The organism is Paraplanobispora takensis, assembly GCF_016863195.1.
Classification (GTDB): domain Bacteria; phylum Actinomycetota; class Actinomycetes; order Streptosporangiales; family Streptosporangiaceae; genus Planobispora; species Planobispora takensis.
Genome location: NZ_BOOK01000012.1, coordinates 56,733 through 114,403, shown reverse-complemented (window position 1 = coordinate 114,403; position 57,671 = coordinate 56,733). Strand labels below are relative to the sequence as shown.

The following is a 57,671-nucleotide window of genomic DNA, read 5'->3' as shown; positions in this document are numbered from 1 at the left end:
GGCCGCGCGCAGCGCGTGGGCGACCTGCTCCCGCAGGCTCTGCCGCTCGCCCACGACCGGCAGGTCGAGCCGGTCCGGTGCCGAAGGAGCCATGCCAGCGCCTCTCATCTCGCTCGTCTCCGCGCCCCCGCGGGCGGCCCATTGTCTCAGACCCGGCCGCCCGTCCCGGATCCCGACGTCCCAGGTCCGCCCGCCGGTACGGCCGCGCCGTCTCAGATCCCGGTCCCCGGTCCCGGTGCGACCGATCCGTACGGCCGCGCCTGTCGGATCCGGGTCCCGGGTCCCGGCCTCGTTCTCCGTCCTTGGTCCCGTCGCGTCCTTCCGGCCCCGGCCCGCTCAGACCCCGCCCAGATAGGCCTGCACGACCCGGGGGTCCTCGCGCAGGCCGGCGGCCGGGCCCTCCAGCACGCCCTCGCCGTTCTCGATCACATATCCGCGGTCCGCGATCCGCAGGGCCGCGGCCGCGTTCTGCTCGACCAGCAGCACCGAGGTGCCCCCGGCGTTGATGTCGGCCACCAGCTCCATGATCGAGGCGACCACCAGCGGCGCCAGGCCCATGGACGGCTCGTCCAGCAGCAGCAGCCGCGGCCCGGTGACCAGCGCCCGGCCGACGGCCAGCATCTGCTGCTCGCCGCCGGACAGGGTGCCGCCCTGCTGGCCGCGCCGCTGGGCCAGGTGGGGCAGCAGCTCGTAGACGCGCTCGATCCGGCGGCGGATCTCGGCGGAGTCGCGCACCAGATAGCCGCCGAGTTGCAGGTTCTCGTGGACGGTCAGGGTGCTGAAGACCCTGCGTCCCTCGGGTACGTGCACCAGCCCGCGCGCGGTGATCCGGTGCGGATGCTCCCTGGTGATGTCGGCGCCCTCGAACAGGATCGCGCCGCCGCTCGGCCGCAGGAGACCGGAGACCGCCGAGAGCGTGGTGGTCTTGCCCGCGCCGTTGTTGCCCAGCAGGGCCACGGTCTCGCCCTGCGCGACGGTGAGGGACAGGCCGCGCAGCGCGTGGACGCCGCCGTAGTGCACGTCCAGATCGCGGATCTCAAGCATGCGGCTCACCTCCCAGGTAGGCCTCGATGACGGCGGGGTCGCGCCGGACGTCCTCGGGGCGGCCGTCGGCGATCTCCCGGCCGAAGTTGAGCACCACCACCCGTTCGGAGACCTCCATGACCAGCCCCATGTCGTGCTCGATGAGCACGATGGCGACGCCGAGGTCCCGGATGCGCCGGATGAGGCCCAGCAGCTCGGCCTTCTCCCCGTGGTTGAGCCCGGCGGCGGGCTCGTCCAGCAGGAGCAGGCAGGGGTGCCTGGCCAGCGCCCTGGCGATCTCGGTGCGACGCTGCTCGCCGTACGACAGCGCCCGGGCGGGGCCGTAGCGGTCGCCGCGCAGACCCACGAAGTCCAGCCAGTGGTGGGCCTGCTCGGTGCACTCGTGCTCGGAGCGGCGGTAGCGGGGGGTGTGCAGCAGCGCGTCGAACACGCTCTGCCGCAGCCACAGATGGGTGCCGGCGCGCACGTTGTCCAGGACCGACAGCTCGCCGAACAGGCGCAGGTTCTGGAAGGTCCGCGCCACGCCCAGGCCCGCGACCGCGGAGGGCCGCAGTCCCCGCAGGTCCCGGCCGCGCAGTGCGATCCGCCCCGCGGTGGGCCGGTAGAACCCGGTGACGCAGTTGAAGGCCGAGGTCTTCCCCGCGCCGTTCGGGCCGATGACCGAGACGATCTCCCCCTCCCCCACCGAGAAGCTCAGCCCGTCGATGGCCAGCAGCCCGCCGAAGGACAGGCGCAGGTCCGCCACGTCCAGCAGGGTCATTTGAGGGCCTCCTTGGAACGGGCGGGCCACAGCCCCTGCGGGCGCAGGAGCATGACGACGATGAGCAGGACCCCGAACAGGAAGAAGCGGTGGTCGGCGAGGTCGCGCAGGATCTCCGGCAGGATGCTGATCACGATCGCGCCGATGACGACGCCCGGCATCGAGCCCATGCCGCCCAGGACCACGGCCATCAGCACCAGCGCCGACTGCAGGAAGGTGAAGCTGGCCGGGGAGATGGCCGACAGGTGCGCGGCGAACAGCACCCCGGCCAGGCCGCCCCAGATCGCCCCGGCGATGTAGGCGGCGAGCTTGACCCGGTAGGTGTGCACGCCCATCGCCTCTGCGGCGTCCTCGTCCTCACGGACGAACCGCCAGGCCCGGCCGAGGCGGGAGCGGCCCAGCCGGGCGGCGCCGGCCACGGCCACGGCGACGACCGCCACGGTCAGGTAGTAGAACCCCACCGGGCCGTCGGCGAGGTGCGGGATGCCGTAGACGCCCGACGGGCCGCCGGTCACCTCCAGGTTGTTGGCGGTGATGCGGATGATCTCCCCGAAGCCGAGGGTGACGACGGCCAGATAGTCGCTGCGCAACCGCAGGGTCGGCGCGCCGATGACGATCCCGGCGATCACGGTGGCCACCAGGACCGCGGGCACGGTGGCCAGCAGCGGCAGGTCGAAGCGGGTGGCCAGCACGCCGCTGGTGTAGGCGCCGACCGCGAAGAAGGCGGCGTACCCCAGGTCGAGCAGGCCGCAGTAGCCGACCACGATGTTCAGCCCGGCGGCGAGCATCACGAAGATCGCCGCGCTGGTCATGACCGACAGCGCGTACGGCGTGGCGTTCACGAAGGGCGCCAGGAGCGCGACGAGCAGTCCCGCCAGTCCCGCCCACCGGTTCTGCAGCAGCCGCGAGGCCACCGTGGGCGGTTTGGTGGTGCCCCGCAGGCGGACCTCCGATCCGGTCGTACGGCTCCCGCCCGGCGGCTCGGCGCCCGCAGGACCCGCGAGCCCGGACGGCGAGCCGGAACCGGAGCCGGAGCCGGACGACGAGCCGGAACCGGAGAGCGCGGAGTCCGAACCGGGAGGCGATCCGGCCTGCGGAGGAGAGTCCGGACCGGAGAGCGCGGAGTCCGGGCCCGGGGCCGCCGGGTCCTGGCCGGGGCCCTTCACACCCGCTCCGTGACGCGCTCGCCGAGCAGGCCCGTCGGCCGCACGGTCAGGAACACGATCAGCACCCCGAAGGCGAACACGTCGCGCCATTCACCGCCGAGCCAGAACGTCCCGAACGACTCCAGCAGCCCCAGCAGCAGCCCGCCGAGCATGGTGCCGGGGATGTTGCCGATCCCGCCGATGACCGCCGCGGTGAACGCCTTGAGCCCGATCAGGAAGCCCATCAGAAAGTCGATCTTCCCGTAGTAGGCCCCGGCCATCACCCCGGCGGCCCCGGCCAGCGCCGACCCCAGGAAGAAGGTCCGGGAGATCACCGCGTTGACGTCGATCCCCATGAGCGCGCTGGTGCGCGGGTCCAGCGCGATGGCCCGCATGGCCCGGCCCTCGCGGGTCCGGGTGACCAGCAGGTTGAGCCCGGCCATGAGCACCACGGCCACCGCGACCAGCGCGAGCTGCTGCACGGTCAGCCGGGCCCCGAACACCTCCAGGGCGGTGCCGCCGAGCCGTACCGGGTAGACCCGCGGGTCGGCCCCGGCCACCACGCGCATGCCGTACTCCAGGGCGAAGGACGCGCCGACCGCGGTGATCAGCAGGGACAGGCGGGGGGCGCCGCGCAGCGGCCGGTAGGCGACCCGCTCCAGCACCACCCCGGCCAGGCCGGTGATGACCATGGTCGCCAGGAGTACGCCGAGCAGCACCGGCAGCGCGGCCGAGGACGACACCCCGCCGGCCGCGCCGAGGATGGCGAAGCCGGTGAAGGCGCCGAGCATGTACAGGTCGCCGTGGGCGAAGTTGAGCAGCTTGATGATCCCGTAGACCATGCTGTAGCCCAGCGCCACCAGGGCGTAGAACGAACCGACGAACAGGCCGTTCCAGACGAGCTGCGTCATCCGGCCTCCCGCGCGGCCCGGGCCGCGACCGGCGACCCGGCCGGGGCACCGGCCGGGTCGTGCTTCCCGCGCCCGGTCACGCGAGGGGGTCCTGCAGGGCGAACGCGCCGTCCTTGACCACGAGGATCTGGAAGCCGCCGTTGGCCAGGGTGTGCTCGGGGGTGAACTTCAGCGGCCCGGAGAACATCGGGAAGCCGTCGACGGCCTCCAGCGCGGCGATGACCTTGGCGCCGTCGGTGCCGCCCGCCTTGGTGATCGCCTCGGCGGCCAGCCGTACGGCGTCGTAGGACTGGTTGGAGTAGGGGCCGGGGTCGGCGTTGTACTTCTTCTTGTAGGCCGCGATCCAGTTCTCGGCGCCTTGGAGCGTCTCCGGGGTCTGGGTCATGGTGGCGTAGACGCCCTCGGCCGCCTCGTCCCCGGCGATCTCGGCCAGCTTCGGCGAAACGGCGCCGTCGGCGACCATGATCGAGCCCTTGTACCCGGCCTGGCGCAGCTGGCGCGCGATCAGCCCGCCCTCCTGGAAGTAGCCGGTCCAGTAGACGAAGTCCGGCTTCTTGGCCAGCACGTTGGTGATGTTGGCGCTGTAGTCGCTCTCCTTGGGCGTGACCGCCTCGACGATCACGGCCTTGTCGCCGAGCAGGTTCTGGGCGCGTACGGCGATGTCCTTGGAGTAGCTGGTGTTGTCGTGCATCAGCGCGACGCTCTCGGCACCCTGCTTGTCGACCCACTTCTGGGCGGCGGCGGCCTGCTGGGAGCCGGTGCCGTTGATCAGGAAGACGTGCTTGAGCTTCTGGTCGACCAGCTCCTGGGAGTTGGCGGCCGGGATGATCATCGGGATGTTCGCCCTGCCGAAGATCGGCAGAGTGGGCAGCGTCGCGCCGGAGCAGTAGCCGCCCACCGAGACGTGCACGCCCTCGGTGACGAGCTTGTTGGCCGCCGCCGAGGCCGACTGCGGGTCACAGGCGTCGTCGGCGGTCTTCAGCTCCAGCTTGCGGCCGAGCACTCCGCCCTTGGCGTTGATCTCGTCGATCGCGAGCTGTGCCGCGTTGCTCATATAGGGGCCGATGGCGGCCTCGCTGCCCGACTGGGGGATCAGCATGCCCAGGACGATCGGGCCCTGGGCCGGTGCGCTGCTCTGGTCTCCCGTGCCGCCGTCGCCGAGCAGGCCCTGGCTGCATCCGGCCAGGGCGAGGACGGCGAAGGTGAGTGACGCGAGGGATTTCAGGGGGGTGGCGCGCATGGGGCGGCTCCTCACATCTAGTGATATGTGATATTGCATGCCCCTGGAGCGTGCTCGTCAAGGCCCGGAGCGCGACATCGACGTTCACAGATTGTTTGTCGACGCCGGTCCGAAATCCGTCAAGGGCCCGAAATCCGTCGCAGGCCGGGGAAACGGCTCCGGCCGGCACCCGGCCGGAGCCGTCGCCGGGGTCAGGACCGGGAGCGCAGGCCCCTGAAGAACGCCCGCACGTCCGCCACCAGCAGGTCGGGTTCCTCCATGGCCGCGAAGTGGCCGCCGCGGTCGAACTCACTCCAGTGCACGATCGCGTTGGTCCTCTCCGCCCACGCCCTGATGGGCGGGGCGACCTCGGCGGGGAACAGCGCCAGGCCCGTCGGGACGGTCAGCATCTGCGGCATGGCCCACGCCTGCGCGAACTCGTAGTAGATCTGGGCGGAGGAGCCGGCGGTGCCGGTCAGCCAGTAGAGCATGACGTTGGTCAGCAGCCGGTCGCGGTCCACCGCCTCCTCGGGGACGTCCTCGGCGTCGGTCCAGTCCTTGAACTTCTCCACGATCCACGCCAGCTGGCCCACCGGCGAGTCGTTGAGGGCGTAGGCGAGGGTCTGCGGGCGGGTCGCCTGGAGGTACATGTAGCCCGACAGCTCGTCCTCGAACCGCTTGAGCCCGCCCAGCCGCCGCTTCTCCTCCTCGGTGAGCGCGGCCGTCTCCTCCGGGTCGCCGGAGGGGAAGGTGAGCAGATAGTTCAGGTGCACGCCGATGACGCGCTCGGGGCAGAGCAGCCCGACCTCGCGGGAGATGCCCGAGCCCCAGTCGCCGCCCTGGGCGCCGAAGCGCTCGTAGCCCAGGCGGCTCATCAGCTCCGCCCACGCCGCGGCGATGCGCCCGAGGTTCCACCCGGCCTCCCGGGCCGGGCCGGAGAAGCCGAAGCCCGGGATGGACGGGATCACCAGGTGGAAGGCGTCGGCGGGGTCCTCCGGCCGGGTCAGCGGCTCGATGACGTCGAGGAACTCCACGACGGATCCGGGCCAGCCGTGGGTGAGCAGCAGCGGCGTCGCCTCGGCGTGCGGCGAGCGCACGTGCAGGAAGTGCACGGTGGTGCCGTCGATCTCGGTGACGTACTGCGGGAACTCGTTCAGCCTCGCCTCGTGGACCCGCCAGTCGTAGCCGTCGGCCCAGTAGTCCGCCAGTTCCCGGAGATAGTCCAGCGGCACGCCGCGGCTCCATCCGGCGCCGGGGACCTCGCTGGGCCAGCGGGTGCGCGCCAGCCGGTCACGCAGGTCGTCGAGGTCGGCCTGGGGGATGTCGATGCGGAACTCCGTGATCTCCATGACTTGAACAGTAGAAGCAATAAAGGACAACTACCGCCCTTAATATGAGGACTCATGTTGCGGACATCCGCCCGGTTGCTGCGCCTGCTGTCCCTGCTGCAGGCCCGGCGCGACTGGACAGGCGCCGACCTGGCCGGGCGCCTCGAGATCGACGTGCGCACCCTGCGGCGCGACATCGAACGGCTGCGCGACCTCGGCTATCCCGTGCACGCGGCCCGGGGCGTGGCCGGCGGCTACCGGCTGGGCGCCGGCGCGGCGCTGCCGCCGCTGCTGCTGGACGACGAGGAGGCCGTGGCGGTGGCGGTGGGGCTGCGCACGGCCGCCGACGGCACGGTGGCGGGGATCGAGGAGAGCTCGGTCCGCGCGCTGGTCAAGCTGGAGCAGGTGCTGCCCTCGCGGCTGCGGCACCGGGTGAACGCACTGCAGGAGGCGACGATCGGGTTGGGCGGCGGCAACCCGCTCGTCGACCACACGACGCTGACGGCCATCGCCTCCGCCTGCCGTGACCACCGGCAGCTGGGGTTCGGCTACCGGGGACACGACGGCAGGGCCACCGCCAGGATCGTCGAGCCGCTCAAACTGGCCCACATGGCCCGCCGCTGGTACCTGCTGGCCTGGGACACCGGCCGCCGGGACTGGCGGACCTTCCGCGTCGACCGGATGGACGCGCCGAGCCCGCGCGCCCGCTTCACCCCGCGCGAGCCCCCCGCCGCCGATCTGGCCGACTACCTCTCCCGGCGGATCACCACGCAGATCTACGGCTGGCGGGCCAGGATCACCGTGCACGCCCCAGTGGAGCAGGCGCGCACCCGGGTGCTGCCCACCGCGGGCACGCTCTCCCCGATCGACGGGCGCACCTGCCTGCTGGAGATCGGCGCCGACTCCCTGGACGGCCTGGCCTACCTGGTCGGCCTGCTCGGTTTCGAGTTCGAGATCCACGAGCCGGACGAGCTGCGGGCGCACGTGGCCTCGCTCGCGGCGCGCCTGCTCCGGGGCGCGGCCCCGCCGGGCGAGGTCACAGGAGGAAGCCCTCGGGGAAGGGGTCGCGGGGGTCCAGGAAGTACTGGGCCGTCCCCGTCACCCACGCCCGGCCGGTGATCGCCGGGATCACCGCGGGCCGCCCGGCGACGGTGGTCTCCTCGATCAGCCGCCCCGTGAACCGGGTGCCGATGAACGACTCGTTGACGAAGTCGCCGCCCACCTCCAGTTCGCCCCGGGCGTGCAGCTGCGCCATCCGCGCGCTGGTGCCGGTCCCGCACGGTGAGCGGTCGAACCAGCCGGGGTGGATGGCCATGGCGTGGCGCGAGTGCCGGGCATCCGATCCGGGGGCGGCCAGATAGACGTGGTGGCAGCCCCGCACCCGCTCATCGAGCGGGTGCACAGGCTCGTCGGCCTCATTGATCGCCTCCATGATCGCCAATCCGGCGTCGAGGAGCCGCCGGCCGTACGCGCGCTCGAACGGCAGGCCGAGGTCCTCCAGCCGCACGATCGCGTAGAAGTTCCCGCCGTAGGCCAGGTCGTGGACGACCTCCCCCAGACCGGGAATCTTGACCACCCGGTCCAGGCCGACGACGAAGGACGGCACGTTGGTGATCGTCACCTCGGCGGCGGAGCCGTCCTCGACCCGCACCTCGGCCACCACCAGCCCCGCGGGCGTGTCCAGGCGGATGACGGTGACCGGCTCGGTCACCTCGACCATCCCGGTCTCCACCAGCACGGTGGCGACGCCGATCGTGCCGTGCCCGCACATCGGCAGACAGCCGGACACCTCGATGTAGAGCACGCCGTAGTCGGCGTCGGGCCGGGTCGGCGGCTGCAGGATGGCCCCGCTCATCGCGGAGTGACCGCGCGGCTCGTACATGAGCAGGGTGCGGACGTGATCCGTGTTCGCCAGGAAGTGCTCGCGCCGCTCGGCCATGGTGGCCCCGGGGATCACCCCCACTCCCCCGGTGATCACCCGCGTCGGCATGCCCTCGGTGTGCGAGTCCACCGCGTGGAAAACCCGCTTGGTCCTCATCGTCCCTCACTTCCTGAAACGAGATCGCTATCGGAGGCCCGAGGCGAGGACCTTCTCGGTGGCGGCGCGGACCGTTTCCCCGTCCTGCGGCGCCAGGGGCAGCCGCGGCGGGCGGCAGGGGCCGCCGCGGTGCCCGGCCATGTCCATGGAGAGTTTGATGGCCTGCACGAACGCGGTCTTGGAGTCCCAGCGCAGCAGCGGGTGCAGCGTCCGGTAGAGCGGGACCGCGGTCGTCAGGTCCCCGGCGACGGCGGCCCGGTACAGCGCCACGCAGGCCTCGGGCAGGGCGTTGGGATAGCCCGCCACCCACCCGACGGCGCCGGCCACGGCCAGCTCCAGCAGCACGTCGTCGGCCCCGGCCAGCAGGTCCAGCCCGGGGGCGAGTTCGGCGAGCTCGTAGGCCCGCCGTACGTCGCCGCTGAACTCCTTGACGGCCACGATCAGTCCTTCGGCGTGCAGCCGCGCCAGCAGGGCGGGGGTGAGGTCGACCTTGGTGTCGAAGGGGTTGTTGTAGGCGACCACCGGCAGTCCTGCGCGCGCCACCTCCCGGTAGTGCTCGATCACGGCCCGTTCGTCGGCCCGGTAGGCGTTCGGCGGGAGCAGCATCACCGCCCCGCACCCGGCCTCCCCGGCCTGCTCGGCCCAGCGGCGGGCCTCCAGCGCGCCGTAGGCGGCGATCCCCGGCATGACCCGCTCCCCGCCGACCGCGGCCACCGCGGTCCGCACGACCTCGGCCCGCTCCTCGGGCGTCAGCGTCTGGTACTCCCCCAGGGAGCCGTTGGGCACCACGCCGTCGCAGCCGTGGGCGACCATCCGCCGGCAGTGACCGGCGTAGGCGGCGTGGTCGATCGACAGGTCGTCACCGAGGGGCAGCGCGGTCGCCACCATCACTCCGTGCCAGGGTTTCGTACGGGTCGTCATCATGATCGTCCTTCCGGGGAGGCGGGACCGTCGTGCGGGGAGGCGGGGTCGTCGTCGGGCCGGGGCCACGCGGCCAGGTCGCCGAGCCGGACGGGCTCGGCGATCACCCGCCGGGTCACCGGCAGGGCGTCCCGCGCCAGGCACCCCACGGTGTAGCCGCACATGCGGCCCTGGCACCAGCCCATCCCGGCGCGGGTCAGGAGTTTGACGGAGCGCGCGTCGGCGGCGCCCAGTTCCAGGGCCTCGCGTACGGCCGACAGCGGCACCTCCTCGCAGCGGCAGATCAGGGTGTCCTCGCGCAGCCAGCCCTGCCAGCCGGGCCGTACGGGATAGGCCTGCCGCAGAGCCCGCGCGAAGGCGGCCATGCGGTCGCGCCGACGCGACAGGACCGGGTCGGGCGGGACGCGGCGCCCCAGGTCGGCGGCCGCCGCCCGGCCCGCGATGCGCCCCTCCACCTCGGCCAGCAGGGCGCCGCCGACCCCGGTGGTCTCCCCCGCCGCGTAGACGCCGGGCACGCCGGTGCGCATGCCCGCGTCCACGACGACCGCGGGGTCGCCGTGGTCGTCCCGTACGGCGCAGCCGAGCTGCACGAGCAGGTCGATCCGGGGGATGAAGCCGTAACCGCAGGCCAGCGCGTCGCACTCGACCGTCCGCGTCCCGGCCGGACGCCAGTCCCGGTCCAGGCGGGCGATCGTGACGTGGGTCAGCCGGCCGTCGCCGTGCGCCTCGACCACCGCCCGGCGCCCGCGGTAGGGCACCCGGCGCCGGGCGAGGCGGAGACCGTAGCCGAGCGCCTCGGCGGCCCTGCCCGCGGCGAGGAAGGGATGCGCGGCCAGGCCGAAGCGGCCGCCGGCCTCGTACGCGCCGAGCACGTGCGCGCCCGCGGCGGCCAGCCCGGCGGCGACCGGGAGCAGGAAGGGCCCGGTGCCGGCCACCACGACCCTGCTCCCCGCGACGACGAGATCGCCCTTGAGCAGCGCCTGGGCGCCCCCGGCGGTGATCACTCCGGGCAGGTCCCAGCCGGGGAAGGGCAGCGGCCGGTCGTAGGCGCCGGTGGCCACCAGCACCCCGCGCGCGGTGATCGTGCGGGGCCGTTCCTCCCGGTCCCCCTGCGCGCACCGCACGGCCAGCACGTTCCCCTCACGCTCGATCGACCAGACGCGGTGACCGGTCAGCACGTCGGCCCCGGCGGCGAGCCGGTCGCACTGCCGCGCGAACCGGTCGAGACCGTGGTGGAGCGCTCCCGGCCGCCGGGCGCGGAACCCGTCCGCCGGCCGGCGGAAGTACTGGCCCCCGAGGCGCGCGGCGGAGTCGAGCAGGACCACGCCGAGCCCGGCCAGCGACGCGGTCAGCGCCCCCGCCACCCCGGCGGGCCCGCCGCCGACCACCGCCAGGTCGTAGTCAGGAGTCACCGCGCTCCCCTCCTCCCCCGGCGGAGGCCTGGTCGGCGGCCGTCCGCCCGTCCGCGTGCGGGCGGCCGGTGGTCACCCGGTCGCCCGGCCGGGCCTCGATCTGGCACGCGCGCAGGGACGGGACGTCGTTGACCGTGACCAGGCAGTCGAAGCAGACGCCGATGCCGCAGAACAGCCCGCGCGGACGGCCGCCGGAGCGGGTGGTCCGCCAGGAGCGGATGCCCGCGGCGTGCAGGACGGCGCCGAGGCTCTGCCCGGGGACCACCGGTACGGCCTGGCCGTCCACGTCGATCTCGAATCCGGGTTCCGGATCCGCCCGGACCAGCCGGTGGGCGGGGTTCACGGGGTCTCCTCTCCGAAGCGGTCGGGACGGAAGGGGGTCAGGTCCAGGTCGGGGCGCGTGCCGGTCAGCACCTGGGCGATGAGGTGACCTGTGGCCGGGGCCAGGCCGATGCCCGCGCCCTCGTGGCCGCAGGCGTGGTGCAGGCCCGGGGCCCGGGGATCCTCGCCGATCACCGGGAGGTGGTCGGGGCAGTAGGGGCGGAAGCCGCAGTAGGCCCGGATCACCTTGCGACCGGCCAAGCCGGGGAAGAGCGCCACGGCCTGCGCGGCGAGCCTGCCCAGCACGGACGCCGGTACGGCCCGGTCGAAGCCGACGCGCTCGCGGCTGGCGCCGATGAGCACCGGCCCGGCCGGGGTGCCCTCCACGACGGCGGAGCTCTCCAGGCCCTCGGAGTCGCTCGCGACCGCGGTGACGTAGGCGGCGGTGTAGACCTTGTGCCGGATCAGCGGCCGTTCGAGCGGCTCGGTGACCAGGATGACCCCGCGCCTGGGCAGCACCGGCACGCGCACCCCGGCCAGCGCCGCGACCTCGCCGCCCCAGGTCCCGGCGGCGTTGACGACGGCCCCGGCGAGGATGTCCCCGCCGTCGGTCCTGACCCCGGTCACCCGGTCGCCGTCGCGGATGAACCCGGTGACCGTGACACCGGTGCGCAGCATCAGCGCGCCGCGGCCGAAGCGCTCGCCGCCCCGCCGGATCAGCCCGGCCGCGGCGAGCATGGGCTGGACCTGCGCGTCCTGCGGATAGAACACGCCCCCGGCGAGGCCGCCGGCCAGGTGCGGCTCGTAGTCGCGCAGCCGGCCGGGCTCGACCACGGTGTGCTCGACGCCCTGCTTGACGGCCAGGTCGGCGAGCGCCTCCATCACCGGCGGAGTCTCGGCGACCACCAGCCCGCCCTTGGCCTCGAACTCGAACCCGCCGCCCGTCCCGGCCGGGCCGCGTAGCGCTGATCCTCCGTGTCCGCCGGACCCGTCCGGGCCGCAGTCCGCCAGTTCGCGCCAGAGACGGTTGGACAGCAGCGCGAGGTCGAGCTCGGGGCCGGGTTCCTTGTCGGAGACCAGGACGTTGCCCTCTCCCGCGCCGGTCGTGCCGCCGGCCACCGGGCCCCTGTCCACGACCACCACGTCCAGACCCGCCCGCGCCGCGTAATAGGCGCACGCCGCCCCGACGATCCCCGCGCCCACGACCACGACATCCGGCATGGCTCACCCCGCTCCCGCGACCTGGCCCGCCTGTAAAATGTCACATATTTCCCGACGGATCAATGGCCTGTCCGCGGTCCCCCGTCCGCGGACCGGGCGATTCGCCGTCCCCCGTCTCCGGAGATGTCCCGGCGCCGGTGTACGGCGAGCCAGGCGCCGCCGGCGACCGCCATCGGCAGGCCGAGGAGGGCGAAGACGACTCCCACGTCCAGCCGGTCGAGGAGGGCCCCGGCGCCGACGGCCGAGACGCCGAGGCCGAGGGTGGCCGTGGCGCTCCACAGGGAGGTGACCCGGCCGCGGGCCTCGTTCGGCGTCGCGGTCAGCAGGACGGTCATGGCCGCGGGGCCGTACACCACCTCGGCGGCCGCGATCAGCCCCCACAGCGCCAGCGCGGGCAGCACGCCGGACGGCAGGCCGAGCAGCATGGTGAGGACCCCCTCGACCAGGCATGACAGGCCGATGACCAGGTGGCGTCCCGACGGCCCCAGAGCGCGGATCCGGGAGGCCGCGACCACCAGGACCACGCTCCCCACGACGCCCTGGACGCCGTAGAACCAGCCGGCCCCGCCCTGCCCGAGATCGTGCACGCGCAGGGCGAGGTAGGTCATCGCGGTGATCGTGCCGCCCAGCCCCAGGCAGAAGACCGCCTCCAGCAGGAGCAGGGCCGCGATGGCGCGGGTGCGCGCGGCCATCGCGATCCCCTCGCGCAGGGAGCGCCACCAGCCGTGCGGGGCGACGCCCGCGAACCGGTCGCCCGAGCGCACCGACGCGGTGAGCCACGCCGACAGCAGGAAGGAGGCGGCGTTGGCGGCGAAGGCCCAGCGCCAGCCCACCGCCGTGACGACGAGACCTCCGGCGACCCCGCCCAGCGCCTGGAAGACCAGGCCGTTGACCTGCACGGCCGCCGAGTACAGGGGGTACTCCTCGGGCCGGGCCAGGCTGGGCATCCACGCGTTGCGGGCGGCCTGGAAGACGAACCCGGCCGCGGCGGAGGCGAAGGTCAGCGGATAGACCAGCCACAGCCGCCCCGGATCGTCGGCGAGCAGGAAGGCGACGGCGAAAACCGCCATGAGCACGTCGGTCACCAGCGTCACCGCGCGCCGGTCGGCCCGGTCGGCCAGCACCCCGCCCCAGACCCCGGCCAGCACGCCGGGCAGATAGCGCACGGCCAGCGTGAGCCCGGCGGCGAGCCCGGCGCCGCCGTGCGCGTAGACCATCGCGAACACCGCGACCGCGGAGAACCACCCGCCGCACGCGCTGACCAGGTTGCCCAGCCACAGCATGCGCAGGTCGCGGTTGCGGGCGAGCAGCTCGCGCAGCGTGCGAGCAGGTTCCACCGAACACCCCCGGAAGACGGATGGGAACGATTTTCATCACCAAGTCCGGATAGATCAAGACTTGACAATGATTTTCGTTTTCGTTTCTACTTCTGGAGGCGCCCCACGGCGCCGCCGGTCGGACCGACCGAGATCCCGGCCCGGCTCCCGGAGGGAGGTGATCAGGCATGACCGTCAAGAAGCTGAAGGCGAAGGCGCGCAACGCGTCCGTCCACTCGTCCAACCACGCCACGGTGGCGCTGGCCAAGGTGGCCTGGCGCTGACCGCGTGAAGAGCGGCACCCGGGCGCGGGCCGACCACGCCCGCGCCCGGGTGCCGCCGGACCCTCCGCGGAGACCGTCGAGGCCACCGCGGATTCCGGGATTTCGAAGATTTCAGGACGTCGGGGATGCCGAGGATTTCGAGGATGTCGAGGAAAGGAACGCTCGCGATGACTTCCGGGCTGGACCGGCCCGCACGCTGGGCGGCCGGGACCACCTTCGTGCCCACCGGGGACGGCTGGCTGGTCCACGGCCCCGACGAGGACTTCATGATCCTGAGCGTGCCGCCGGAGGACCGGGCCGCCGTGGCGGACCTGTTCACCGGCCGCCTCGGCGTGAGGGCGGCGCTCGAACGCCTCCCGGAGGCGGCCGGCCTGGTCGCCGAACTCACCACGGCCCTCCCGGAGCCGACCGCCCCGGTCACCGAACCCGCCGAGGTCCTCCTGGTGGGGGGCGGCCCGCTGCTGGCGCCGCTGGCGCGGTGCCTGCGGCAGGCGGGCCTGGCCGTACGGCACGCGGCGGCCGGGCAGGACCCCGGACCGGGGACCGCGGTCCTGGTCGCGTGCGCCGAGCACCTGCCCGACGCCGCCTGGCGGGAACTCGACGCCCGCTGCCGCGACCGGGGGATCGCCTGGCACCGCGGTCACGGCGAGGGCCGCCGCTGGTACGTCGGCCCGTTCACTCCTCCCACCGGCGGCGCTGGTTACGAGGACCTGCGGCTGCGCCGTCTGGCCGCCTGCCCGTGGCCGAACGAGCTGGCCGCCTACTGGGCCTTCCTCGACGCCGGAGGGCGTCCGGCCGCCCCCGCCGACCCCGCCGGAGCCGATGTCGCCGCCGCCCTCATCGCCGCCGATCTGCGCGCCTGGGCCGAAGGCGCCCGGCCGCCCGGGACCCGCCGCCAGACCGGGATCGACCTGGCGGCCGGGGAGATACGTCACCACCCCGTGCTGCCGGTGCCGGACGGCCTGATGCGGGAGATCCCCGCGTGAGTGAACGAAGTGAGCGAGCCCGCAGGCACAGCGACGTCGCGGACGCGGCCGGCGCAGGAGGCTGCGCGAGCGAGATCCGTACCGGTTTGACGGTGACGGCAGCCGACGGCACGGTCCTGGTGGCCGACCTGGTCCTGCCGGACCGGCTGCCCGCACCGGCCGTGGTGATCCGCACGCCGTACGGCACCGCGGGCGGCCTGCCCGAGGCCCTCAGCCTGGCCGAGGCCGGGTTCGCCTGCCTGCTGCAGGATCTGCGCGGCCGTCACCTGTCGGGAGGCGTCTTCGTCCCCGGCGCCGACGAGACCGGCGACGGCCACGCGACGCTCGGCTGGACGGCGGCCCAGCCGTGGTGCGACGGCGACGTCTTCCTGTACGGCCTCGCCTACGAGGCCTACGCCGCCTGGTGCGCCGCCGCCCACCCCGCGGTCCGCGGGATCGTCAGCCGCCAGCCCTGGCCGCCCGCCGGGCCCCCGGCCCTCGACGACGAGCTGTGGTGGCGCACCGACCTGGGCACCGGGCGGGTGACCAGGCCCGGTCTCTACGAGGCGACGCCGGCCCACCGGCCGGAGCCGGCCGCGCTGGTCCCCACGGCCGCCGTCACCGGGACGTGGCCGGTGGACGCCGGCCCGTGGCCGGTCACGCCGGATACCTACGGGCCCGCGGCCCGGCGCATGACGAGGGCCGCCCGGACGGCGAACGCGCCCAGTCTGCACCTGGGCAGCTGGTACTGCCGGTCGGCGCGGACCACCCTGCGCCAGGCCATGGCGTCCCCGTACGCCGAGACCGTCGTCGGCGGCTGGGCCAGCGCGCTCACCCACCGGCTCCAGCCTGAATGCGCCCTGCCGGAGCCCCCCGGGCCGCACCCCTTCGCCCTGGCGCTGGAGTGGCTGCGGGCCGTACGGCATGACGGCCGCCCGCCGGACGGTGCGCGGCGCGACGGTCATCTGCGAAACGGCGTACGCGACGGCCACCTGCCGGACGGTGCGCGGCGCGGCGGCTGCCTGCTGCTCGGCAGCGGGCGCTGGACGGACGCCGACCCGGTCCCGCCCCGCCGGCCGGTATGGACGGCCCTGCCACTCGGAGAAGACGGGACGCCACTCGGAGAAGACGGGACGCGGCTGCGTCATGACCCGGCCGACCCGTACCCGTCAGCCCCGCACTCCGCCGACCTGGCGCCGCTCGCCGACCGCGAGGACGTGGTCCGGCTGGGCGTCGACGGTCCGCTGTGCTGGCACGGCACGGCCCGCCTGACCGCCGCGGTCACCGTCAGCACCGAGGCCGCCGCCCACACCCATACCGGCAGTGAGGGCACCGCCCACATCTACACCGGTACCGGCACCGGATTCACCACCGGCACCGGATTCACCACCGGCACCGGCGTCGAACTGGTGGTCACCCTCGTCCACGAGCGCCCCGACGGCGCGGCCACCCGGGTCGCCGACGGCACGGCGCCCATCGGGCCCGGCGCCTCCCGGTGCGAGATCCACCTGGCCCCGGTCGCGATGGAACTGCCGCCCGGGCACCGGCTCCACGTGGAGCTGACCGCCGGGCGTCCCCCGCGGTACCCGGCACCGCCGCAGCGGACGGAGATCCGCCTGCGCGAGGTGGTCCTGCACCTGCCCCGTCCCCGGAAGGGAGCTTTCGCATGACCGACACCTCCGGCACGGGCCCCGTGGAGGGTGATCCTCTCGCGGTCCTGCTCGACGATCGCACCGGCCTGATCCGCAGGCTGGAGCCGCTGGAACCCGATCCGTGGTGGCCCGAGGGGCTCACGATCCACACGGCCGAGGTCGGCTCGCCGTACCGGCTGCTGCCCTGGCCCGCCGACCGGGTCGCCACCGGCACCGCGTTCGGCGATCCCGGCCGGGCCGCGATGAGCGCGGTCGGCGAGGCGGTGGAGCGCTACTGCGGCAACTTCGTCCCCGCCGCTCTGCCCCGTTCCTCCTACCGGAGGCTGCGCGGACCCGCCCTCGACCCGGCCCGGCTCGCCCTCTACTCCGGCGACCAGTACGCCGAGCCCGGTTTCCCGTTCGTGCCGTTCACCGAGGGCCTGGAGGTGCTGTGGACCCCGGGCACGGACCTGATGGACGGCGCGCCCGCCTGGCTGCCCGCCTCCCTGGTCTACGTCAACTACCTCACCGGGCCCCGCGAGGACGAGCCGCCGACCAACTACGCGATGCTCGCCGGCATCGCCGCCGGGCCCTCCGCGCGGGCGGCCCGCACGGCCGCGCTGGAGGAGGTCATCGAGCGCGACGCCACGGTCGTCTGGTGGGCCGGTGCGCTGCCCGCCCGCCCCGTCACCGGGGCCGGTCATCCCGCGGCGCCCCTGATCCCGGAGGCCGAACCCGGCTGGTACCGCCCCGCCGGCGCCACCGGGCGCTGCCGCTACCGGGTCGTGGCGATCCCCACCGTCTTCGAGGTCGCGGTCCTCGGCGTCCTGCTCGACGACCCCGAGACCGGCATCGCCGCGCTCGGCGTCGCCGCCCGCCCCGACCCGGCCGAGGCCGTGCGCAAGGCGCTGGCCGAGGCCGTCACGCTGCGCCGTTACGCATTGGGCCTGCTCGATCCCGCCGGGGAGATCTGGGCCGCCGCCGCGGACGGCGTCATCGACGTGCGCGTCTTCAAGCCCCACCGCGCCGACCGCCGCTACGCCGACGACTACCGGAGCGACTTCCGCGACGTCGTCGACCTCGGCTGTCACAGCCAGCTCTGGCTCGACCCGCGGATGCGCGAGCACCTGGCCCCGATCACCGCCTGCACGGGCCCGGTCGCCCTCACCGACCTGCCGCGCGTGGACGGCGATCCCCTGGACGGCTATCTCAAACGGGTCGCGGCCCGGGGACTGGGCGCCTACGCGGCCGATCTGACCACGCCCGACGTCGCCTGCGCGGGGCTGTCGGTCGCCCGGGTGATCGTTCCCGGCGCCTACTCCAACGCGCCCGCGGCCTTCCCGTTCCTCGGCGGGACCCGCCTGCGCGAGGACCCCGTACGGCTCGGCCTTCAAGCGGCCGAGCGGATCAACCTCGTACCCCTGCCGCACACATGATCCTCATCACACCCGCGGCCCCTGCCGCGCACACGACCCCCGTCCCGTCCGCGGGCCTCGCCGCGCGCACGACCCCGGCCCGCACATGATCCCCCTCGACTCCCGCTCCGGTCTCGTCACCGACGTGCGCGCCTCGACCCTGCGCGGGTGCCTGCACGTCGCCTTCGCCGACCTCGCCGCCACCACCGGGTACGGCCTGCCGCTCGGCAATCCCACGGTCTCCGGCGCCTGCTGGCACGACCCCGCCCGGGCCCGCCTGCGGGCGCTCGGTGAGGCGGCCGAACGCTATTGCGGTCACCTCGTGCCCGCCGACCGGCTGGTGGAGGCAACCTGGCACGACCTGGCCCCGGACGCCGTCGACCCGCGGGTCCTGGCGCTGTACTCGGCCGGGCAGAGCGCCCGCGACGGCTTCCCCTTCACCGGGCTGGGACGCGCCGACCGCACCCACTGGGTGCGCGGCACCCGCCACGACGGCACGCCGGTCTGGGTCCCGGCCGCGCTGGTCTGGCTGACGCCCTTCCGCGCGTCCCCGGTGGAGAGGGCCCGGCAGTCCGGGTCCGTACGGTCCCGGCCCGTCCTCCTGCCGGTGTCGGCCGGGATCGCCGCCGGCCCCGACCCCGCCTCCGCGCGCGCCGCGGCGCTGGCGGAGGTCGTGGAGAGGCACGCCCTGGCCACGGCGTGGGCCTCGGAGCGCGCCTTCCCGGCGCTCACGGGCGTGCGGTCGCCCGCGGTGCGGGGGGTACGGCTGAGCGCGCGGGCCGTACCGAACCTCCTGGACGCCCCGGTGGTGCTGTGCGTCGCGGAGGACATCGGCGACGGGGACGCGGGCGGCGGCCTTGATGCGGAGGACGGCCGGGCGCCCGTTCCCGGCGGGACCGCGGAGAGCGGCCACGCACCTGTCCCCGGCACCGGCGGGACCGCGGAGACCGGTCACGCGCTCGCCTCCGGGGTCCGCGGGGCGGTGGGGGCCGGCTGCGCTTTCGTTCCCGGCGCCGCCGATCCGGTGACCGCGGCCGTGTGGAAGGCCGCGGCCGAGGCGGTCCAGTCCCTGGACACCACCGCCCAGCTCGCCGTGGGCGGTCTGCCGGAGTGGGAACGTCCCGGCGGCCCGCTCGCGCCCCACCGGCCCGGCCGCGCCTTCGCCTCCGCCTACCGGCCCGACTTCTCCGACGTCACCGATGTCACCTGCCACCTGCAGCTCCTGGCCGATCCCTCCTTCTCCGCCCGGATCCTGGCCCGCCTGGCCCGCGGCGAACCCGCCGGGTTCGGCGGGTTCGGCGCGGCCGGTCCCTTCGACCCGGACGCGGCGCTGGCCGCCCGCGGCCTGGTGCCCGTCACGGTCGACCTGACCACCCCCGACATCGCCGCCTGCGGTCTGGCCGTGGTCCGGGTCGTCGTGCCCGGGCTGCGGGCCACGGCCCCGGCCGCCTTCCCCTTCCTGGGCGACGGCGCCGAGCCCCTCCCGGCCCGAACCGAACCCCTGCCGGTGCCCCACGCCTGACCTCGCCCGGCCCGTCCGTCCACACGTGGCGGCGCGTCGGCCACCCGTACAGAACACAGCGACCAGAAGGAGACACCTTCCGATGAGAACCGTCACCTCCCGCGCGGCCCTGGCCCTGCTCGCCGGAACCGCCGTGCTCGCCGCGGGGTGCGGCGGGACCGGGGCGCCCACCGCCGCCGCGCAGGTCCCGGCGCGGACCCCGGCCGCGCCGGTGGAGGTGGGCAACTGCGGCGCCACCTACCGATTCGACGGCCCGCCGCAGCGCGTGGTCACCTCCAGCACGATCGCCACCGAGATCGTGCTGGCCCTGGGCGCCCGCGACCGGCTGGCCGGCGCGGTCGCGCCGGGTGAGCTCCTGCCCGAGGTCGCCCCCGACTTCGAGGGAGTGAACGTCATCGCCGAGTCGGCCTTCCCGCCCCCGTCCAAGGAGACGGTGTTCGCCGCCGACCCCGACTTCGTGGTCAGCGGTTACGGCGACGACTACGGGCCCAAGGCGCTCGGCGACCGGGCCCGGTTGCGCGAGGAGGGCGTCAACTCCTACCTGCTGTCCGGCAACTGCCCCGGCCGCAAGGCCACCGTCGAGGACACCTACACCGACATCCGCGAGCTGGGCCGGATCCTCGGCGCCGAGGCGAAGGCCGAAGAGCTGGTGACGAAGCTCAGGACCGAGGTGGACTCCGTGCGGCCGGTCTCCGGAACGCCGAAGGTGTTCGACTACGCCGGAGGGCTGGAGAAGCCGAGCACCGCCGGGTCGAACGGCCTGATCGACGATCTCATCCGCCGGGCCGGGGGTGAGAACCTCTTCCCCGAGGTGACCTCCTACGCGCAGATCTCCTGGGAGGAGTTCATCAAGCGCGACCCGGACGCCATCGTCGTGGAGGACCAGGCGTTCGAACCGGCCGACGAGGCCATCGCGTTCCTCACCTCCTACGAGCCGATCAAGAACGTCACCGCGGTCAGGGAGAAGCGGTTCATCGTGATCCCGGTCAACGACACCCAGCCCGGCCTGCGCAGCGACCGGGCGCTGAAGACGCTCGTCGCCGGGCTGAGCGGGTGAGCTCCGCCGAGACCGGAACCGGTGTCCGGGCGGAGTCCCCGTCCCCGCCGGGCGCCCCGCCGCGGGCGGCGGGCGGGCGCCGGCTCGCCTTCCCGGGCGTCCTGGTCCTGCTGGCGGCGCTGCTGGGCGTCTCGCTGGTCGCGGCCGTCGGTCTGGGGCCGGTCTCCATCCCCTTCGCCGACGTGGCCCGCATGCTCGGCCACCGCCTGCTGCCCTGGCTGGTGCAGCAGGCGCCGGGCGGGCCCCGGGCGGTCATCGTGCTGGACATCCGCCTCCCCCGGGTGCTGCTGGGCGCGGTGGTCGGGGCGGGGCTGGCCGTCGTGGGCGCGGTGCTGCAGGCCGTACTGCGCAATCCCCTGGCCGACCCCTACATCATCGGGGCCAGCTCCGGCGCCTCCCTGGGCGCCGTGCTGGTGATGCTGGCGGGGCTGTCGCCGTTCGGGCCGCTGTCCCTGCCGCTGTCGGCCTTCGCCGGGGCGATTGCCGCCTTCGCGCTGGTGCTGGCGCTGTCGCGGCGCGGCGGGCAGGTCGCGCCGGCGCGGCTCATCCTCGCCGGTGTGGCGGTCGCCGCGCTCACCGAGGCCGTCACCAGCTACATCGTGCTGACCACGCCGGACAAGGAGGTGCGCTCGGCGCTGTTCTGGAGCCTGGGCGGCCTGTCCGGCACGCAGTGGCGGGACGTGGGCGTGCCCGCGCTGGTCGTCGCCGCGGCCACCGCCTGGGCCGTCTCCCGGGCGGCCCCCCTCAACGCCCTGGCCCTGGGCGACGAGGGCGCCACCAGCCTGGGCGTCGAGGTCGACCGGCTGCGGCTGCGGCTGATCGTCGTGTGCGCGCTGGTCATCGGCACGGTCGTGGCGGTGAGCGGCGGCATCGGCTTCGTCGCCCTCATGGTCCCGCACGCCGTACGGCTGGCGTCCGGCGGCGACAACCGCCGCCTGATCCCGATCGGGGCGCTGTCGGGGGCGCTCCTGCTCGTCTGGGTCGACGTGGCGGCCCGGATGCTGAACCGGCCCGACGAGATCCCCATCGGAGTGATCACCGCGGTGCTCGGTTCGCCCTTCTTCCTCATGCTGCTCGTCCGCGCCGATCGGGGGGCTCCGCGGTGAACGTCGAGGTCCAGGGCGTCCACTGGCTGCACGTGCTGCGCGATGTCAGCCTGACAGCCGGCTCCGGGCGGGTGACGGGGTTGATCGGCCCCAACGGCAGCGGCAAGTCGAGCCTGCTGCGGTGCGTCTACCGCCGGATCCGCCCCGACCGCGGCCGGGTCCTGATCGACGGCGCCGACGTGTGGCGGACCCCGGCCCGCGAGGTCGCCCGGCAGGTCGCCGTCGTCGCCCAGGACACTCCGGCCGACCTCGACGACAGCGTCGAGCACGTCGTCGCCCTGGGCCGGATCCCCCATCTCGGGGCGCTGGGCCGGCTCTCGGCCGCGGAGAGGGCGCTGGTCGCCGAGGCGATGGAGACGTGCGAGGTCACCGGCCTGGCCCGCCGGCCGTTCGCCACCCTGTCGGGCGGCGAGCGCCAGCGGGTCCAGCTCGCCCGCGCGCTGGTCCAGCAGCCCCGGCTGCTGATCCTCGACGAGCCCACCAACCATCTGGACCCGCGTCACCAGGTCGACCTGCTGCGGCTGGTGCGCGCCCTCGGCGTCACCGTGCTGGTGACCCTGCACGACCTGCAGCTGGCGGCCGCCGCCTGCGATCGCCTCGTCGTCCTGGACGGCGGCGGGGTCGTCGCCGACGGCCCCGTGGCGCAGGTGGTCACCGAGGACCTCCTGCGCGCGGTCTACCGGGTCGAGGCCGAGGTCGAGCGCGGGCGGGACGGCCTGCCCAGGATCTTCCTGCCGTTGCCCGGGCCCGGCGGGACGGTGCCGGCGGCCCTCGCCCGGAACGGGGCTGCGGGCGGGACCGGGCATGCGGGCACCTACGATGTGAGCCGTGAACCAGCTTCTTGACCTGCCCCGCCGGCACGCCGTACGCCTGTTCCGGAGCGTGTGGGCTCCGACGGCCGGCAGCATGCGGTGGTGGGCCCTGACCGCGGTGGTCGTCAACGCCGGGATCACGGTGACGGGCGCGGTGGTGCGGGTGACCGGGTCGGGGCTGGGCTGTCCCACCTGGCCCCGGTGCACCCCGGACAGCTTCGTCCCGGCCGCCCACGAGGGGATCTCGCCGATCAACACGGTGATCGAGTTCGGCAACCGGCTGCTGACCTTCCTGGTGCTGGTCGTGGCGGTGGCCTGCGTGCTCGCCGCCCGGCGGCTGCCCTCCCGCCGCCGAGACCTGGTCCGCCTGGCCTGGATCCAGCCCTACGGCGTGGCCCTGCAGGCGTTCTGGGGCGGCGTGGTGGTGCACACCGCGCTCAACCCGGTCACCGTCAGCGTGCACTTCCTGTTCTCCGTCGGCATGATGGCCGCGGCCTGGATGCTGTACGCCCGCGCCGGGGAGGGTGACGGACCGGTGCGGCCACTGGTCCGCCGTGACATCCGCGCGCTCGGGCACGTGCTGGTCGGCGCGGTGCTGGTGCTGATCCTGGCCGGGATGGTGGTGACCGGCACCGGCCCGCACTCCGGGGACGAGATGGCCTCGCGCTTCGACTTCGACATCGAGACCGTGGCCAGGATCCACGCCGACGCCGCCTACCTCGTGGTGGGGCTGACGTTCGCGCTGATGTTCGCGCTGCGGGTGACCGACGCGCCGGGGCGGGCGCGCCGGGCGGCGCTGGTCCTGCTGGGCGTGGAGCTGGCCCAGGGGATCATCGGCTACGTCCAGTACTTCCTGGCCGTGCCGGCGTTCCTGGTCGGGCTGCACGTGCTGGGCGCGACGCTGGTGTGGATCTTCACGCTGCGGGCGGTGTCCGCCCTGGGGTCAAGGGATCCGCTCGGCACTCCGGCCGATAATCCCGACAAACTGGACAAAGTACCCGCCTAGCGGGAGGATGACCGGATGCGGCTGTCCCCCTCACGCACGGTCCTGCGGCGTTCCTACCAGGTCGCCGTCCTGCTGAGCGTGCTGGTGATCACCCCGCTGACCTGGGCCTGGCTGTCCAGTTCCGGTCACCGTACGGTCGCCGGCTCTTCCCCCGCCTGGATCTCCGAGGTGCCCGAGGCCCCGGCCGCGCTGGTGCTCGGCGCGGGCATCCGCGGCGGCGCCCCCACGCCCATGCTGGCCAGGCGGCTGGACATCTCCGCCGAGCTGTACCGGGCGGGCAAGGTGCGGGCGATCCTGCTGTCGGGCGACAACAGCGTGGCCGGCTACGACGAGCCCACCGTGATGCGCGACTATCTGACCGCGCGCGGCATCCCCGTCCGGGCGCTGGTCCTGGACTACGCCGGCTTCGACACCTGGGACTCCTGCGTGCGGGCGCGCGACGTCTTCGGCGCCACCCGGCTGACCGTGGTCACCCAGGTCTTCCACCTGCCCAGGGCCGTCGCGCTGTGCCGCAGGGCGGGCCTGGAGACCTTCGGCGTCGGCGACGACTCCACCAGGCAGTGGGCGGCGGCCACCTACGGCTACGCGGCCCGCGAGTTCCTCGCCGCGGCCAAGGGCTTCCTGGACGCCGTGGTGCTCGACTCCTCCCCCGTCTTCCCCGGTCCCCGGGAGACGACCCTGGACGCCGCGGTCCGCGGCGGATGAGGCCCGGCCCCGGTGCGGCCGGACGGCTCGATCCGGATGCGGCCGGGTGACTCGATCCGGGTGGTTCAGCCCGGGTGCAGGCCCTGCCCCACCGCGGGGAGGTTGCGGCGCGCCTCGGCCATGCACGTCAGCAGGGCGTGCTGCTCGTCGTTGAAGGTGCGCTCGTCGATCACGCGCCGCGCGGCGCGCTCGTGCAGCAGGCCCAGCTCGGTGGCGGCCAGCTGGTAGTCGCTCATCGCCCGCAGCCCGCCGCGCCCGCCGTGCGTCCTGGCCCACTGCCGCGCCTGCCTGCGGCTGGGCAGCGAGGAGAGCATGTGGACGTCGTACGGGGAGACCAGGCCGGTCGCCTGGTAGGCGGGCAGATAGCCCTGGATGAGGCCGACGATGCGCTTGCGGTCGCGGACGATGACCCCGATCAGGACGAACAGCACGATCATCAGCAGCAGGTAGGCGGCGGCCAGCCCGCCGAAGCCGACATAGGACGCCAGGCCGTTCCAGATGCCGTGCAGGAGCATCGCGCCGATCCATCCCGCCGCGATGACGCCGGCCCGCCCGGGACCGTGCCGCTGCGCCGCGTAGGCCACCGCGACCCCGATCATCGAGGTGAACAGCGGGTGCGCGAACGGCGACAGGATCCCCCGCAGGACGACGGTCACCGCCAGGCCCCTGGCCCCCATCTCGTCGAGGGCGGCCACGTAGTAGCTGACGTTCTCGCTCATCGCGAAGCCGAGGCCGACCATGCTCGCGTAGATGACGCCGTCGGTGGGCCCGTCCAGCTCGGCCCGCCTGAAGCGCAGCAGGCCCAGCAGGACCAGGCCCTTCATGGTCTCCTCGACCACCGGGGCGCCGAAGGTGGCGGTGAGGTTGCGGGCGTCGGCGTACTCGATGGCCGCGGCCTGGCCGATGTAGAGCAGGTTGAGGGAGTTGATGACGCCCGCCACCAGGACGGCCACGCCCGCGCCCCAGCCGAAGGCGAAGATCAGGTTGCTGCGCGGCTCCGGCTCCAGGCGGTCCAGCGCGAGCACCGCCGCCAGCAGGACCGGGACCGGGGCCAGCGCGAGCGCCAGGGCGATGAAGAAGAACACCGGGTCGCCGTTGAGCACGTCGAAGGAGAAGGAGACCAGCCCGCACAGCCCGGTTACGACGAGCCCCGCGATCAGCGCGACGGACGGGCGGTCCTTGAACACCCACCGAGGATCACGGCTCGCCATGGGGCAACCGTAACTGATCGGCAATGTCCTGTCCCCCCGGCCCCCCGCCGTGCCAGGAGGCGGAAGTCCGTGCTCAGAGGAGCATCGAGTCGATCGCGACGGCCAGGAACAGCAGCGCCAGGTAGGCGTTGGACCAGTGGAAGAAGCGCATCGGGCGCAGGTCCACCCCGGTCTTGCCGGCGTTGACGCGGCCCAGCAGCCCGTGGACCTCCCACAGGCACACCGCGCCCAGGACCGCGGCCACGACCGGGTAGAGCGGCGTGGTGCCCGCGATCGGCCACAGCAGCAGCGAGCAGAGCACGGTCGCCCAGGTGTAGAGGATGCACTCCACCGCCACGCGGCGCTCGGTGGCGACCACCGGCAGCATGGGGACCTTCGCCGTGGCGTAGTCCTCCTTGTAGCGCATCGCCAGGGCCCAGGTGTGCGGTGGCGTCCAGAAGAACACCACGCCGAACAGCACCACCGGCGCCCAGTCGAGGCTGCCGGTGACGCCCGCCCAGCCGATCAGCACCGGCATGCAGCCCGCGATGCCGCCCCACACCACGTTCTGGGCGGTGCGGCGCTTGAGGATCATCGAGTAGACGAGCACGTAGAACAGGTTCGCGCCGAGCGAAAGGGCGGAGGCCAGCCAGTTGACCGTCAGGCCGAGGCCGACGGTCGACAGGACGCCCAGCACGATGCCGAAGATCAGCGCGTTGGCCGGCGGGACCTGCTCGCGGGCCAGCGGCCGGCGGCGGGTGCGGCGCATCGCGGCGTCGATGTCGCGGTCGACGTAGCAGTTCAGCGCGTTCGCGCTGCCCGCCGACAGGGTGCCGAACACCAGGGTGTTGACGGCGGTCCAGAGCGGTGGCAGGCCCTTGGCCGCCAGGAACATCACCGGCAGCGTCGTGATCAGCAGCAGCTCGATGATGCGCGGCTTGGTGAGGGCGACGTAGGCCTTGACGACGTCGACGAGCGAACGGGGCGCGGCGTCCTTCGCCGTGCCCTCCTCGGACGGGGCCGTGGCCGCGCCCTTCGCGAGCGGGGCCGTCGCTTGCTTGTCGGTCAGCACCATCTAGGGCGCTTCCAGAACGTGCGGGGTCAACGCGTAACCTCTGATCAGAACGGATCCGTGATGCGGGCACCAGCCAGCTTGTGGACCTCAACTGTAGTTGCCCTGTCGGCCGGTCCCGGCACGGGGGCACGGACCACACGACAAGGCGCCCCGTATGAGGTATTTCGTCAGGCTACTTACTGCTCCTGGCGACTCGCCCCGGCTCGGGGTTACTCCACGGTCGGGGTGCCGAACCGTTAGGGTCCGGTGTGGGCGGGAAATGCCACACCAAAGGCACCATCACAACTAGATCCGGAGATCGAGCACTTGAGCAGCGAACTCGTGCCAGCCCTCGAATGGAGCGACCTGGACCGACAGGCGGTCGATGTCGTACGGGCCCTGGCGATGGACGCAGTAGAGAAGGCGGGTTCGGGTCACCCCGGCACCGCGATGAGCCTGGCCCCCGCCGCGTATTTGCTTTTCCAGCGCACCATGCGACACGACCCCTCTGACCCGGCCTGGCCGGGCCGGGACCGTTTCGTCCTGTCGTGCGGCCACACGAGCCTGACGCTCTACATCCAGCTCTATCTGTCGGGTTACGGGCTGACCTTGCACGACCTGGAGATGCTGCGGCAGTGGGAGAGCCTGACGCCGGGCCACCCCGAGCACGGTCACACCGCCGGCGTGGAGACCACGACCGGCCCGCTCGGCCAGGGCATCGGCAACGCGGTCGGCATGGCGATGGCCGCCCGCCGCGAGCGCGGCCTGTTCGACCCGGACGCCGAGCCCGGCACCAGCCCCTTCGACCACATGATCTGGTGCTTCGCCTCCGAGGGCGACATCGAGGAGGGCGTCAGCCACGAGGTCAGCGCCCTGGCCGGTCACCAGAAGCTGGGCAACCTCGTCGTCGTCTTCGACAGCAACCACATCTCCATCGAGGACGACACCCAGATCGCGCTGAGCGAGGACGTCGTCAAGCGCTACGAGGCCTACGGCTGGCACGTCCAGACCGTCGACTGGACCCAGACCGGCGAGTACGCCGAGGACGTCCAGGCGCTGAACGAGGCCCTGGAGGCCGCCCGCCGGGTGACCGACAAGCCGTCGTTCATCCGACTGCGGACCATCATCGGCTGGCCCGCGCCCAACAAGCAGAACACCGGCAAGATCCACGGTTCGGCCCTGGGCGCCGAGGAGGTCGCGGCCACCAAGAAGGTCCTGGGCCTGGACCCGGCCAAGTCCTTCCACGTCCCCGACGAGGTGCTGGAGCACGCCCGCCAGGTCGTCCAGCGGGGCCGCGCCGTCCGCGCCGAGTGGGACAGGTCCTACGAGCGCTGGCGGGAGGCCAGCCCCGAGCGGGCCGCGCTGTTCGACCGCATCTCCCGGCGGGAGCTGCCCGACGGCTGGACCAAGGCGCTGCCGGCCTTCGAGACCGGCTCCTCCATGGCCACCCGCAAGGCCTCCGGCGAGGTGCTCAGCGCGCTCGCGCCGGTCCTGCCCGAGCTGTGGGGCGGCTCGGCCGACCTGGCCGAGTCCAACAACACCACCATGAAGGGCGAGCCGTCCTTCATCCCCGAGGAGTTCCAGACCAAGGAGTTCCCCGGCGGGCCGTACGGCCGGACGCTGCACTTCGGCATCCGCGAGCACGGCATGGGCTCGATCCTCAACGGCATCGCCCTGCACGGCGGCACCCGTCCCTACGGCGGCACGTTCCTGGTCTTCAGCGACTACATGCGCCCCGCCGTACGGCTCGCGGCGCTGATGAAGCTGCCGGTCACCTACGTGTGGACGCACGACTCCATCGGCCTGGGCGAGGACGGCCCGACCCACCAGCCGGTCGAGCACCTGTGGGCGCTGCGCGCCATCCCCGGCCTGGACGTGGTCCGCCCGGCCGACGCCAACGAGACCGCCGCCGCCTGGCGGGCCGTGCTGGAGCACACCGACCGCCCCGCCGCGCTCGCGCTGACCCGGCAGAACCTGCCGGTCTACGAGGGCACCGCGGACGCCTGCAAGGTCGCCAAGGGCGGCTACGTCCTGCAGGACGCCTCCGACGGCCAGCCCAGGGTGATCCTGATCGGCACCGGCTCGGAGGTCGAGCTCGCCGTCAACGCACGCGAGATCCTGGAGGCCGAGGGCATCCCGACCCGGGTCGTGTCGATGCCGTGCGTCGAGTGGTTCCACGCCCAGGACGCCGCCTACCGGCAGACCGTGCTGCCCCCGGCGGTGCGCGCCCGCGTCGCCGTGGAGGCGGGAATCTCGCTGGGGTGGCGTGAGTTCGTGGGAGACGAAGGGGTAGTGGTGAGCCTGGAGCACTTCGGCGCCTCCGCTCCCTACAAGACCCTTTACGAGCAGTTCGGCCTCACCGCCGAGCGCGTGGTTGCCGCGGCCAAGGGCAGCCTCGCCAAGACGGGCGCCGACAAGGGCGAGACGACGGGAAACTGATCATGAGTGAGATCCTGAAGAACCTCTCCGGCCAGGGCGTCTCCATCTGGCTGGACGACATCAGCCGCGAGCGCCTGCGCACCGGCAACCTGGAGGCCCTGATCCGGGACAAGCAGGTGGTCGGCGTCACCTCCAACCCGACGATCTTCGCCTCCGCCCTCAGCAAGGGCGACGCCTACGACACCCAGCTGCACGACCTGGCCATCCGCGGCGTGGACGTCGAGGAGGCGGTGCGCGTCATCACCACCTACGACATCCGCTGGGCCGCCGACGTGCTGCGGCCGGTCTACGACGCCACCTCCGGCGTCGACGGCCGGGTGTCCATCGAGGTGGACCCGCGCCTGGCCAGGGAGACCGCCAAGACGATCGCCGAGGCGCGCGCGCTGTGGTGGATGGTCGACCGGCCCAACCTGTTCATCAAGATCCCGGCGACGGTCGAGGGCCTGCCCGCGATCACCCAGGCCATCGCGGAGGGCATCAGCGTCAACGTCACGCTGATCTTCTCCCTGGAGCGCTACCGCGCGGTGATGGACGCCTGGCTGACCGGCCTGGAGCAGGCCAAGGCCGCGGGCCTGAACCTGGCGGAGATCGAGTCCGTGGCCTCCTTCTTCGTCAGCCGCGTCGACACCGAGATCGACAAGCGCCTGGACAAGGCGGACTCGCCGGAGGCGAAGGCGCTCAAGGGCAAGGCCGCAGTCGCCAACGCGCGCCTGGCCTTCGCCGCCTTCGAGGAAGTGATGAACTCCCCGCGCTGGCAGGAGCTGCGCGCCGCCGGGGCGCGGCCCCAGCGCCCGCTGTGGGCCTCCACCGGCACCAAGGACCCCAGCTACCCCGACACCCTCTACGTCGACGAGCTGGTCACCGCCGGCACGGTCAACACCATGCCGGAGAAGACCCTCGACGCCGTCGCCGACCACGGGAACCTCACCGGCGACACCGTCCGCGGCAGCTACGAGGAGGCCTGGAACACCATGGCCGCCCTCAAGGAGGCCGGCATCGACTACGACGACGTCGTACGGGCGCTGGAGGAGGAGGGCGTGCAGAAGTTCGAGGCGTCCTGGACCGAGCTCCTGGCCACCGTCAGCGCCGAGCTCCGGAAGGCGTGACGGCCATGTCAGTCTCCGTGACGTTCAACGAGGAGCGCCTGGCCGAGCTGGCCGCCGAGGAGACCCGCCGACTCGTCTCCGAGGGGGTCCACGAGGCCCTGGCGGGCGGCGACCCGGCGCTGTGGGGCGAGGACGCCCACGCCGAGGCGGCCATCCGCCTGGGCTGGCTCAACCTCCCCCTCACCAGCAGGGAGCTCCTGCCCGAGATCGGCAAGCTGGTCGAGCGCACCCGCGCCGAGGGCCTGGACCACGTGGTCCTGGCCGGCATGGGCGGCTCCTCCCTGGCCCCCGAGGTCATCTGCGCCACCGCCGACGTGCCGCTGACCGTGCTCGACACCACCGATCCCGCCCAGGTCGCGCGCGCCCTGGGCGACCGGATCGAGCGGACCGTCGTCGTGGTGGCCAGCAAGAGCGGCGGCACCGTCGAGACCGACAGCCACCGGCGCATCTACGAGCAGGCCTTCCGCGAGGCCGGCATCGACCCGGCCGGCCGGATCGTCGTGGTCACCGACCCCGGCTCGCCGCTGGAGCAGTCCGCGATCGAGGCGGGCTACCCGGTCATCCTCGCCGACCCCAACGTGGGCGGCCGCTACAGCGCCCTGTCGGCCTTCGGCCTGGTGCCCAGCGCGCTGGCCGGGGCCGATGTGGAGCAGCTGCTCGACGACGCCGCCGCGGTGCGGCCGCTGCTGGCCCAGGCCGAGGGCAACCCCGGCCTGGAGCTGGGCGCCGCCCTGGGCGCCGCCGCCGCGGCCGGGCGCGACAAGCTCCTCCTCGAGGACAGCATGTCGGAGATCAACGGTCTGCCCGACTGGATCGAGCAGCTGGTGGCCGAGTCCACCGGCAAGTCCGCCAAGGGCATCCTGCCGGTCGTCGGCGCCGACCCCAACGAGGCCGACGACGAACTGGTCGCCGGGATCGACTCCGACGGCTCGGTGACGGTCAGCGGCCCGCTGGGCGCGCAGTTCCTGGTCTGGGAGTACGCCACGGCGATCGCCGGGCGGGTGCTCGGCATAGACCCGTTCAACCAGCCGAACGTGACCGAGTCCAAGGAGAACACCGGCGCGCTGCTGTCCGCCGGCGAGCTGCCGTCCGGCACTCCGGCCCTGGTCGACGGTCCCGTCGAGGTGTACGGCGCCGAGGCCGAGGGCGCCAAGGACCTGATCGAGGTCTTCACCCGGCTGCTGCACGCCATCCCCGAGCGCGGCTACATGTCGATCATGACGTACCTCGACCGGGAGGCGGCCTTCGACGTCCCCGTGGCCGACGACGCCTCCTTCGAGGAGATGACCGACGCCTGGAGCGCGGCCGACCCGCTCACGCTGCGCGCCCTGCTGGCGCACCGGACCGACCGGCCCGTCACCTTCGGGTGGGGGCCCCGATTCCTGCACTCCACCGGCCAGTACCACAAGGGCGGGCCGCAGAACGGGGTGTTCCTGCAGATCACCGGGGCCAACGAGACAGACATCGAGGTGCCCGGCAAGCCGTACACCCTGGGCCGCCTGCAGCTCGCGCAGGCGCTGGGCGACCAGGGCGCCCTGGTCAAGCGGGCCCGCCCGACCGTACGGCTGCACCTGACCGACCGCGCCGCCGGTGTCGCGCGCCTGCTCCAGGCAGCACGGGAGCTCTGATGGCCGAGTCCAAGCCGCCGACGCACGCCGAGGACTCCGTGGCCATGGCGTCCACGGCGTCCGCGGCGGCGACCACCGGGATCACCGAGGAGATCGTGGCGGCCAACCCGCTGCGCGACCCGCGCGACAAGCGCCTGCCGCGGGTGGCGGGGCCGTGCGTGCTGGTGCTGTTCGGTGTGACCGGTGACCTGGCACGCAAGAAGCTGCTGCCGGCGATCTACGACCTGGCCAACCGGGGGCTGCTGCCCCCGGGCTTCTCCCTGGTGGGCTTCGCCCGCCGCGAGTGGCGCGACCAGGACTTCGCGCAGCTCACGCATGACGCGATCAAGCAGCACGCGCGCACGCCGTACCGCGAAGAGGTCTGGAAGCAGCTGTCGGAGGGCATCTTCTTCTGCCCGGGCGAGTTCACCGACGACGGCGCGTTCGACGCGCTGGCGATGATGCTCAAGGAGATCGACGAGACCCGGGGCACCGGCGGCAACTACGGCTTCTACCTGTCGGTGCCGCCGAAGTTCTTCCCGGTCGTGGTCCAGCAGCTCAAGCGGACCGATCTCGCGCACGGCCCGGAGGCGTCCTGGCGCCGCGTGGTGATCGAGAAGCCGTTCGGGCACGACCTGAAGAGCGCCCAGGAGCTCAACGCGATCACCAGCGCGGTCTTCCCGGAGAGCTCGGTCTTCCGCATCGACCACTATCTGGGCAAGGAGACCGTCCAGAACATCATGGCGCTGCGGTTCGCCAACAACCTGTTCGAGCCGATCTGGAACCGGGGTTACGTCGACCACGTCCAGATCACGATGGCCGAGGACATCGGCATCGGTGGCCGGGCGGGATACTACGACGGCATCGGCGCGGCCCGTGACGTGATCCAGAACCACCTGCTCCAGCTGCTGGCGCTGGTGGCGATGGAGGATCCGACCTCCTTCGGCGCGGACTCGCTGCGCCGGGAGAAGGAGAAGGTCCTCAAGGCCGTGCAGCTCCCGGGCGACCTGGCCCGCTCGACCGCCCGCGGCCGCTACGCCGCGGGCTGGCAGGGCGGTCAGCCGGTCGTCGGCTACACGGAGGAGGAGGGCATCCCCGACAACTCCATCACCGAGACCTACGCCGCCATCAAGGTGGAGATCGCCAACCGCCGCTGGGCCGGAGTGCCGTTCTACCTGCGCACCGGCAAGCGGCTGGGCCGCCGGGTGACCGAGGTCGCCGTGGTGTTCCAGAAGGCCCCGCACCTGCCGTTCAGCAAGGACGACACCGAGATCCTCGGGCACAACGCGCTGGTGATCCGGGTCCAGCCGGACGAGGGCATCACGGTGCGCTTCGGCTCCAAGGTGCCCGGCACCGCCATGGAGGTCAGGGACGTCTCGATGGACTTCGCCTACGGCGAGTCGTTCATGGAGTCCTCCCCCGAGGCCTACGAGCGGCTGCTGCTGGACGTGCTGATCGGCGACCCGCCGCTCTTCCCGCACCAGCGGGAGGTCGAGCTGTCCTGGAAGATCCTCGACCCGATCGAGGAGTTCTGGGCCTCCCAGGGCCCGCCGGAGGACTATCCGGCCGGCACCTGGGGTCCCGCCTCGGCCGACGAGATGATGGCGCGCGACGGGCGCGTGTGGAGGAGACTCTGAGATGACGAGTTTCATGCTCAGCGACACGACGGCGTCGAAGATCTCCTCCCAGCTCACCCACCTGCGCCACCAGATGGGCAGCCCGGCGGTCGGCATGGTGCTGACCCTGGTGGTGGTCTGCGACGAGAGCGGGCAGTACGACGCGGTGCGCGCCGCGACCGAGGCGGCCAGGGAGCACCCCTCCCGGATACTGGTCGTCATCGGCCGCGACCCCGATGAGCCGAACCGGCTGGACGCCGAGCTGCGCATCGGCGAGTCCACGCCGGGCGAGGTCATCCTGCTGCGGCTGTACGGCGAGCTGACCCGGCACGCCGACTCGGTGGTCAGCCCGCTGCTGCTCACCGACACGCCGGTGGTGGCCTGGTGGCCGCGCGAGAGCCCGGACGTCCCGGCCAAGGACGCGATCGGGCAGCTCGCCCTGCGCCGGATCATCGACGCCCGCCCGGCGTCCGATCCGGTCAAGGCGGTCGCCGGCCGCGCCCGCTCCTACGTCCCCGGGGACACCGACCTGGCCTGGACCCGGCTGACGCCGTGGCGCAGCCTGCTGGCCGCCGCGTTCGACCAGCCGGTCGGCAAGGTCAAGAAGGGCGTCGTGGAGGCCGCGTCCGGCAACGCCAGCGCACCGCTGCTGGCCGCCTGGCTCGCCGAACGGCTCGGCGCCCCGGTGAAGGTCGCCGACTCCGAGGGCCCCGGCCTGACCGGGGTGACGCTCACCACGGCCGAGGGCACCATCAAGATCACGCGTTCGGACGCCCGGCTGGCCACGCTCTCGCGTCCCGGCCAGCCCGACCGCCGGGTCGCCCTGACCCGCCGCACGACCGCGGAACTTCTGGCCGAGGAGATGCGCCGGCTCGACCCCGACGAGGTCTACGAGGCCGCGGTCCGGCGGATCGGCCGGGCCAACAGGTCCTCCTGACATCCGGCGGGCGCCCCGGTCGCGGGGCGCCCGCCGGTCGTCTTCCCGAGTCCCCGCGGCCGAAGACCCTTGAGATTTCCCGAAGACCCCCTGAGATTCCCGAAGACCCGTGAGTAAGAGAGAGCGTGCCGTGAGTGTTCCCAACGTCGTCGTCCACCGCGACGCCGACATGCTCGCCAAGGCCGTCGCCGCCCGGGTGATCACCCGCCTGGTCGACGTGCAGTCGGCCAGGGGTTCGGCCTCGCTGGTGCTGACCGGCGGCACCGTGGGCATCGCCACGCTGGCCCAGATCGCCGCCAGCCCGGCCCGCGACGCCGTCGACTGGCGCCGCCTGGACATCTGGTGGGGCGACGAGCGCTTCCTGCCCTCCGGCGACCCCGAGCGCAACGAGACCGGCGCCCGCAAGGCGCTGCTGGACCACGTCGACCTCGACCCCGAGCGCGTGCACGTGATGCGCGGCCCCGGCTCGGGGATGACCGCCGAGGAGTCCGCCGAGGCCTACACCGAGGAGCTGCGCCGGGCCGCGCGCCCCGAGGACCACGGCCCCGCGCCGTCCTTCGACGTGCTGATGCTGGGCATGGGCCCCGACGCCCACATCGCCTCGCTGTTCCCCGAGATGCCCGCGCTGCACGACACGCGCCCGGCGGTGGCCGTGCACGGCTCCCCCAAGCCGCCGCCCACCCGCATCAGCCTGAGCCTGCCGGTCATCCAGGGCGCGAACGAGGTGTGGGTGGTCGCGGCCGGCCAGGACAAGGCGGGAGCCGTACGGCTCGCGCTGTCGGACGCCGGACCGGTGCAGGTCCCGGCCGCCGGGGCCCGCGGCCGCCGGCGCACCCTGTTCCTGTTGGACCGCGCCGCCGCCGCCAAGATCCCCGCCTCCCTCGGCCGGATCTCCTCCCCCTGACCGTCCCCACCGGGCCGCTCCCGCCGGCGATCCGGCCGTGGATGACAACCCGCGGCCGGAATATTGCAGCAGGAATAAAAAATTCATTCCGTCAAGCCGCACCGGAAGAAATTCAAGCGAATACCCGCCGTCGAAAATCGAGGCCGGCGCGACGGCGGGTGATCACATTGAATTCCACGGGAAATCGGTCGTACCACATTCCGGCATCCGCCGAATCAATCGCACGGCGCAACAGGATGGAACCGCGGGGGTCCCCCGAGCTGCGGGGATATCACGGCGCATTCGCCCGGCCGCACTGCGGAGCGGGGGAAACCCCACAACAGGAAAGGCGGCCGCCGTCAATCCGGACAGCCGCCCTTCCCGTTGGATCGATGCATCGGGGACATGATACCGCCGTAAACGATCACTCTAAGTGATCTTCGTCGCGGGCGCTTGTAGGGCGATCTTTGATCACTTACCTTCCAGGTGATCACTTCGCTCACCCCCCAAGGAGCCGCACGTGCGCCGATTAGCGAGCACCGCCGCCATCGCGGTGGCGTTCCTCCCCCTGATCTTCCCCACGGCATCCGCCTCCGCCTCGGCCCGCACCACCGAGGACCCCGACCCGGTCCCGGTCCAGCAGGTCGGCCCCGGTCAGTACCTCTCCGACACCGGCGTCTTCAAAATCAGCGAAACCGACGTGTCGGCCGGTCTGATCGGCCGCAAGCACGGTGTGATCGCCGTGGACGGCGGCCTGGCCCGCCCGCAGTCGGCTCCCCCCGCCCGTCCCGACCTCTCGGTCTTCGGCCCCGGCTGGCAGGCGGAGTTCCTCGGCGGGACGATCAACCGGAAGCTGGAGGTCCAGAGCGGCGCCGTCCTCGTCACCGACCTCGCCGAGGGCGAGAGCGTCCGCTACGAGCTGCGCAGCAGCGTCTCCTTCCCCGGCGGCGGCGGCGTCCAGCGCTACGAGGCCCCCGACGGGTCCAAGGTCACCGAGACGACCCGGTGGGATTCGGCGGCCGGGGCGATGCGCACCTCGATCTCCGAGACGGTCGCGACGAAGCTCGGCGACCAGCAGTTGGAGGAGGGCGACGACGCCTTCACCGACGCCGACGGCGCCCCGCTCAGCTCGGCGGCGCTCAACCTGACCTACAGCTGGACCCGGCTGGACGGCCTGCAGAGCGCCGACACCTGGAGGGTGACGGGCCTGGGCAACACCGCCCACGGCACCTCATCGGTGGGGTACGACGCCCAGGGGCGGGTCAGCACCATCAGGGAGCCGGCCGCCGGCGACGTCCCCGAGGAACTGCTGACCGTCCACTACGCCACGGCGACCACCGCCACCGCCGCCGCGTTCGGCGACTACGCGGGCCGGCTCAAGGAGATCACGATCACCTCCGGCGCCACGGCCCCGCAGACCGTGGCCCGCTACGGGTACGACCCGTCCGGCCTGCTCCGTACCATGATCAACCCCAGCACGGACGCCTCCCCCCAGGCGACCTACGCCTACGACGCGGTCGGACGCCTGTCCTCCGTCGACTCGCGCGACCTCGGCGGCTGGCAGCTGTCCTTCGCGGCGGGCAGCGCGGTTCCCACCGCGACCTCCACCGATCCCGGCAGACCGGTTCCCGGCGGTCCCATCCAGGGATACGACCCCGACACCACCGGACCGGCCCCGGGCGAGTTCCTCCCCGGCGACGTCTCCGGCGTCCAGGCCAATCCCCGGACCTGCTACTACGCCTATACGTGGCTGTGGTACACCAGGGCCGAATGCTACTCGGCCTGGGTGGCGCACTACGGCTGGAGGAAGCCGGCCTGGAAGCAGCTTCCCACCCGCGCCTGGGTCGTGGGCATCAAACACGACCACTGCACGTCGGCTCCGGACAAGCCCTCGGGCTTCGACTTCCGCTCGGCCTGCGACATGCACGACTACGGTTACGGGCTGATCGGCAACGTCTACCGGCACTACATCCGCTGGCTCGACATCGGCCGCAAACTCGATGTCGACAGCTTGTTCCACGTCACTCTGCGCGACTACACCTGTCCCGCGTACTCGAAGATCAAGAGGCCCCTCTGCAGGAGCTACGCGTACACCTACTGGAAAGCGGTCAAGGCCAGAGGCAACCCCCGCAACGGTGCGAACGCGACTCCGGTCGACACCTGATCACCCCTCCCGGGTCGACACCTGATCAACCCTCCTGAACCACGCTGAGCGTGGCGGCCGGACGGCGGGCCCCCGCCGTCCGGCCGGTGCAGGCACGCCCCCGGTCAGCTCTCCATGAAGCATGGGTCTCTTCGCTCTTAGGCGGAACTTGCATGAAAAAATCGATCATCTCCTGCGTCGTCATGGCGCTGGCGGCCACGGCAATCGCAGGAATCGGGAGCGCACCGGCCGCTGCCGCGCCGGTGAGCACGCATGGGCAGGCCGCTTCGGCGCCCCCGCAGGTGGATCAGGGATTACGCGAGCGGGTCGCCGGCGGCGGCCGGGTCAGGGTGAACGTCGTCACCAGGACCCGGCAGGAGATGCCGGACGCGGCGAGCTCCGGCCGGGTGCTGCAGAGGCTGTCCCGGCTGCCGGTGGTCACTTTGAGCGTGGACCAGGCGGCGCTGGATCGGCTGACCCGCCTGCCGGGCGTGGTCAGCGTCACCGAGGACCGGCCGGTGCCACCGGTGCTGACCCAGAGCGTCTCGCTGATCGGCGGGGACCGCACCCGGGAGGCGGGCATGACCGGCGCGGGGAGCGTGGTGGCCGTGCTGGACACCGGCGTCGCCGTCAACCACCCCTTCCTGCGGGGCCGGGTGGTCGCCGAGGCGTGCTTCTCGCCCTCCGATCCCGACTACTCCGCATCCAGTCTCTGCCCCGGCGGCGCCGACCAGCAGGAAGGGGCCGGGGCGGCCGACGCGGAGAGCGGGCCGTGCGCGGACGCGGCCCTCGACTGCGACCACGGCACGCACGTGGCCGGGATCGTGGCCGGTGACGGCCAGAACCTCGCCGGCGCCCCGCCCGCCGGCGTCGCCCCCGCGGCCGAGCTCGTCGCGATCCAGGTGTTCAGCAAGTTCGAGTCGGAGGACTTCTGCGGACCGGGGGCCGCGCCGTGCGTGCTGAGCTTCACCAGCGCCCAGCTGGCGGGACTGGACAAGGTCCTGCAGCTCAAGGAGAGCGGGACGCCGGTGGTGGCCGCCAACCTGAGCCTGGGCGGGGGCCGCTACACCGCGCCGTGTGACGACGACCCGCGCAAGCAGGCCATCGACGACCTCCTGGCGGCCGGGGTGGCCACGGTCGTGGCGGCCGGCAACGACGGGTTCGGCGACGCGGTGAACGCGCCCGCCTGCGTGTCCTCGGCTGTCACGGTGGGCAGCACCACCGTCCAGGACGAGGTGTCCGGCTTCAGCAACCGCGGCCCGCTGCTGGACGTGTTCGCCCCCGGGACGGCGATCGTCTCCTCGATGCCCGGCGGCGGATGGGCGCCGATGAGCGGCACCTCGATGGCCGCCCCGCACGTGACCGGGGCCTTCGCGGTGCTCCGCCAGGCCTTCCTCGGCAAGACGGTGGCGGAGCTGGAGACGGCCATGAAGACCACCGGCAAGGCCGTCGCCTACGCGGGCGCCACCACTCCGCGGCTCCAGCTCGACGACGCGGCCCTGGGGGCGGGGCCCGGCCCGGAGCCGGCGTCCCCTGCCACCTACGACAACCGGACCGAGTACGCCATCCCCGACCAGGGCGTCGCGGAGTCGCGGACCCAGGTGGAGGGGATCTTCGGCAACGCCCCGGCCGTACTCGAGGTGTACACCGACGTGCACCACTCCTGGCGGGGCGACCTGAAGATCGATCTCATCGGCCCGAACGGCAAGGTGTATCCGCTGCGGGCACCCGCCCCCAAGGACGACGGGGACTTCATCCACGAGACCTACCGGGTGGACGCCAGCGCCTCGCCGGCCGTCGGAACGTGGAGACTCCGCGTCCAGGACGTCAAGAAGAACGACACCGGACGCATCTTCGGATGGATGCTGGCATTCCCCCAGTTCGGCAACGGCACCGAGTACGACATCCCCGACCGGGGCACCGCGCAGTCGTCCATCACGGTGGGCGGCATGTCCGGCAACGCCCCGGCCGTCACGACGGTCTACGTCGACGTCCATCACTCCTGGCGGGGCGACCTGAAGATCGATCTCATCGGCCCGAACGGCCGGGTGTACCCGCTGCGGGCACCCGCCCCCAAGGACGGCGGAGACGTCATCGAGGAGACCTACCGGGTGGACGCCGGTGCCTCGCCGATGAACGGGACGTGGAGGCTCCGCGTCGAAGACGTCACGGCGGGCGACTCGGGCCACATCGCCGGATGGGTGCTGACGTTCTAGGCGTGTCTCCTGAGCAGGTGAACGGGCCCCCGGGCGCATCCGCGCCCGGGGGCCCGGGCATCGCCGGGGAGGTGAAGCTCTCAGGCGGGACTTGCCGGAGAAGTGAAGCTCTCAGGCCGGGGCGGCGGCTGCCGATGGGCAGTCACAGGCCGGTGATCCCGCACGGGCCGATCACCGGCCGCGGGGCCCGTCCGCCGTCGCGGCGCCTGACATGCCGGTCGCCGCGGACCTCTCCACCTCCACCCGATCCCGCGGCATTCGTCCGATCTCCGCGGTCCGCCCGCCGATCCCGCCTTCCGAGGAGGCACCCCGATGACAGCCCCGCTCCCGCCGCCCGGCTCCGGCGCCGACATCTACGGCCTGGCCGCGCCGACCCTCGCCGACGCGCGTACCGCGCTGGTGGCGGTGTACGGCGAGCCGGACGCCCGGCGGATATGGATCGAGCTGCTCGACCGGGCGCAGATGACCGGCGCCGAGACCGGCGAGGCCGCCCTGGAGCGGTTCATCCAGGTGATGCGCGACCACCATCCGGTCACCGCCCTGTGCGGGCGCTCCCTGAACATCCGGCTGCACAGCTACCGGCGGCTGGCCGCCGCCTACGACATGACCGGGAGCGAGAAGTGAACACCGATCTGACCGCCCTGACCGGCCTGGAGCGGCTCACCGAGGTCGCCTCCTACGACCTGGCCGACCCCGGGCTGCGTGCCGCGCTGGACACGATCACCCGCCGCACCGCCGAGCGGCTCGGGCAGCCGATCTCGCTGGTCACCGTCCTGCTCGACAGCGTCCAGCTGTTCGCCGGCACGCACGGCCTGCCCGACAGCTGGATCACCGAGCTCGGCGGCACCCCCGGCGAGTGGGCCTTCTGCGCCGAGGTGGTGCGCAGCGGCCGGCCGTACACGGTGACGGACCTGTCGGCCGACCCGGTCCAGCACGACAACCCGATGGTGGTCGTCGAGGGCGCGCGCAGCTACGCCGGGGTTCCGCTGATCGCCCCCGGCGGCCAGATCCTTGGCGGGCACTGCGTCATCGGCGTCGAGCCGCACGAGTACGGCGAGGCCGACGTCGAGGTCCTGCGGGAGACCGCCGGGGAGATCGTCCGGCTGCTCCAGCGGTACCGGCACACCGTCCCGGAGGCCGCCGCCTGCGGGTGATGGACACCCTGACATCCGTGAGCTTCGGCCCGGGCCTTCTCCAAGGCCCGGGCCGAAGTGGTTTTCAGGGGAGGAGCGCCCCGCCGTCCACACGCGCCGGGCCCTCTTCGAGAGCCGGGCCGTCGCGGTTTCACCGGCGGGACGAGCGCACCCGCCCTGCAACCGTCGATGGACTTTGGTCCCCTCAACAACGGCGGGCACCTTCCGATCGGAAGGGTGCGACACGCCCAGGCGGCTCGGCCGGATGGGCGGGGCGCTCTTCCCCGGATCTGTTCCGGGCCCCCAGCCCCTCGCGGGCGCACCGGCTCCGCCCGGAGACGACCGCGAAGGCAGACCACGAAAAACCCGGACCAGGTTCTACGAGGAGCCAAGGAAACCATGCCTCTCACCAGTTCGCCGAACGGTCACTCGATCAACGGCGCCGGCAACACCGTCAACTTCGAGACCCCGCGCCCGGCGGCCTCGCGTTCCGCGGGCTCCCGCGCCGACAACGACGCCCGCCGCCGGGCCCGCTCCGTGGCCAAGCAGCAGCAGGCCGCCGAGCGCATCGCCGCGGCCACCGCGGAGATCTCCGCGCAGAACGCCCAGGCCGCCGAGGCCTCGCGCCAGCTGCGCGACGCGATGCAGCAGATCGCCTCCGGCGCCGAGGAGGCCTCCAGCGCCACCCAGCAGAGCCTCGCCGTCGTCACCAAGGTCGAGGAGCGCATCAAGATCCAGCAGCAGGCCACCGGCAAGATCGAGGAGGTCAGCAGCGCACTGCAGCGCCTGCTGGTCGAGACCAAGACCGGCATCGACGCCATGCTGCGCAACGTCGAGAGCGCCTCCGACCGGCAGGCCAGCTCGGTGAAGGTCATCAGCGAGCTGGAGAAGCAGGCCGACGAGATCGGGGAGATCGTCAAGACGGTCGCCCACATCGCCGACCAGACCAACCTGCTGGCGCTGAACGCCGCCATCGAGGCCGCCCGCGCCCGCCAGCACGGCAAGGGCTTCGCGGTCGTGGCCGACGAGGTGCGCACCCTGGCCGAGACCAGCGAGCGCAGCGCCCGCCAGATCCGCGACCTCATCGACGAGGTGCGCCAGGGCGTCAACACCGTCGCCGCCAGCGTGCAGCAGTCCGCCGAGACCGCCCGCGGCGAGGTCGAGAAGGGCAAGGCGATCACCGCCCAGCTCGACCAGATCCGCGAGGACATGACGCAGATCATGGAGGGCGCGACCGAGATGGCCGCCGCCTCCGCCCAGGCCGAGAAGGCCGCCGCCGACGCCAAGGTCCGCTCCGAGGAGATCGCCGCCGCCGCCGAGCAGCAGTCGGCCGCCACCGAGGAGTCCCTGCAGACCGTCGGCCAGCAGGGCGCCGCGCTGCAGCAGAGCGAGCAGGCCGCCGAGGAGCTGGCCGAGATCGCCGACGGGCTGCGCACCAGCACCGACGTCAGCAAGAGCGCCGAGGAGGTGGCCTCGGCCGCCGAGGAGCTGTCGGCCGCCGTCGAGGAGATCAACCGGGCCGCCGCCCAGATCTCCACCGCGATCGCCCAGATCTCCTCCGGCGCCCAGAGCGCCGCCGGCAAGGCTCAGGACGCCGCGGGCGCGCTGGTGCAGATCGAGCAGGGCGCCCAGCTGGCCCAGAACCGCGGCGGCGCCGCGGTCGAGAAAGCCGACACCATGATCCAGCTCCTGGTCGAGAACAAGGAGTCCGTCGACGCCACCATCGAGGCGATCGCCGGGGCGGCCCGCGCCGGCATGGACAGCGCCCGCCAGGTCGTCGAGCTGGAGCTGGTCTCCCGGCGGATCGACAAGATCGTGGACGCCATCGCGAACGTGTCCATCCAGACCAACATGCTGGCCGTCAACGGCTCGGTCGAGTCGGCCCGCGCCGGCGAGTTCGGCAAGGGCTTCGCCGTGGTCTCCACCGACATCCGCAACCTGGCCCGCGACTCGGCCGAGAACGCCGACCGCATCAAGGACCTGGTCAAGGCGGTGCAGGACCGCATCGTCGAGGTCCGCGCCGACCTGGAGGAGACCAGCCGGCTGGCCCTGGCCGAGGTGGAGGCCGCCAAGGCGACCACCTCCCGCCTGGTGGAGATCGAGCACGACATGGCCGAGGTCCGCTCCGGCAACGCGCTGGTGCGCGACTCCGCCCAGGAGATCGCCGCCGCCATGGGCCAGGTCAAGACCGGCCTCGACCAGATCTCCGCGGCGGCCACCGAGTCCGACCAGCTCGCCGGGCAGGCCGCCGCCGCGGCCAAGCAGCAGGCGCAGGGCGCCGAGGACCTCGCCGCGGCCGTCGAGGAGATCGCGGCACTCGCCGACGACCTCCAGAACAGCAACTGACGGAGCCGGCGATGGCGAGAAAGAAGAAGGAGGACACGATGAGTGACCTCGACGAGCGCGAGACGAGCGCGCCGGAGCCCGACGGCCTGTCCGTCGTGGAGGCCGACGACGCCGGCAGCGCCGACTACGTCACCTTCGACATGGACGGCGAGCGCTACGCGTTCCCGATGGACCGGGTCCAGGAGATCATCCGGATGCCCGACCTGGTCCGGGTCCCGCTGGGACCGGCCAGCCTGGAGGGCCTGGCCAACCTGCGCGGCCGGGTGCTGCCGGTGGTGAGCCTGCGCTCCTGCTGCGCCCTGGCCGACGCCGAGCACGACGAGACGACCCGCGTGATCGTGGTCGACGGCGGGGTCCCGCTGGGCTTCGTGGTCGACCGCGTGGCCAGCGTGGTCAGCGTCGACCGCGAGGCGGTGGAGCCGGCCGACACGGTGCAGGCCACGGTGAACTCCGACATCCTGGTCGGGGTCATCAAGTCCGGCGGTGAGGAGATGACCACCATCCTGGACGTGGACCGCCTGGTGGGCACGCAGTTCGCGCTGCTGGCCCGGCACCGCGGCGCGGGTGACTCCCGCACCGCCGCCACGGCGGCCGACGAGGGCGCCTCCGACGACCTCGCCGACACCCTGGAGCTGGTCAGCTTCACCGTCGACGGCCAGGAGTACGCGCTGCCCATCGACCGGGTGCAGGAGATCGTCCAGGCCCCCGAGGAGGTCAGCCGGATCCCGAACGCCGGCCGGAACGTGCTGGGTGTCATGGACCTGCGCGGCAGGCTCCTGCCGGTGCTCAGCATGCGCCGCGTGTTCGGGCTGGAGGTCACCCCGCTGGAGCCGCGCAACCGCATCGTCGTGGTGTCGCTGGGCGGCGAGAGCGTGGTCGGCGTGGTCATGGACACGGTGCGCGAGGTTCTGCGCGTGCCCCACGACCTGGTCGCCGCGCTGCCCGACGTGGTCGGCACGGCCGGGCGCGCCACCGAGGTCGAGTCGGTCTGCCGGCTCGACGACGGCAAGCGCCTGGTGTCGGTGCTGAGCATCGACCGGATGTTCGACTCCGCGACGCAGGCGGAGCTCGCCGCTCACCTCGACGGCTTCGAGGCGGAGGAGACGACGGAAGGAGAGCCGCAGATGGACATCGCCGACGACGGCCGCGGGGACGAGGAGCTCTTCGTCGTCTTCCGGCTCGACGAGGAGGAGTACGCGGTCGACGTGGACGCGGTCCAGGAGATCATCCGGGTTCCGGAGAGCCTGATCCGGGTGCCGAAGACCTACGAGTTCGTCGAGGGCCTGGTCAACCTGCGCGGCACGGTGCTGCCGGTGGTCGACCTGCGCACGCGTCTGGGCCTGGAGCGCTCCGAGCGCGACGACCGCCAGCGCATCGTGGTGCTGATCATCGGCGGCGTGCGCACCGGATTCGTCGTCGACTCCGTCGCCGAGGTCGCCCGGGTGGCCAAGTCCGTGCTGGAGCCGGCTCCGGAGCTCTCGGCCGAGCAGGCCAGCCTGGTCACCAGGGTGGCCAACCTGCCCGAGCAGCAGCGCATGCTCATGCTCGTGCAGGCCGACCAGCTGCTGGCCGCCGAGCAGGCGCAGGCGCTGAGCAAGGTGACGTCCAAGCCCGCCCTCGCAGCCGCCTGAACGGAAGGAAGGTCATGTCCGCCACGAGCGTCCTCGTCGTCGACGACTCCGCCCTGATGCGCAAGGTCATCAAGCGGATCCTCACCGACACCGGAGACTTCGAGGTGCACACGGCACGCAACGGGGTGGACGCGCTCGACCAGGTCCAGCGCGTCCAGCCCGACGTGGTCACCCTCGACGTCAACATGCCGGAGATGGACGGCCTGACGTGCCTGACGGAGATCATGAGGCAGGATCCGCGACCCGTGGTCATGGTCTCCTCCCTCACCGACGAGGGCGCCCTCGTCACCCTGGAGGCGCTGGCCGCCGGGGCCGTGGACTACGTGGCCAAGCCCGGCGGCACGGTCTCCCTCAATCTGGAGGACGTCGCCGCCGAACTGGTCGCCAAGGTCCGCGCGGCCTCTGCGGCGCGGGTGCGCCGCAGCGGCGGCCTGGCCGCCCGGCTGCGCACCCAGCGCACGCGGATCACCGAGGCCTCCTCGGCCTCGGCCTCCGCCTCCGTCCCCGGCCGCCGGCGCGCCTCCGCGCTCCGGACGGAGGCCGCTCCGGCCGACGCGGTGCTGATCGGCTCCTCCACCGGCGGGCCGGTCCTGCTGTCGGAGATCCTCTCCCGGCTGCCGCGTTCCTTCCCCGCCCCGATCGTGGTGGCCCAGCACATCCCGGCCTCCTTCACCGCGGCCCTGGCCAAGCGGCTGGACGCGGCGTGCGAGCTGAACGTGCACGAGGTCACCCGGTCGATGCCGATGCGGCCCGGCAACATCTACATCGGGCGCGGCGACGCCGACGTCGTCATCGCCCGCGGCCTCGACGGCCTGGTGGTCAAGTCCGTGCCGGCCGGCTCCTCCTACCGCTGGCACCCGAGCGTGGACCGGCTGGTGGCCTCCGCCACCCGCTGCATCGACCCCGGACGCCTGGTCTGCGTGCAGCTGACCGGGATGGGCGACGACGGCGCCGAGGAGATGACCGCGGTCAAGGCCGCCGGCGGGCGCACCCTCGCCGAGGCCGAGGAGACCGCGGTGGTCTGGGGCATGCCGGGCGACCTCGTCCGCCGGGGCGGCGCCACGGTCGTACTGCCCAACCAGCAGATCGCACAACACCTCATCGACTGGGTCCGCTGACCGGACCCCCCTTGCGAAGGAAGACATCATGGCACTCGTCCGCCGTGCGGTGGACACCCCACCGCAGGCCCCCGACACCGACCCGCGCCTGCTCATCGCGGCGCTGACCGACGCCGACGCCGACCGCCGGCGCCGTGCCGCGCTCGCGCTCGGCGCCGAGCCCACGGCTGTCCCGGCCCTGCTGGAGCGGGTGGCGGTGGAGGAGGACGCCGCCGTGCGCGAGGCCGTGCTGACCGTACTGGCCGCCCGTGACGAGGCCGAGGTGGCCACCGGCCTGGCGGTGCACCTGCGCAGCGACGACGCCGCGCTGCGCACCGCCGTGGTGGAGGCGCTGGCGGCGATGCCCAACGGCGTGGCGCCGCTGCTGCCGCAGCTGGTCCTCGACCCCGACCACGACGTGCGGATCCTGACCGCCATGGTCATGGCCGACCTGGCCAGCCCCGAGGCCGTGCGGTGGCTGGTGGAGATGGTCTCCGCCGACCGGCACCCCAACGTGGTGGCCTCCGCCGTCGACGCGCTGCTGCCGCTGGCCGGCGCCGAGCACCGGGCGCTGCTGCAGGCCGTCGGCGAGCGGTTCCGGGACGACCCCTTCCTGCGCTTCACCATCGACGCGGCGCTGCCGTCCCTGGACGGGTGAGCGCCGTCATGAACATGACCGTGACCTCCGGGGACTCCGGGACCGAGGGCGGCTTCGTCCTGAGCGACACCGACTTCGAGCGGTTCCGCGAGTTCTTCTACCGCCGCACCGGCATCCAGTTCGCCCCGTCCAAGCGCTACTTCGTCGACAAGCGGGTGGGCGCCTGCATCCAGGACTCCGGCGAGGGCGACTTCGCCTCCTGGTTCTCCTCGATCCGGCTGGGCATCCGCCCGGAGCTGGTCCAGAAGATGATCAACCAGCTCACCGTCAACGAGACGTACTTCCTGCGCGAGGACTACCAGTTCGACAGCCTGCTGAACTCGGTCCTGCCCTCGGTGATGACGCAGCGCGCCCGCACCGGGCAGACCGGGCCGGTGCGGATCCTGTCCCTGCCGTGCTCGACCGGCGAGGAGCCGTACTCCATCGCGCTGCGCCTGCTGGAGGAGTGGCCGCTGATCGACAGCGTCGACGTGGAGATCCACGCCGCCGACATCGACACCAACGTGCTGGCCCACGCCCAGCGCGGCATCTACGGCACCCGGTCGCTGCAGCGGGTCCCGCCGACCTGGCTGGCGCGGCACTTCGCCCCGACGGGCGGCGGGTACCACCAGATCTCCGCCGACATCCGCTCGGCCATCTCGTTCGCGCAGATCAACATCACCGACACCGAGCAGATGCGCTCGTTCGAGATGTTCGACGTGATCTTCTGCAGGAACGTGCTGATCTACTTCGACGAGCTGTCCAGCCGTCGCGCCGCCGAGAACCTCTACGGCGCTCTGCGCCCGGGCGGCTACCTGTTCCTCGGCCATTCCGAGTCGATGAGCCGGATCTCACCCATCTTCGCACCGTGCCGCCTTCCCGAGGGCCTGGTGTACCAGCGACCGACCACCGGAGTGACCCGATGAGCACCGACCGCACCCCCCACGTCCTCGTCGTCGACGACGCCGCGACCGTGCGCTACTACCACCGGCAGCTGCTGTCGGAGGCGGCCTTCCGGGTCAGCGAGGCGGTCAACGGCCTGGAGGCGGTCGAGCTCGCCCTGCAGACCCCGTTCGACCTGTTCGTGGTGGATGTGAACATGCCCAAGATGGACGGCTACGCCTGCGTGGAGGCGCTTCGGGGCGAGCCGGTCGGCACGGACGCGCCGATCATCATGGTCAGCACCGAGGACGGCGTCCACGACGCCGACCGGGCCTACGCCGCCGGCGCCAACCTCTATCTGGTCAAGCCGGTCGACGGCGCCCGCCTGGTACGGCTGGCCACCATGCTCACCGCCACCGCGCCGGTCCGGGAGGAGACGCCGTGAACCCCCTGCTCGCCCAGTTCCTGGCCGAGGCCGACGACCTGCTCTCGCAGGTGGACGAGGGCCTGCTGCGGCTGGAGCGCGAACCGCACGACGCCGACCTCGTCAACGAGGTCTTCCGGGCCGCGCACACCATCAAGGGCTCCTCGGGACTGTTCGACTTCCCCGAGCTGACCCGGCTCACCCACGCCGCCGAGGACCTGCTGGACGCCGTGCGCGGCGGCCGGCTGGAGCTCGACGCGACCATGACGGACGACCTGCTGGCCGCCTTCGACCTCATGCGGGGCTGGCTGGCCCACGTCACCACCACCGAGCGGCTGCCGTCCTCGGCCAACGCCGACGGCGCGGTGCTGATCGGCCGCCTGCGCGCCCCGCTGGGCGGTCAGGACTCCCCGGCTCCGGCCGGGCACGGCCCGCAGGCCGCCCCGGCACCCGCCGCGACCGCGCCGCAGTGGGTGGGCGCGCTCGGCGAGGAGTGGCTGGAGACGACCGCCTCCTGGCTGGAGGCCACCTCCGCGAGCCTGCGCTTCGTGCGCTACACCCCGGAGGAGGACTGCTACTTCCGCGGCGAGGACCCGCTGCACCTGCTGCGCCAGGTCCCCGCGGCGGAGCGCTTCGTACCCGTGACCCCGGCCGCCTGGCCGCAGGCCGCCGAGTACGACGAGTACGCCTGCCTGCTGAGCTTCGTGCTCGCCACCCGGGCGGCGACCGGCGAGCTGGAGTACCTTTTCAGGTACGTCCCGGAGCAGGTGGAGATCGCCGACCTCGGCGCGACCGCCCTGACCCGCCTGCTCGCCGGGGAGGCCGCCGCGGTGGCCGAGGCCGGGATCCGGCTGGGCGACGCGGAGCAGGCCCAGGACGCGCGGGCCCTGCTGGAGGCGGCGCTGCACGTCCTGTCCGCCCTGCCGCAGGAGGCGGCCGCCCGCGCGGCCCGCGTCTCCTCGGTGGAGCGGGCGGTCCAGTCCGTCGCCCGCGCCCTGGGGCGCGACGTGGAGTTCCCCGCGCACGACGCCGAGAGCGTCGAAGCCGCGGCCCGCGCGCTGCTCGCCGCGCTGGAGACGGCGGTCGTCGCGGAGGAGGCCGTACCGGCTCCCGCCGAGGAGACCGTACGGTCGCTCGCACCCGCCGGCCCCGCGGAGGAGACGGCCCCGGCCGCGCTCCACCCCGCCGACGGCGCCGCGGACGGCGGCAAGGTCGGGTCGCGGACCCTGAAGGTCGAGCAGGAGAAGGTCGACCGGCTGATGGAGCTGGTGGGCGAGCTGAACGTGGCCAAGAACGCGCTGACCTTCCTGGCCGCCTCGGCCGAGGAGGAGTTCGGCAACCGGATCCTGGGACGGCGGATCAAGGACCAGTACGCCGGGATGCACCGCATCGCCGAGGAACTGCAGGCCGCCGTGATGGACGTGCGGATGCTGCCCCTGTCGGTGGCCTTCGCCCGTTTCCCGCGCCTGGTGCGCGACCTGGGCCGCAAGCTCGGCAAGTCGGTCGAGCTGGTCACCGACGGTGAGGACACGATGGCCGACAAGGACGTCATCGAGGCCCTCGGCGACCCGCTGGTGCACCTGGTGCGCAACAGCCTCGACCACGGCGTCGAGGCGCCCAGGGTCCGGGTGGAGGCGGGCAAGGAGGCGACCGCGACGATCCGCCTGACCGCCGTCTCCGACGGGGACGCGGTCGTCATCGAGGTCGCCGACGACGGCGCGGGCGTGGACCCCGAGCGGGTCAAGCGCAAGGCCTATGAGAAGGGTCTCATCACCGAGGAGCAGCTGGAGACGCTTCCCGAGGCCGAGGCGGTGAACCTGCTGTTCCTGCCGGGCTTCTCCACCGCGGAGACCGTCTCGGACGTCTCCGGCCGCGGAGTCGGCATGGACGCCGTCAAGGCCAGCGTCGAGCGGCTCGGCGGGACCGTCACGATGCGCTCCGAGCGGGGCGCCGGGACCGTCGTCCGGCTCCGGCTGCCGCTGTCCATGGCGGTGACCCAGGTGATGGTCTTCAGCGTCGCCGGGCAGCGCTTCGGCGTGCCGGTCGACGCGGTCGTGGAGACCGTACGGGTGCCCGCGGGCGAGATCGGGCGGGTGCTGCGCCAGGAGGTGATCCAGCTGCGCGGCGAGGTCGTGCCGGTGGTCGACCTGGCCGGCACGCTGCGCATGCCGTGGTCCCCCGCCGGAGCCACCCGCGACGTGCTGGTGATGTGGGTGGGCGGCCAGAAGGTGGGCCTGCTGGTCGAGCGCTTCCACCGTGAGGTCGATGTGATCCTCAAGCCGATGGAAGGCCTGCTGGCCGACCATCCGGCCTTCTCCGGGACCGCCCTGCTCGGGGACGGCCTGGTCCTGCTGGTTCTCAACATGAAGGAGGTGCTCGGCGTTGCCGCTCACGCTGCGTGACAACACCGCGACCATCACCGGGACGCTGACCGTCGAGGAGGTGGAGCCGCTGGCCGGCTGGCTGCGCTCCACCGACCGGCCGCGGGTGAACCTGCGAGGTTGCACCCATTTGCATACCGGAGCGCTCCAGCTCCTGCTCTTCTTCCGGCCGACAGTGGTGAGCAGGCCACTTGACCCGTTTCTCTCCACTCACATCATGCCCCTGCTGGGGAAAAGAAACAAAGAATTGGAAGCTTCATCATGAAAACCATCATGCTCGTCGACGACTCAGCCACCATGCTCATGAGCATCAAGTCGGTGCTCGTCAAGGCCGGCTACGGCGTGGAAACCGCCTCCCACGGCAAGGAGGCCCTCACTAAGATCACCGGCGGCCTGCGCCCGGACCTGATCATCAGTGACGTGAACATGCCGCAGATGGACGGCATCACCTTCACCCGCGAGGTCCGCAAGACCGCCGGGATGCGCTTCACCCCGATCCTGATGCTCACCACGGAGTCCGAGGCCGGGAAGCGCGCCGAGGGCAAGGCCGCCGGCGCCACGGGCTGGCTCGTCAAGCCGGTCCAGTCCGACCAGTTGCTCGGTGTCATCAAGCAGGTTGTACCGGGCGCCTGAGGGCTCCGGCGACACGAGGGGGAATCCGATGTTCGGCTGGGGGCGAAAGTTGACCCGGCGCCGTCCCGCGGCCGTGGAACCGGCACGCGCCGACGGAGAAGTGATCGCGCGCGCGCTCTCCCCGCTGCCCGCGTACTGCGACGTCATGACGGCGCACCTGAAGGACATCGTCGACTACACCGAGGAGTCGGCGATGACGACCCTCGGGCGCATGGAGGAGGTCGACGCGCTCGCCGGGACGATGGCCGGCGACGTGGCCAGCCTGGCCAGGGCGGTCGACATGACCCAGCGCCAGCTCGGGGAGATGAGCGAGTCCAACAGCCGGCTCGTGCTCGGCCTCATCCGCTACTTCGCCCAGCGCGACCACCGCATGGCCGAGCTGGTGGAGGAGGTGCGCGGCCTGAACCGCCACGTCGCGGCGATCGACGCCGTCAGCCGGGCCACGAACATCCTGGCGCTGAACGCGAAGATCGAGGCGACCCGCGCGGGCGAGGCCGGAAAGGGCTTCTCCGTCGTGGCCGACGAGGTGCGCGAGCTGGCCGAGGAGTCGAGCAAGGCCGCCCAGGACATCGGCTCCAGCATCAGGGAGCTGACCAACCGGCTGCACCTGGCCATCACCGACGACAGCTCGGTGGAGGCCGACATGGCCGCCGAGTTCGACCTCGGGTCCGTCATGACGGGCCAGGAGACGGCGGTGACCCGGCGGCTGCTCAGCGTCGTGGAGACCCAGCGCAGGCTGGGCGAGATGTTCGACGAGGTGCTCACCGACACCGTCAACGCGGCCGACCAGGTCTCGCGTACCTCCTCGGCGCTGACCCACAGCACCACCGAGGCGGTCGGCGAGATCCAGAGCCAGGACATCAGCCGGCAGATGATCGAGCACGTCGGCACCGCCGTGGAGGAGGTCCAGCGGCAGGTGCAGGACGTCGTGGGCTACACCCGCGGCGAGACCGCGGCCGAGGACCTGCTGGCGGGCGTCCAGCACGTCGACGAGCTGCGCGACCGCCACGTGATGGCCCGCCAGCGCGCCAGCCACGCCGCCGCCACGGGCACCGCCGTGGCCCAGACGGCCCTGCCCGCGATCGAGCTGTTCTGAGCCCGCACCGGCTCCGCGCCCGTACGGCCCGCGACCGGGCGCTCCTCAGGCCAGCGCGTCGATCTCGGCCAGCAGTTCCCGCTTGGCCCCGGGGCCGAGGTAGGAGGCGGTGACCGCGTTGCGGGCCAGGGCGGCCAGGGCTGTGCGGTCGAGGCCGAAGACGTCGGCGGCGACGCGGTACTCGTCGGTCAGCGTGGTGGCGAACATGGGCGGGTCGTCGCTGTTGAGCGTGACGAACAGCCCTTCCCGCAGCAGGCGCGGCAGCGGGTGGTCCTCGATGCGGGCCACCTGGCCGGTGCGCACGTTGGAGGTGGGGCAGACGTCCAGCGGGATCCGCCTCTCGCGCAGGTGCGCCACCAGGCGGGGGTCGTCCAGGCAGGAGATGCCGTGCCCGACGCGCTCGGCGCCGAGGTGGTCGACGACCTCCCAGACGGTCTCCGGGCCGGTCATCTCCCCCGCGTGCGGGACGCTGTGCAGGCCGGCGGCCGTGGCCGCGCGGAAGGCGTCCCGGAAGGCGTCGCGGTGGCGCACGCGTTCCTGCTCGATCCCGGCCAGGCCGAAGGCCACCAGATCCCGGGGAGGTTCCCCGAGGGCGTGGTCCAGAGTGATCCGGGCGGCCTCGGCGCCGTACTCGCCGGGGATGTCGAAGATGTAGCCGACCCGCACGCCGTGCTCCTCCAGTGAGCGCCGGGCGGCGATGTCCAGCGCCTCGGTCACGGCCCGCATCGGCATGCCGACCACGTGGTGGGCGTACGGCGTGACCGTCACCTCGACGTAGCGCCCGTTCTGCCCGGCCAGGTCCCTGGCCAGGCCCGTCACCAGGGTGGCCACGTCCTCGGGCTCGCGGACCAGCGCGTTGACCCTCTGGTAGACCCGGGCGAAGTCCGCGAAGTCGCGGAAGACGTAGAACGCCCGCAGTTCCTCCTCCGTGGTCGGCACCCCGCTGCCGGGATGCCGGCGCGACAGCTCCAGGACGGTCGGCACGGAGGCGGAGCCGATGAGGTGGACGTGGAGTTCGACCTTGGGCAGGGCGTCGATGAACGCGTGGATCGTCATGGCGCCGAACCTAGGCATCGCCCGCCAGGGACGCCAGACTTTCGGCGTTAATCTCACATAAATCTGTAAGATTATCTATCAGGGGCTCAGGGCCACGTCCCCGGGCACATATGGGATTCTCCGGCGCTACGTCCTCCCCCTGGACGGGTGAACTGGCGCATAGTGGGTTCCAAGGGCAACTCGATACCCCCCACGGAGGCCGCCCGTGTTCGAGCGTTTCACCGACCGTGCCCGCCGCGTCGTGGTCCTGGCCCAGGAGGAGGCCCGCCGGCTCAGCCACAACTACATCGGCACCGAGCATCTGCTGCTCGGCCTGGTCGGAGAGGAGGACGGCGCCGCCGCCCGCGCGCTGCAGAGCTTCGACGTCAGCCGTGAGCAGGTCCGCAGCGACATCGAGGAGATCATCGGTCAGGGGTCGGGCGCCGTGTCCGGGCACATCCCCTTCACCCCGCGCGCCAAGAAGGTGCTGGAGCTGTCCCTGCGGGAGGCCCTCAACATGCACCACAGCTACATCGGGACCGAGCACATCCTGCTGGGCCTGATCCGCGAGGGCGAGGGCGTGGCGGCGCAGGTGCTCACCAAGCAGGGGGTGCGGCTGGAGGCCGTGCGGAGCGCCGTGATCGCGTTGATCGAGCGGGGCGGCCGGCGCGAGCGCGTCTCCACCTCCGAGGAGGCGTTCTTCTCCACCGGACTGTCGTTCAGCGCGAAGCTGGACCGCATCCAGGAGAGCCTGGACCGGATCGAACGGCGCCTGGACGCCATGGGGGCCCCGGCCGATCCCGGGGAGCCGCAGAGCGGCGCGCCCGGTGAGGAGCCTCCGCAGGAGAGGCGAGAGCAGAACGGATGACCTTCCGGTCCGGAGGCCCTGAGCTCCTCCGGACCGGAAAGCCGAAGTGACGGGTCAGCTCGGGGATGCCGTCGCCATCACGCCTATCGCCAGCCTGGCCTCGACCACGCCGGGGTCCTCGGTGTAGCTCAGGGTCGCGCCGAGCGAGAGCAGAAGCCTGCGCATGCGCGCGTTGTCCGACAGCAGGGTCGCCTTCACCTCCGCGAAGCCCAGGTCCCTGGCCTGGGCGACGAGCATCCTGGCCAGCGCCGCGCCCAGGCCCCTGCCCTGCCAGCGGTCCTCGATCAGGAAGGCCATCTCGGCGATCCCGGGGTCGGGGGTGAACATCAGGTTGGCCAGGGCGACCACCTGCCCGTCGAACCCGGCGACCAGGGAGTGGCCGCGGGTGCGGTCGCACAGTCGCTCGAAGATGCGGGGCGGCAGCGCGGGCATCGCGGTGAAGTAGCGGAAGCGGCGGCTCTCGGGCGAGCAGCGCTCGTGCAGGTCGCGCACGGCCTCGCGGTACATCATGGTGAGCGGCCTGACCTGCGTCTCGGTGCCGTCGGCCAGCTTGACGGCCCGCTCGGCCGAGGCGGCGGCCTCGGCCGGGGGCTGCGCCAGCCGTACGAAGGAGGCGGCCCGGGCGGCCTCGGTCAGGGTGAAGGGCAGCTCGGCGCGGCGCAGCCGGATCGCCCGTCGCGGGGCGACCGGCACGGTCAGCAGGGTCGGGTCGGGCAGGTCGCTCATCTCCGCACCATAGACCCACCGGGCGTCGTCGGCGCGCAGCAGCTCGGCCAGGAGCTGAGGCAGCCGCCAGGGCGCCGAGCGCAGGCGGGAGGCGAGCAGGAGCACGCGGGTGGGCTCGTCGGTCAGCTCGTGGGCGGTGGCCGCCACCACCTGGACCCGGCGCCCGCCGGCCGCCTCCAGGGCCTCGCGCACGACCTCGGGCGCGGCCGGGATCTCCGCGACGAACTCGTCCACCGTGCCGTCGACGTCCGGCTGGACGCTCAGGCCGAGGATGTTGCCGCCCTTCTCCGCGAGCGCGGCGGCCAGCGACGCCAGCCGTCCCGGTCGCTCGTCAACCGTCGTACGAATCCGCAGAAACCCCATCAGAACGCTCCCTCCGTCGGAGAACATCCTGCTGGAGGCCTGTTACGGCACCGCTACGCGGAAGTGAGACCGCCGTTACGCCGGGGAAGATCACTCATGATGCGGTTGTACAACGGTTTTCGTCGCAAGCTATGTCCAGATTGACGGATATAGCAGGATATGGGGCCATGAGTACGCGTGTTCCCTTGTCTGAGGACTTCGTCAACGGAGACGTCTCCTTCTGGTTCCGATCGTCCGGCCTGCCGGCTCCGGGCGCCCCGCTCGACGGCGACCTGGACGCCGACGTCGTGATCGTCGGTGCCGGGTACACCGGGTTGTGGACCGCGTACTACCTGAAGAAGGCCGATCCGTCCCTGCGCGTGGTGGTGCTGGAGAAGGAGTTCGCCGGGTACGGCGCCTCCGGGCGCAACGGCGGGTGGCTGGTCGGCGAGCTGGCCGGGACCCCCGAGCGCTATGCCGGGACGCACGGCGAGGAGGCCGCCAGGCGCTTCCAGCGGGTGATGTTCGAGACGATCGACGAGGTCATCGCCGTCGCGGCCGATGAGGGCATCGACGCCGACATCGTCAAGGGCGGGGTCACCACCGTCTCCACCAACGCCGCCCAGGACCGCAGGCTGCACGAGCTGATCGCCCACTCGCGCCGCTGGGGCTGGACCGAGGACGACCTGCGCCTGCTGGAGCCCGCCGAGCGGGAGGAGCGCCTGCGGGTGGCGGGCGCGGTGAACGCCGTCTGGAGCCCGCACTGCGCCCGGATCCAGCCGGCCGGTCTGGTGCGGGGGCTGGCCGGCACGGTGCGGGCCCTCGGCGTGGAGATCTACGAGCGGACCCCGGTCACCGAGATCGTCCCGCGCGCGGCGCGCACGCCGTACGGCACGGTCCGCGCGCGGCACGTCATCCGCGCCACCGAGGGCTTCACCGCGGGACTGAAGCAGTACCACCGGGCCTGGCTGCCGATGAACAGCTCGATGATCGTCACCGAGCCGCTGGGCGCGCTGTGGGACTCCATCGGCTGGCAGGGCTGCGAGCTGCTGGGCGACATGGCGCACTACTACATGTACGCCCAGCGGACCGCCGACGGCCGCATCGCCTTCGGCGGGCGGGGCAAGCCCTATCTGTACGGCTCCCGCGTCGACGACCGGGGGCACACCCACGAGTGGACCGTCGAGGCGCTGTGGGAGCTGCTGACCGGGATGTTCCCGGCGGTGCGGGAGTCCGCCGTCGCCCACGCCTGGTCCGGGGTGCTGGGCGTGCCCCGGGACTGGTGCTCCACCGTCCACCTCGACCGCTCCACCGGGATCGGCTGGGCCGGCGGCTACACCGGCCACGGCGTGGCCACCGCCAACCTGGCCGGCCGTACCCTGCGCGACCTGATCCTGGGCGAGGACACCGAGCTGACCCGCCTGCCGTGGGTGGACCGCAAGGTGCGAAGCTGGGAGGTCGAGCCGCTGCGGTGGATCGGCGTGCACACCATGTACGACCTGTACCGCCGGGCCGACGCCCGGGAGAAGGCCGGCCTCGGCCGCACCTCCGTACTGGCCCGCGTGGCCGACTCCATCACCGGCCGCTGAACTTCACCGGATCGTCCGGATGAGAAGGAGAGACAGTGACCCACCTGCCCACCCTCGCCGCCACGGCGGTGAGGGCGTGACAGACCTGCTGTTCCGCGGCGGCCGGGCCTTCCTGGCCGCGGGCTCGTTCGCCGAGGCCGTCCTGGTCCGTGACGGCCGGATCGCCGCGGCGGGGACCGAGGCCGACGTCGTACGGCTGGCGGGCCCCGGATGCGAGACCGTGGACCTCGACGGCGGCCTGCTGATCCCCGGGGTCACCGACGCCCACATGCACCCGGTCCAGGCCGGGCTGGAGCGGGCCAAGTGCGACCTGTCGCACGTCTACGGCCTGGACGAGTACGTCGCGAAGGTCCACGAGTACGCCGCCGCCCACCCCGGCCACGAGTGGATCGACGGCGGCGGCTGGGACATGTCGGCCTTCCCCGGCGGCCTGCCGCACCGCTCGCAGCTCGACTCCGTCGACCGGCCGGTCTATCTGATCCAGCGCGACCACCACGCCGCCTGGGTCAACACCCGGGCCCTGGAGATCGCCGGGATCACCCGCGACACCCCGGACCCGGCCGACGGCCGCATCGAGCGCGACGCCGACGGCACCCCGAGCGGCGTGCTGCACGAGGGCGCGATGGACCTGGTGGGCCTGCTCACCCCGCGCCCGACCGAGCAGGACCTGATGGACGCGCTGATGGACGCCCAGCAGCACCTGTTCTCCCTGGGCATCACCGGCTGGCAGGACGCCATCGTCGGCTCCTACGCGGGCTCGGACGACCAGCTGCCCACCTATGTGGCGGCGGCGGCCGCGGGCAGGCTCAGGGCCCGGGTCGTGGGCGCGCTGTGGTGGGACCGCACGCGCGGCGCCGAGCAGATCCCCGACCTGATCGAACGCCGCAAGTCCGCCGAGGGGCTGGAGACGTTCCGGGCCACCTCGGTGAAGATCATGCAGGACGGCATCGCCGAGAACTTCACCGCCGCGGTGATCGAGCCCTACTGCCGCTGCGGCGGGACCGGGCTGTCCTACGTCGATCCCGGGCTGCTGAAGGGCTACGTCGCCGAGCTGGACCGGCACGGTTTCCAGGTGCACTTCCACGCCATCGGCGAGCGGGCGGTGCGCGAGGCGCTCGACAGCTTCGAGGGCACCGACCCGGCCACCCGCGGGGAGCGCCGCCACCACATCGCGCACCTGCAGATCATCGAGCCGTCCGACGTGCCGCGCTTCGCCCGGCTCGGGGTGACCGCCAACCTGCAGCCGCTGTGGGCCACCCACCACGCCCAGATGGACGAGCTGACCATCCCGTTCCTGGGCGAGGAGCGCTCGGCGTGGCAGTACCCGTTCGCGGACCTGCTGCGGGCGGGCACCCGGTTCTGCGCCGGCAGCGACTGGCCGGTCTCGAACGCCGACCCGATCCAGGGCATGCACGTCGCGGTCAACCGCACCGAGCCGGGCACCTCGGTGCACGCGGACTATCCGACGGCGCAGACGCCGTTCCTGCCGGGGCAGAGCCTGGAGCTGGCCACGGCGCTGAC

At 72.8% G+C, this 57,671-nt stretch carries 49 protein-coding genes and 1 pseudogene (2 of these 50 cut by a window edge); 33 read left to right on the top strand and 17 right to left on the bottom strand.

The window, feature by feature from the left end; translation table 11 throughout:
• The 7 genes from Pta02_RS09455 to Pta02_RS09425 form a co-directional block, all read right to left on the bottom strand.
• Positions 1-93, bottom strand: partial view of a GntR family transcriptional regulator gene (locus Pta02_RS09455; RefSeq protein WP_203874336.1) — the 5' portion only. Its footprint begins 588 nt before the window's first position; the window shows 93 of its 681 coding nt (coding positions 1-93); its start codon is at positions 91-93; the stop codon falls past the left edge of the window.
• 243 nt (positions 94-336) lie between these two features.
• Positions 337-1,044: an ABC transporter ATP-binding protein gene (locus tag Pta02_RS09450; RefSeq protein WP_275423569.1), complete on the bottom strand. Its 708-nt coding sequence runs from the start codon at positions 1,042-1,044 to the stop codon at positions 337-339.
• A complete protein-coding gene (locus Pta02_RS09445; protein WP_203874334.1) occupies positions 1,037-1,804 on the bottom strand; it encodes an ABC transporter ATP-binding protein in 768 nt (255 codons plus the stop codon). Before Pta02_RS09445 ends, Pta02_RS09450 begins: the two co-directional genes overlap by 8 nt.
• Positions 1,801-2,970 (bottom strand): branched-chain amino acid ABC transporter permease, encoded by a 1,170-nt coding sequence (locus Pta02_RS09440; RefSeq protein WP_239130021.1) that lies wholly within the window; start codon positions 2,968-2,970, stop codon positions 1,801-1,803. Before Pta02_RS09440 ends, Pta02_RS09445 begins: the two co-directional genes overlap by 4 nt.
• Positions 2,967-3,860: a branched-chain amino acid ABC transporter permease gene (locus tag Pta02_RS09435; RefSeq protein ID WP_203874333.1), complete on the bottom strand. Its 894-nt coding sequence runs from the start codon at positions 3,858-3,860 to the stop codon at positions 2,967-2,969. The genes Pta02_RS09440 and Pta02_RS09435 overlap by 4 nt, the downstream gene beginning before the upstream one ends.
• Positions 3,861-3,936: 76 nt before the next feature.
• Positions 3,937-5,100, bottom strand: coding sequence for a branched-chain amino acid ABC transporter substrate-binding protein (locus tag Pta02_RS09430; RefSeq protein ID WP_203874332.1), 1,164 nt, complete (start codon positions 5,098-5,100; stop codon positions 3,937-3,939).
• Between the two features lie 191 nt (positions 5,101-5,291).
• Entirely contained in the window at positions 5,292-6,428 is a 1,137-nt protein-coding gene (locus tag Pta02_RS09425) for an epoxide hydrolase family protein (protein ID WP_203874331.1), read from the bottom strand.
• Positions 6,429-6,482: 54 nt separating this feature from the next.
• On the opposite strand from Pta02_RS09425, the gene Pta02_RS09420 reads away from it, so the two are divergent.
• On the top strand, positions 6,483-7,526 hold the full coding sequence (locus Pta02_RS09420; RefSeq protein WP_203874330.1) for a helix-turn-helix transcriptional regulator: 1,044 nt from the start codon (positions 6,483-6,485) through the stop codon (positions 7,524-7,526).
• Here Pta02_RS09420 and Pta02_RS09415 read toward each other — a convergent pair.
• Genes Pta02_RS09415 through Pta02_RS09390 form a run of 6 tightly spaced genes read right to left on the bottom strand, consistent with a single transcriptional unit; the run spans position 7,444 to position 13,657 of the window.
• Positions 7,444-8,445: a proline racemase family protein gene (locus tag Pta02_RS09415; RefSeq protein WP_203874329.1), complete on the bottom strand. Its 1,002-nt coding sequence runs from the start codon at positions 8,443-8,445 to the stop codon at positions 7,444-7,446. The two genes, Pta02_RS09420 and Pta02_RS09415, sit on opposite strands and share 83 nt — an antisense overlap.
• A gap of 27 nt (positions 8,446-8,472) precedes the next feature.
• A complete protein-coding gene (locus tag Pta02_RS09410) occupies positions 8,473-9,366 on the bottom strand; it encodes a dihydrodipicolinate synthase family protein (RefSeq protein WP_203874328.1) in 894 nt (297 codons plus the stop codon).
• Positions 9,366-10,778: an FAD/NAD(P)-dependent oxidoreductase gene (locus Pta02_RS09405; RefSeq protein WP_203874327.1), complete on the bottom strand. Its 1,413-nt coding sequence runs from the start codon at positions 10,776-10,778 to the stop codon at positions 9,366-9,368. Before Pta02_RS09405 ends, Pta02_RS09410 begins: the two co-directional genes overlap by 1 nt.
• Entirely contained in the window at positions 10,768-11,121 is a 354-nt protein-coding gene (locus tag Pta02_RS09400) for a (2Fe-2S)-binding protein (protein WP_203874326.1), read from the bottom strand. Before Pta02_RS09400 ends, Pta02_RS09405 begins: the two co-directional genes overlap by 11 nt.
• On the bottom strand, positions 11,118-12,320 hold the full coding sequence (locus tag Pta02_RS09395) for an NAD(P)/FAD-dependent oxidoreductase (RefSeq protein ID WP_203874325.1): 1,203 nt from the start codon (positions 12,318-12,320) through the stop codon (positions 11,118-11,120). Before Pta02_RS09395 ends, Pta02_RS09400 begins: the two co-directional genes overlap by 4 nt.
• Before the next feature lie 59 nt (positions 12,321-12,379).
• Positions 12,380-13,657, bottom strand: a complete 1,278-nt coding sequence (locus tag Pta02_RS09390; RefSeq protein WP_203874324.1) for an MFS transporter — start codon at positions 13,655-13,657, stop codon at positions 12,380-12,382.
• A gap of 430 nt (positions 13,658-14,087) precedes the next feature.
• Between Pta02_RS09390 and Pta02_RS09385 the strand changes: the two genes are divergently transcribed.
• The 9 genes from Pta02_RS09385 to Pta02_RS09345 all read left to right on the top strand — a co-directional run bounded on the left by Pta02_RS09385 (position 14,088) and on the right by Pta02_RS09345 (position 24,139).
• Complete coding sequence (locus Pta02_RS09385) at positions 14,088-14,906, top strand: TOMM precursor leader peptide-binding protein (RefSeq protein WP_203874323.1); 819 nt, start codon at positions 14,088-14,090, stop codon at positions 14,904-14,906.
• Complete coding sequence (locus Pta02_RS41870) at positions 14,903-16,555, top strand: CocE/NonD family hydrolase (RefSeq protein ID WP_203874322.1); 1,653 nt, start codon at positions 14,903-14,905, stop codon at positions 16,553-16,555. The genes Pta02_RS09385 and Pta02_RS41870 overlap by 4 nt, the downstream gene beginning before the upstream one ends.
• Positions 16,552-17,952, top strand: a complete 1,401-nt coding sequence (locus Pta02_RS09375) for a YcaO-like family protein (protein WP_203874321.1) — start codon at positions 16,552-16,554, stop codon at positions 17,950-17,952. Before Pta02_RS41870 ends, Pta02_RS09375 begins: the two co-directional genes overlap by 4 nt.
• Before the next feature lie 85 nt (positions 17,953-18,037).
• Positions 18,038-19,453: a YcaO-like family protein gene (locus Pta02_RS09370; protein WP_203874320.1), complete on the top strand. Its 1,416-nt coding sequence runs from the start codon at positions 18,038-18,040 to the stop codon at positions 19,451-19,453.
• 82 nt (positions 19,454-19,535) lie between these two features.
• Positions 19,536-20,510, top strand: a complete 975-nt coding sequence (locus Pta02_RS09365) for an ABC transporter substrate-binding protein (RefSeq protein WP_203874319.1) — start codon at positions 19,536-19,538, stop codon at positions 20,508-20,510.
• Positions 20,507-21,616 (top strand): FecCD family ABC transporter permease, encoded by a 1,110-nt coding sequence (locus tag Pta02_RS09360; RefSeq protein WP_239130018.1) that lies wholly within the window; start codon positions 20,507-20,509, stop codon positions 21,614-21,616. The genes Pta02_RS09365 and Pta02_RS09360 overlap by 4 nt, the downstream gene beginning before the upstream one ends.
• Positions 21,613-22,461, top strand: coding sequence for an ABC transporter ATP-binding protein (locus Pta02_RS09355; RefSeq protein ID WP_203874318.1), 849 nt, complete (start codon positions 21,613-21,615; stop codon positions 22,459-22,461). The genes Pta02_RS09360 and Pta02_RS09355 overlap by 4 nt, the downstream gene beginning before the upstream one ends.
• Positions 22,445-23,434: a COX15/CtaA family protein gene (locus tag Pta02_RS09350; RefSeq protein WP_239130015.1), complete on the top strand. Its 990-nt coding sequence runs from the start codon at positions 22,445-22,447 to the stop codon at positions 23,432-23,434. The genes Pta02_RS09355 and Pta02_RS09350 overlap by 17 nt, the downstream gene beginning before the upstream one ends.
• 15 nt (positions 23,435-23,449) lie before the next feature.
• A complete protein-coding gene (locus Pta02_RS09345) occupies positions 23,450-24,139 on the top strand; it encodes a SanA/YdcF family protein (protein WP_203874317.1) in 690 nt (229 codons plus the stop codon).
• Positions 24,140-24,204: 65 nt separating this feature from the next.
• Here Pta02_RS09345 and Pta02_RS09340 read toward each other — a convergent pair whose 3' ends face one another.
• A complete protein-coding gene (locus tag Pta02_RS09340; protein WP_239130012.1) occupies positions 24,205-25,326 on the bottom strand; it encodes a PrsW family intramembrane metalloprotease in 1,122 nt (373 codons plus the stop codon).
• Between the two features lie 97 nt (positions 25,327-25,423).
• The gene (locus Pta02_RS09335) at positions 25,424-26,404 is read right to left on the bottom strand and encodes a heme o synthase (protein WP_203874315.1); all 981 of its coding nucleotides are present in this window, start codon (positions 26,402-26,404) and stop codon (positions 25,424-25,426) included.
• A 384-nt stretch (positions 26,405-26,788) separates the two neighbouring features.
• On the opposite strand from Pta02_RS09335, the gene tkt reads away from it, so the two are divergent.
• From tkt to Pta02_RS09235, 20 genes are all read left to right on the top strand, one after another.
• A complete protein-coding gene (gene tkt / locus Pta02_RS09330) occupies positions 26,789-28,822 on the top strand; it encodes a transketolase (RefSeq protein WP_239130039.1) in 2,034 nt (677 codons plus the stop codon).
• Between the two features lie 2 nt (positions 28,823-28,824).
• Complete coding sequence (gene tal, locus Pta02_RS09325) at positions 28,825-29,928, top strand: transaldolase (protein WP_203874313.1); 1,104 nt, start codon at positions 28,825-28,827, stop codon at positions 29,926-29,928.
• Between the two features lie 5 nt (positions 29,929-29,933).
• Entirely contained in the window at positions 29,934-31,556 is a 1,623-nt protein-coding gene (locus tag Pta02_RS09320) for a phosphoglucose isomerase-related protein (protein WP_203874312.1), read from the top strand.
• 44 nt (positions 31,557-31,600) lie between these two features.
• Complete coding sequence (gene zwf, locus Pta02_RS09315) at positions 31,601-33,172, top strand: glucose-6-phosphate dehydrogenase (RefSeq protein WP_203874353.1); 1,572 nt, start codon at positions 31,601-31,603, stop codon at positions 33,170-33,172.
• A gap of 1 nt (position 33,173) precedes the next feature.
• Positions 33,174-34,088 carry a glucose-6-phosphate dehydrogenase assembly protein OpcA gene (locus tag Pta02_RS09310; RefSeq protein WP_203874311.1) on the top strand — a complete coding sequence of 305 codons (915 nt, stop codon included), beginning with the start codon at positions 33,174-33,176 and terminating at the stop codon, positions 34,086-34,088.
• 130 nt (positions 34,089-34,218) lie between these two features.
• Complete coding sequence (gene pgl / locus Pta02_RS09305) at positions 34,219-34,992, top strand: 6-phosphogluconolactonase (RefSeq protein ID WP_203874310.1); 774 nt, start codon at positions 34,219-34,221, stop codon at positions 34,990-34,992.
• Positions 34,993-35,491: 499 nt separating this feature from the next.
• Positions 35,492-37,135, top strand: coding sequence for a phospholipase A2 (locus tag Pta02_RS09300; RefSeq protein ID WP_203874309.1), 1,644 nt, complete (start codon positions 35,492-35,494; stop codon positions 37,133-37,135).
• Positions 37,136-37,287: 152 nt separating this feature from the next.
• Positions 37,288-39,330 (top strand): S8 family serine peptidase, encoded by a 2,043-nt coding sequence (locus Pta02_RS09295; protein WP_203874308.1) that lies wholly within the window; start codon positions 37,288-37,290, stop codon positions 39,328-39,330.
• Positions 39,331-39,642: 312 nt separating this feature from the next.
• Positions 39,643-39,954, top strand: a complete 312-nt coding sequence (locus tag Pta02_RS09290) for a hypothetical protein (RefSeq protein ID WP_203874307.1) — start codon at positions 39,643-39,645, stop codon at positions 39,952-39,954.
• The gene (locus Pta02_RS09285; RefSeq protein WP_203874306.1) at positions 39,951-40,484 is read left to right on the top strand and encodes a GAF domain-containing protein; all 534 of its coding nucleotides are present in this window, start codon (positions 39,951-39,953) and stop codon (positions 40,482-40,484) included. Before Pta02_RS09290 ends, Pta02_RS09285 begins: the two co-directional genes overlap by 4 nt.
• 378 nt (positions 40,485-40,862) lie before the next feature.
• A complete protein-coding gene (locus Pta02_RS09280) occupies positions 40,863-42,809 on the top strand; it encodes a methyl-accepting chemotaxis protein (protein WP_203874305.1) in 1,947 nt (648 codons plus the stop codon).
• Positions 42,810-42,820: 11 nt separating this feature from the next.
• Complete coding sequence (locus Pta02_RS09275; RefSeq protein ID WP_203874304.1) at positions 42,821-44,440, top strand: chemotaxis protein CheW; 1,620 nt, start codon at positions 42,821-42,823, stop codon at positions 44,438-44,440.
• A 14-nt stretch (positions 44,441-44,454) separates the two neighbouring features.
• Positions 44,455-45,558, top strand: coding sequence for a chemotaxis-specific protein-glutamate methyltransferase CheB (gene cheB, locus Pta02_RS09270; protein ID WP_203874303.1), 1,104 nt, complete (start codon positions 44,455-44,457; stop codon positions 45,556-45,558).
• A 28-nt stretch (positions 45,559-45,586) separates the two neighbouring features.
• Positions 45,587-46,195 (top strand): HEAT repeat domain-containing protein, encoded by a 609-nt coding sequence (locus Pta02_RS09265; protein ID WP_203874302.1) that lies wholly within the window; start codon positions 45,587-45,589, stop codon positions 46,193-46,195.
• Between the two features lie 8 nt (positions 46,196-46,203).
• Positions 46,204-47,100 (top strand): CheR family methyltransferase, encoded by an 897-nt coding sequence (locus Pta02_RS09260; RefSeq protein ID WP_203874301.1) that lies wholly within the window; start codon positions 46,204-46,206, stop codon positions 47,098-47,100.
• Entirely contained in the window at positions 47,097-47,501 is a 405-nt protein-coding gene (locus tag Pta02_RS09255; RefSeq protein WP_203874300.1) for a response regulator, read from the top strand. Before Pta02_RS09260 ends, Pta02_RS09255 begins: the two co-directional genes overlap by 4 nt.
• On the top strand, positions 47,498-49,882 hold the full coding sequence (locus Pta02_RS09250; RefSeq protein ID WP_203874299.1) for a chemotaxis protein CheA: 2,385 nt from the start codon (positions 47,498-47,500) through the stop codon (positions 49,880-49,882). Before Pta02_RS09255 ends, Pta02_RS09250 begins: the two co-directional genes overlap by 4 nt.
• Positions 49,863-50,126, top strand: a complete 264-nt coding sequence (locus Pta02_RS09245; RefSeq protein ID WP_203874298.1) for a hypothetical protein — start codon at positions 49,863-49,865, stop codon at positions 50,124-50,126. Before Pta02_RS09250 ends, Pta02_RS09245 begins: the two co-directional genes overlap by 20 nt.
• On the top strand, positions 50,123-50,494 hold the full coding sequence (locus Pta02_RS09240) for a response regulator (protein ID WP_203874297.1): 372 nt from the start codon (positions 50,123-50,125) through the stop codon (positions 50,492-50,494). Before Pta02_RS09245 ends, Pta02_RS09240 begins: the two co-directional genes overlap by 4 nt.
• A gap of 100 nt (positions 50,495-50,594) precedes the next feature.
• Entirely contained in the window at positions 50,595-51,590 is a 996-nt protein-coding gene (locus Pta02_RS09235; RefSeq protein ID WP_203874296.1) for a methyl-accepting chemotaxis protein, read from the top strand.
• 45 nt (positions 51,591-51,635) lie between these two features.
• On the opposite strand, the gene add is transcribed toward Pta02_RS09235, so the two are convergent.
• Positions 51,636-52,646, bottom strand: coding sequence for an adenosine deaminase (gene add / locus Pta02_RS09230; RefSeq protein ID WP_203874295.1), 1,011 nt, complete (start codon positions 52,644-52,646; stop codon positions 51,636-51,638).
• 205 nt (positions 52,647-52,851) lie between these two features.
• On the opposite strand from add, the pseudogene Pta02_RS41865 reads away from it, so the two are divergent.
• Positions 52,852-53,322 (top strand): annotated as a pseudogene (locus Pta02_RS41865) (Clp protease N-terminal domain-containing protein); the annotation flags it as partial.
• Between the two features lie 225 nt (positions 53,323-53,547).
• Here Pta02_RS41865 and Pta02_RS09220 read toward each other — a convergent pair.
• On the bottom strand, positions 53,548-54,582 hold the full coding sequence (locus tag Pta02_RS09220) for a GNAT family N-acetyltransferase (RefSeq protein WP_203874293.1): 1,035 nt from the start codon (positions 54,580-54,582) through the stop codon (positions 53,548-53,550).
• A gap of 167 nt (positions 54,583-54,749) precedes the next feature.
• Here Pta02_RS09220 and Pta02_RS09215 point away from each other — a divergent pair, with 167 nt between their 5' ends.
• Positions 54,750-56,150 (top strand): NAD(P)/FAD-dependent oxidoreductase, encoded by a 1,401-nt coding sequence (locus Pta02_RS09215; protein WP_203874292.1) that lies wholly within the window; start codon positions 54,750-54,752, stop codon positions 56,148-56,150.
• Positions 56,151-56,226: 76 nt separating this feature from the next.
• Positions 56,227-57,671 carry the 5' portion of an amidohydrolase gene (locus Pta02_RS09210; protein ID WP_203874291.1) on the top strand. Its footprint extends 184 nt past the window's final position, so only the first 1,445 of its 1,629 coding nucleotides appear in the window; it begins with the start codon at positions 56,227-56,229; the stop codon falls past the right edge of the window.

Excerpts from the sequence above, each read along its gene's own strand:
- Pta02_RS09450 (WP_275423569.1), bottom strand. The coding sequence starts at position 1,044 with ATGCTTGAGATCCGCGATCTGGACGTGCACTACGGCGGCGTCCACGCG.
- Pta02_RS09445 (WP_203874334.1), bottom strand. The coding sequence starts at position 1,804 with ATGACCCTGCTGGACGTGGCGGACCTGCGCCTGTCCTTCGGCGGGCTG.
- Pta02_RS09435 (WP_203874333.1), bottom strand. The coding sequence starts at position 3,860 with ATGACGCAGCTCGTCTGGAACGGCCTGTTCGTCGGTTCGTTCTACGCC.
- Pta02_RS09430 (WP_203874332.1), bottom strand. The coding sequence starts at position 5,100 with ATGCGCGCCACCCCCCTGAAATCCCTCGCGTCACTCACCTTCGCCGTC.
- Pta02_RS09425 (WP_203874331.1), bottom strand. The coding sequence starts at position 6,428 with ATGGAGATCACGGAGTTCCGCATCGACATCCCCCAGGCCGACCTCGAC.
- Pta02_RS09420 (WP_203874330.1), top strand. The coding sequence starts at position 6,483 with ATGTTGCGGACATCCGCCCGGTTGCTGCGCCTGCTGTCCCTGCTGCAG.
- Pta02_RS09415 (WP_203874329.1), bottom strand. The coding sequence starts at position 8,445 with ATGAGGACCAAGCGGGTTTTCCACGCGGTGGACTCGCACACCGAGGGC.
- Pta02_RS09410 (WP_203874328.1), bottom strand. The coding sequence starts at position 9,366 with ATGACGACCCGTACGAAACCCTGGCACGGAGTGATGGTGGCGACCGCG.
- Pta02_RS09395 (WP_203874325.1), bottom strand. The coding sequence starts at position 12,320 with ATGCCGGATGTCGTGGTCGTGGGCGCGGGGATCGTCGGGGCGGCGTGC.
- Pta02_RS09385 (WP_203874323.1), top strand. The coding sequence starts at position 14,088 with ATGACTTCCGGGCTGGACCGGCCCGCACGCTGGGCGGCCGGGACCACC.
- Pta02_RS09375 (WP_203874321.1), top strand. The coding sequence starts at position 16,552 with ATGACCGACACCTCCGGCACGGGCCCCGTGGAGGGTGATCCTCTCGCG.
- Pta02_RS09370 (WP_203874320.1), top strand. The coding sequence starts at position 18,038 with ATGATCCCCCTCGACTCCCGCTCCGGTCTCGTCACCGACGTGCGCGCC.
- Pta02_RS09365 (WP_203874319.1), top strand. The coding sequence starts at position 19,536 with ATGAGAACCGTCACCTCCCGCGCGGCCCTGGCCCTGCTCGCCGGAACC.
- Pta02_RS09345 (WP_203874317.1), top strand. The coding sequence starts at position 23,450 with ATGCGGCTGTCCCCCTCACGCACGGTCCTGCGGCGTTCCTACCAGGTC.
- Pta02_RS09335 (WP_203874315.1), bottom strand. The coding sequence starts at position 26,404 with ATGGTGCTGACCGACAAGCAAGCGACGGCCCCGCTCGCGAAGGGCGCG.
- tkt (WP_239130039.1), top strand. The coding sequence starts at position 26,789 with ATGGACGCAGTAGAGAAGGCGGGTTCGGGTCACCCCGGCACCGCGATG.
- tal (WP_203874313.1), top strand. The coding sequence starts at position 28,825 with ATGAGTGAGATCCTGAAGAACCTCTCCGGCCAGGGCGTCTCCATCTGG.
- Pta02_RS09320 (WP_203874312.1), top strand. The coding sequence starts at position 29,934 with ATGTCAGTCTCCGTGACGTTCAACGAGGAGCGCCTGGCCGAGCTGGCC.
- zwf (WP_203874353.1), top strand. The coding sequence starts at position 31,601 with ATGGCGTCCACGGCGTCCGCGGCGGCGACCACCGGGATCACCGAGGAG.
- Pta02_RS09310 (WP_203874311.1), top strand. The coding sequence starts at position 33,174 with ATGACGAGTTTCATGCTCAGCGACACGACGGCGTCGAAGATCTCCTCC.
- Pta02_RS09295 (WP_203874308.1), top strand. The coding sequence starts at position 37,288 with ATGAAAAAATCGATCATCTCCTGCGTCGTCATGGCGCTGGCGGCCACG.
- Pta02_RS09290 (WP_203874307.1), top strand. The coding sequence starts at position 39,643 with ATGACAGCCCCGCTCCCGCCGCCCGGCTCCGGCGCCGACATCTACGGC.
- Pta02_RS09280 (WP_203874305.1), top strand. The coding sequence starts at position 40,863 with ATGCCTCTCACCAGTTCGCCGAACGGTCACTCGATCAACGGCGCCGGC.
- Pta02_RS09275 (WP_203874304.1), top strand. The coding sequence starts at position 42,821 with ATGGCGAGAAAGAAGAAGGAGGACACGATGAGTGACCTCGACGAGCGC.
- cheB (WP_203874303.1), top strand. The coding sequence starts at position 44,455 with ATGTCCGCCACGAGCGTCCTCGTCGTCGACGACTCCGCCCTGATGCGC.
- Pta02_RS09265 (WP_203874302.1), top strand. The coding sequence starts at position 45,587 with ATGGCACTCGTCCGCCGTGCGGTGGACACCCCACCGCAGGCCCCCGAC.
- Pta02_RS09260 (WP_203874301.1), top strand. The coding sequence starts at position 46,204 with ATGAACATGACCGTGACCTCCGGGGACTCCGGGACCGAGGGCGGCTTC.
- Pta02_RS09255 (WP_203874300.1), top strand. The coding sequence starts at position 47,097 with ATGAGCACCGACCGCACCCCCCACGTCCTCGTCGTCGACGACGCCGCG.
- Pta02_RS09240 (WP_203874297.1), top strand. The coding sequence starts at position 50,123 with ATGAAAACCATCATGCTCGTCGACGACTCAGCCACCATGCTCATGAGC.
- add (WP_203874295.1), bottom strand. The coding sequence starts at position 52,646 with ATGACGATCCACGCGTTCATCGACGCCCTGCCCAAGGTCGAACTCCAC.
- Pta02_RS09220 (WP_203874293.1), bottom strand. The coding sequence starts at position 54,582 with ATGGGGTTTCTGCGGATTCGTACGACGGTTGACGAGCGACCGGGACGG.
- Pta02_RS09215 (WP_203874292.1), top strand. The coding sequence starts at position 54,750 with ATGAGTACGCGTGTTCCCTTGTCTGAGGACTTCGTCAACGGAGACGTC.